General features: G+C 60.7%; 53 protein-coding genes and 2 pseudogenes (1 of these 55 running past the window's edge). 22 read left to right on the forward strand and 33 right to left on the reverse strand.

Annotated elements, in window-relative coordinates; translation table 11 throughout:
• Window positions 1-737 precede the first annotated feature (737 nt).
• A complete protein-coding gene (locus FJ954_RS17970) occupies window positions 738-1625 on the reverse strand; it encodes a LysR family transcriptional regulator (protein WP_140662220.1) in 888 nt (295 codons plus the stop codon).
• A gap of 73 nt (window positions 1626-1698) precedes the next feature.
• Here FJ954_RS17970 and FJ954_RS17975 point away from each other — a divergent pair, with 73 nt between their 5' ends.
• The 6 genes from FJ954_RS17975 to FJ954_RS18005 all read left to right on the forward strand — a co-directional run bounded on the left by FJ954_RS17975 (window position 1699) and on the right by FJ954_RS18005 (window position 8582).
• Window positions 1699-2745 carry a four-carbon acid sugar kinase family protein gene (locus FJ954_RS17975; RefSeq protein WP_140662221.1) on the forward strand — a complete coding sequence of 349 codons (1047 nt, stop codon included), beginning with the start codon at window positions 1699-1701 and terminating at the stop codon, window positions 2743-2745.
• A complete protein-coding gene (gene pdxA / locus FJ954_RS17980; protein WP_140499541.1) occupies window positions 2742-3734 on the forward strand; it encodes a 4-hydroxythreonine-4-phosphate dehydrogenase PdxA in 993 nt (330 codons plus the stop codon). Before FJ954_RS17975 ends, pdxA begins: the two co-directional genes overlap by 4 nt.
• Window positions 3735-3755: 21 nt before the next feature.
• Complete coding sequence (locus FJ954_RS17985; protein ID WP_140499543.1) at window positions 3756-4820, forward strand: cupin domain-containing protein; 1065 nt, start codon at window positions 3756-3758, stop codon at window positions 4818-4820.
• A gap of 795 nt (window positions 4821-5615) precedes the next feature.
• Window positions 5616-6941, forward strand: a complete 1326-nt coding sequence (locus FJ954_RS17995; RefSeq protein ID WP_140555434.1) for an FAD-binding oxidoreductase — start codon at window positions 5616-5618, stop codon at window positions 6939-6941.
• An 80-nt stretch (window positions 6942-7021) separates the two neighbouring features.
• Entirely contained in the window at window positions 7022-8095 is a 1074-nt protein-coding gene (locus FJ954_RS18000) for a tartrate dehydrogenase (RefSeq protein ID WP_140662222.1), read from the forward strand.
• 10 nt (window positions 8096-8105) lie between these two features.
• On the forward strand, window positions 8106-8582 hold the full coding sequence (locus tag FJ954_RS18005; protein WP_140656687.1) for an Lrp/AsnC family transcriptional regulator: 477 nt from the start codon (window positions 8106-8108) through the stop codon (window positions 8580-8582).
• Between the two features lie 136 nt (window positions 8583-8718).
• Here FJ954_RS18005 and FJ954_RS18010 read toward each other — a convergent pair whose 3' ends face one another.
• From FJ954_RS18010 to argE, 7 genes and pseudogenes are all read right to left on the reverse strand, one after another.
• On the reverse strand, window positions 8719-10095 hold the full coding sequence (locus FJ954_RS18010) for an aspartate aminotransferase family protein (RefSeq protein WP_140662432.1): 1377 nt from the start codon (window positions 10093-10095) through the stop codon (window positions 8719-8721).
• Window positions 10096-10109: 14 nt separating this feature from the next.
• A complete protein-coding gene (locus tag FJ954_RS18015) occupies window positions 10110-10949 on the reverse strand; it encodes a GNAT family N-acetyltransferase (protein WP_140662223.1) in 840 nt (279 codons plus the stop codon).
• Window positions 10950-11177: 228 nt separating this feature from the next.
• Entirely contained in the window at window positions 11178-12653 is a 1476-nt protein-coding gene (locus FJ954_RS18020) for an NAD-dependent succinate-semialdehyde dehydrogenase (protein ID WP_140662224.1), read from the reverse strand.
• 19 nt (window positions 12654-12672) lie between these two features.
• Window positions 12673-13709, reverse strand: a pseudogene (locus FJ954_RS18025) (tartrate dehydrogenase).
• Between the two features lie 227 nt (window positions 13710-13936).
• The gene (locus FJ954_RS18030; RefSeq protein ID WP_140662225.1) at window positions 13937-14293 is read right to left on the reverse strand and encodes a cupin domain-containing protein; all 357 of its coding nucleotides are present in this window, start codon (window positions 14291-14293) and stop codon (window positions 13937-13939) included.
• A 15-nt stretch (window positions 14294-14308) separates the two neighbouring features.
• Window positions 14309-15232, reverse strand: coding sequence for a glyoxylate/hydroxypyruvate reductase A (locus FJ954_RS18035; RefSeq protein ID WP_140662226.1), 924 nt, complete (start codon window positions 15230-15232; stop codon window positions 14309-14311).
• A gap of 17 nt (window positions 15233-15249) precedes the next feature.
• A complete protein-coding gene (gene argE, locus FJ954_RS18040) occupies window positions 15250-16374 on the reverse strand; it encodes an acetylornithine deacetylase (RefSeq protein WP_140662227.1) in 1125 nt (374 codons plus the stop codon).
• Window positions 16375-16606: 232 nt separating this feature from the next.
• Here argE and FJ954_RS18045 point away from each other — a divergent pair, with 232 nt between their 5' ends.
• Window positions 16607-17485: a GNAT family N-acetyltransferase gene (locus tag FJ954_RS18045; protein ID WP_140662434.1), complete on the forward strand. Its 879-nt coding sequence runs from the start codon at window positions 16607-16609 to the stop codon at window positions 17483-17485.
• 734 nt (window positions 17486-18219) lie between these two features.
• Here FJ954_RS18045 and FJ954_RS18055 read toward each other — a convergent pair.
• The 3 genes from FJ954_RS18055 to FJ954_RS18065 all read right to left on the reverse strand — a co-directional run bounded on the left by FJ954_RS18055 (window position 18220) and on the right by FJ954_RS18065 (window position 21472).
• Window positions 18220-18792, reverse strand: a complete 573-nt coding sequence (locus tag FJ954_RS18055; protein WP_140662228.1) for an NADPH-dependent FMN reductase — start codon at window positions 18790-18792, stop codon at window positions 18220-18222.
• Window positions 18793-19061: 269 nt separating this feature from the next.
• Entirely contained in the window at window positions 19062-20072 is a 1011-nt protein-coding gene (gene cydB, locus FJ954_RS18060) for a cytochrome d ubiquinol oxidase subunit II (RefSeq protein ID WP_140662229.1), read from the reverse strand.
• Window positions 20069-21472, reverse strand: coding sequence for a cytochrome ubiquinol oxidase subunit I (locus FJ954_RS18065; RefSeq protein WP_140662230.1), 1404 nt, complete (start codon window positions 21470-21472; stop codon window positions 20069-20071). The genes cydB and FJ954_RS18065 overlap by 4 nt, the downstream gene beginning before the upstream one ends.
• Before the next feature lie 497 nt (window positions 21473-21969).
• Between FJ954_RS18065 and FJ954_RS18070 the strand changes: the two genes are divergently transcribed.
• From FJ954_RS18070 to pgm, 5 genes are read left to right on the forward strand one after another with little or no spacing between them, the layout of a single operon-like run.
• Complete coding sequence (locus tag FJ954_RS18070; protein ID WP_140662231.1) at window positions 21970-22227, forward strand: DUF982 domain-containing protein; 258 nt, start codon at window positions 21970-21972, stop codon at window positions 22225-22227.
• 43 nt (window positions 22228-22270) lie between these two features.
• Complete coding sequence (gene tal / locus FJ954_RS18075) at window positions 22271-23368, forward strand: transaldolase (protein ID WP_140662232.1); 1098 nt, start codon at window positions 22271-22273, stop codon at window positions 23366-23368.
• Window positions 23368-25167 carry a glucose-6-phosphate isomerase gene (gene pgi, locus FJ954_RS18080; RefSeq protein WP_246681095.1) on the forward strand — a complete coding sequence of 600 codons (1800 nt, stop codon included), beginning with the start codon at window positions 23368-23370 and terminating at the stop codon, window positions 25165-25167. The genes tal and pgi overlap by 1 nt, the downstream gene beginning before the upstream one ends.
• On the forward strand, window positions 25109-27220 hold the full coding sequence (gene tkt / locus FJ954_RS18085; protein ID WP_140662233.1) for a transketolase: 2112 nt from the start codon (window positions 25109-25111) through the stop codon (window positions 27218-27220). The genes pgi and tkt overlap by 59 nt, the downstream gene beginning before the upstream one ends.
• A 10-nt stretch (window positions 27221-27230) precedes the next feature.
• Window positions 27231-28892: a phosphoglucomutase (alpha-D-glucose-1,6-bisphosphate-dependent) gene (gene pgm / locus FJ954_RS18090; protein WP_140662234.1), complete on the forward strand. Its 1662-nt coding sequence runs from the start codon at window positions 27231-27233 to the stop codon at window positions 28890-28892.
• A gap of 30 nt (window positions 28893-28922) precedes the next feature.
• Here the strand turns inward: pgm and FJ954_RS18095 are convergent, their stop codons facing one another.
• Entirely contained in the window at window positions 28923-29492 is a 570-nt protein-coding gene (locus tag FJ954_RS18095) for a DUF488 domain-containing protein (protein WP_140662235.1), read from the reverse strand.
• A gap of 197 nt (window positions 29493-29689) precedes the next feature.
• Here FJ954_RS18095 and FJ954_RS18100 point away from each other — a divergent pair, with 197 nt between their 5' ends.
• On the forward strand, window positions 29690-29905 hold the full coding sequence (locus FJ954_RS18100; protein WP_140662236.1) for a DUF2945 domain-containing protein: 216 nt from the start codon (window positions 29690-29692) through the stop codon (window positions 29903-29905).
• A gap of 191 nt (window positions 29906-30096) precedes the next feature.
• On the opposite strand, the gene FJ954_RS31835 is transcribed toward FJ954_RS18100, so the two are convergent.
• The gene (locus tag FJ954_RS31835; protein ID WP_210243321.1) at window positions 30097-30285 is read right to left on the reverse strand and encodes a hypothetical protein; all 189 of its coding nucleotides are present in this window, start codon (window positions 30283-30285) and stop codon (window positions 30097-30099) included.
• A gap of 553 nt (window positions 30286-30838) precedes the next feature.
• Between FJ954_RS31835 and FJ954_RS31840 the strand changes: the two genes are divergently transcribed.
• Window positions 30839-31099: a molybdopterin-dependent oxidoreductase gene (locus tag FJ954_RS31840; protein WP_210243322.1), complete on the forward strand. Its 261-nt coding sequence runs from the start codon at window positions 30839-30841 to the stop codon at window positions 31097-31099.
• A 786-nt stretch (window positions 31100-31885) separates the two neighbouring features.
• Here FJ954_RS31840 and FJ954_RS18110 read toward each other — a convergent pair.
• The 13 genes from FJ954_RS18110 to FJ954_RS18170 form a co-directional block, all read right to left on the reverse strand.
• Window positions 31886-32131, reverse strand: coding sequence for a DUF982 domain-containing protein (locus FJ954_RS18110; protein ID WP_140662237.1), 246 nt, complete (start codon window positions 32129-32131; stop codon window positions 31886-31888).
• A 329-nt stretch (window positions 32132-32460) separates the two neighbouring features.
• A complete protein-coding gene (ccoS, locus tag FJ954_RS18115) occupies window positions 32461-32610 on the reverse strand; it encodes a cbb3-type cytochrome oxidase assembly protein CcoS (protein WP_140662238.1) in 150 nt (49 codons plus the stop codon).
• Complete coding sequence (locus FJ954_RS18120; RefSeq protein ID WP_140662239.1) at window positions 32607-34895, reverse strand: heavy metal translocating P-type ATPase; 2289 nt, start codon at window positions 34893-34895, stop codon at window positions 32607-32609. Before FJ954_RS18120 ends, ccoS begins: the two co-directional genes overlap by 4 nt.
• Window positions 34896-34909: 14 nt before the next feature.
• Entirely contained in the window at window positions 34910-35716 is an 807-nt protein-coding gene (locus FJ954_RS18125) for a DUF2189 domain-containing protein (RefSeq protein ID WP_140662240.1), read from the reverse strand.
• A 36-nt stretch (window positions 35717-35752) separates the two neighbouring features.
• A complete protein-coding gene (locus FJ954_RS32050; protein ID WP_140662241.1) occupies window positions 35753-35950 on the reverse strand; it encodes a hypothetical protein in 198 nt (65 codons plus the stop codon).
• A gap of 13 nt (window positions 35951-35963) precedes the next feature.
• Window positions 35964-36845: a cytochrome-c oxidase, cbb3-type subunit III gene (gene ccoP, locus FJ954_RS18135; protein ID WP_140662242.1), complete on the reverse strand. Its 882-nt coding sequence runs from the start codon at window positions 36843-36845 to the stop codon at window positions 35964-35966.
• A complete protein-coding gene (locus tag FJ954_RS18140; protein ID WP_140662243.1) occupies window positions 36836-37000 on the reverse strand; it encodes a cbb3-type cytochrome c oxidase subunit 3 in 165 nt (54 codons plus the stop codon). The genes ccoP and FJ954_RS18140 overlap by 10 nt, the downstream gene beginning before the upstream one ends.
• 21 nt (window positions 37001-37021) lie before the next feature.
• Window positions 37022-37774 (reverse strand): cytochrome-c oxidase, cbb3-type subunit II, encoded by a 753-nt coding sequence (gene ccoO, locus FJ954_RS18145; RefSeq protein WP_140662244.1) that lies wholly within the window; start codon window positions 37772-37774, stop codon window positions 37022-37024.
• A gap of 4 nt (window positions 37775-37778) precedes the next feature.
• On the reverse strand, window positions 37779-39428 hold the full coding sequence (gene ccoN / locus FJ954_RS18150; protein ID WP_140662435.1) for a cytochrome-c oxidase, cbb3-type subunit I: 1650 nt from the start codon (window positions 39426-39428) through the stop codon (window positions 37779-37781).
• A 177-nt stretch (window positions 39429-39605) separates the two neighbouring features.
• Window positions 39606-39737, reverse strand: coding sequence for a hypothetical protein (locus FJ954_RS32265; protein ID WP_281407729.1), 132 nt, complete (start codon window positions 39735-39737; stop codon window positions 39606-39608).
• Between the two features lie 610 nt (window positions 39738-40347).
• Complete coding sequence (locus tag FJ954_RS18160; RefSeq protein ID WP_246681096.1) at window positions 40348-40791, reverse strand: pseudoazurin; 444 nt, start codon at window positions 40789-40791, stop codon at window positions 40348-40350.
• A gap of 152 nt (window positions 40792-40943) precedes the next feature.
• Window positions 40944-41282, reverse strand: coding sequence for a metal-sulfur cluster assembly factor (locus tag FJ954_RS18165; protein WP_140662246.1), 339 nt, complete (start codon window positions 41280-41282; stop codon window positions 40944-40946).
• 69 nt (window positions 41283-41351) lie between these two features.
• Window positions 41352-41606, reverse strand: coding sequence for a DUF2249 domain-containing protein (locus FJ954_RS18170; RefSeq protein WP_140662247.1), 255 nt, complete (start codon window positions 41604-41606; stop codon window positions 41352-41354).
• Window positions 41607-41856: 250 nt separating this feature from the next.
• Here FJ954_RS18170 and FJ954_RS18175 point away from each other — a divergent pair, with 250 nt between their 5' ends.
• The 5 genes and pseudogenes from FJ954_RS18175 (at window position 41857) to hemN (ending at window position 44780) form a co-directional block, all read left to right on the forward strand.
• The gene (locus FJ954_RS18175) at window positions 41857-42285 is read left to right on the forward strand and encodes an Rrf2 family transcriptional regulator (protein WP_140662248.1); all 429 of its coding nucleotides are present in this window, start codon (window positions 41857-41859) and stop codon (window positions 42283-42285) included.
• A gap of 93 nt (window positions 42286-42378) precedes the next feature.
• Window positions 42379-42624, forward strand: a complete 246-nt coding sequence (locus FJ954_RS18180) for a hypothetical protein (RefSeq protein ID WP_140662249.1) — start codon at window positions 42379-42381, stop codon at window positions 42622-42624.
• Window positions 42618-42854, forward strand: coding sequence for a hypothetical protein (locus FJ954_RS18185; protein WP_140662250.1), 237 nt, complete (start codon window positions 42618-42620; stop codon window positions 42852-42854). The genes FJ954_RS18180 and FJ954_RS18185 overlap by 7 nt, the downstream gene beginning before the upstream one ends.
• Before the next feature lie 9 nt (window positions 42855-42863).
• Complete coding sequence (fdxA, locus tag FJ954_RS18190; RefSeq protein WP_140662251.1) at window positions 42864-43205, forward strand: ferredoxin FdxA; 342 nt, start codon at window positions 42864-42866, stop codon at window positions 43203-43205.
• Between the two features lie 256 nt (window positions 43206-43461).
• Window positions 43462-44780 (forward strand): annotated as a pseudogene (gene hemN / locus FJ954_RS18195) (oxygen-independent coproporphyrinogen III oxidase).
• Window positions 44781-45399: 619 nt separating this feature from the next.
• Here the strand turns inward: hemN and FJ954_RS18200 are convergent.
• The 7 genes from FJ954_RS18200 to FJ954_RS18230 are packed head-to-tail and all read right to left on the reverse strand — an operon-like array spanning window position 45400 to window position 54375.
• The gene (locus FJ954_RS18200) at window positions 45400-46380 is read right to left on the reverse strand and encodes an FAD:protein FMN transferase (RefSeq protein ID WP_246681097.1); all 981 of its coding nucleotides are present in this window, start codon (window positions 46378-46380) and stop codon (window positions 45400-45402) included.
• Window positions 46381-46396: 16 nt separating this feature from the next.
• Window positions 46397-46915: a nitrous oxide reductase accessory protein NosL gene (locus FJ954_RS18205; RefSeq protein WP_246681108.1), complete on the reverse strand. Its 519-nt coding sequence runs from the start codon at window positions 46913-46915 to the stop codon at window positions 46397-46399.
• Window positions 46916-46935: 20 nt separating this feature from the next.
• The gene (locus FJ954_RS18210) at window positions 46936-47766 is read right to left on the reverse strand and encodes an ABC transporter permease (RefSeq protein WP_140662253.1); all 831 of its coding nucleotides are present in this window, start codon (window positions 47764-47766) and stop codon (window positions 46936-46938) included.
• On the reverse strand, window positions 47763-48623 hold the full coding sequence (locus FJ954_RS18215; protein ID WP_246681109.1) for an ABC transporter ATP-binding protein: 861 nt from the start codon (window positions 48621-48623) through the stop codon (window positions 47763-47765). The genes FJ954_RS18210 and FJ954_RS18215 overlap by 4 nt, the downstream gene beginning before the upstream one ends.
• Before the next feature lie 53 nt (window positions 48624-48676).
• Entirely contained in the window at window positions 48677-50065 is a 1389-nt protein-coding gene (locus FJ954_RS18220) for a nitrous oxide reductase family maturation protein NosD (protein ID WP_181177851.1), read from the reverse strand.
• A 3-nt stretch (window positions 50066-50068) separates the two neighbouring features.
• Complete coding sequence (nosZ, locus tag FJ954_RS18225; protein WP_140662255.1) at window positions 50069-51994, reverse strand: TAT-dependent nitrous-oxide reductase; 1926 nt, start codon at window positions 51992-51994, stop codon at window positions 50069-50071.
• Window positions 51995-52017: 23 nt separating this feature from the next.
• Complete coding sequence (locus FJ954_RS18230; protein ID WP_246681098.1) at window positions 52018-54375, reverse strand: NosR/NirI family protein; 2358 nt, start codon at window positions 54373-54375, stop codon at window positions 52018-52020.
• A 145-nt stretch (window positions 54376-54520) separates the two neighbouring features.
• Between FJ954_RS18230 and FJ954_RS18235 the strand changes: the two genes are divergently transcribed.
• The 3 genes from FJ954_RS18235 to FJ954_RS18245 all read left to right on the forward strand — a co-directional run.
• Entirely contained in the window at window positions 54521-55366 is an 846-nt protein-coding gene (locus FJ954_RS18235; protein ID WP_140662256.1) for a ferritin family protein, read from the forward strand.
• A 275-nt stretch (window positions 55367-55641) separates the two neighbouring features.
• Window positions 55642-56085, forward strand: a complete 444-nt coding sequence (locus FJ954_RS18240; RefSeq protein ID WP_140662257.1) for a pseudoazurin — start codon at window positions 55642-55644, stop codon at window positions 56083-56085.
• A 263-nt stretch (window positions 56086-56348) separates the two neighbouring features.
• On the forward strand, window positions 56349-56723 hold the 5' portion of the coding sequence (locus tag FJ954_RS18245; protein ID WP_140662258.1) for a Crp/Fnr family transcriptional regulator. The gene runs 330 nt beyond the window's last position; 375 of the gene's 705 nt are visible here — the first part of the coding sequence; it begins with the start codon at window positions 56349-56351; the stop codon falls past the right edge of the window.

A 56723-nucleotide genomic window follows, 5' to 3' on the forward strand; every position in this document is an offset into this window, starting at 1 on the left:
ACCCTGTTGCGGACCGCATCATCGCCCCTTGAGCAGCAAAGCGGCACCGTAGCAGCCGTAGCCTGGCCATTTCGGCGCTTCGCGCCCTGAGGCTGCGAGAGACGGATTCTACTCATCCTGGCGGCTCCCTTATGAAGTCCGGTCCCCGTACCGGACACTGTTCCCTTTTCTTGGAGAACTCTCCAATCGGGCAAGCTCTGCCTATCGGAGGTCCTCCGGAGCTTGCCTGCCGTAAGGAAGGGTGCCCCGTTCTTCCAGCCAGTGTGACTGTTCTATTTCCGCAGAGTCTTCGAAAGTTGGCGCTCGGGCGGCATGAACTTCTGAAAAAAACGTCCGAATTGGCATTTCACTCTGTTTGGCCTGCTGATGATAGCGTGGGATAGGGGAGAGTCTGAGAGTGATTGCCCGAAAATGAATGAGCGATGACGCCAGCGGCCGTGCCGACCTGTCCAAGGCGGGCACGGCATTCCTTGCGACAGGAAATTTGCACGATCCCCCGCGCCGGAATTTTCCGCATTTGAAATGGATCGCGCCCATCCAGGCGTTGAAGGCAGGTGACAACCGGCGTCACCTGCACGAAGCCCGTGATGCGGCCATGCGATGCCTCATCTGGATGCCTATAAAAGGCAGTGCGGAACCAAGCACGCCAAACTGTGCCGCATCATCGATGCCCGGCTGCTGCTTTTCGACGCCGGGTCGGCCACGTTCAGCTGGGCGAAGCTCCCAGAGCGCTCCCTTCAAAGGCGATTTAATCCCAGGCGGCTGAACTGCGCATGAAGCCACGCTGCGAGTTCAAACTCCACACCTTCCAGTTCACTCGAGCCCAACCATATCAACCCATATTGACTGCCGTCAGGGTCAAAGCCAGCAGGGGCCGCCAGGCTTCCTCGTTCCACATCGTCAATCGCAAGTACGAGCGGACTGAGGGCTACGCCAAAGCCTGCAGACGCAGCCTCGACGATCAGCGCGTGATTGTCGAAGTACCGGATGTCTGTGGGTCGACGCGCAGACGGATGGGTCTTCAGCCATTGCGCCCACGCGTCAGGTCGGGTCTTCGACCCGAGAGCGAGATAGAAGCCATGTTCGAACTCTGCCACAAGTTCAGGCCTCATAACGGGCCCAACCTTTTCGGAAAAAAGGGGCCGGACGTTCCACGTCTCAGGCACAGCGAAGTCCAGCCGTCGAATAGCGAGATCGACCTGCTTCTTACGAAAGTCCACCAGCCCTCCACCTACGGAGAGGTGGAGGGCCATGTTCGGATGCGCCACTTGAAGCGCGCCAAGCCGCGGAATGAGCCAACGCATGGCAACTGAAGGCTCGCAGGAGAGCACCAGAGTACTCTTCCCGGCATTGGCAACACGCAGGCTTTGTACTGTGGCGACCAACTCACCGAAAAACCTGCTGAGGGTGAGGTTGAGCGTCTCGCCGGCGGGGGTGAGCCGCAGGCCTCGCCCATTCTTTTCAAACAACCTGACACCGATGTCATTGGCGAGCTTGGTGATACGGCGACTGACGGCTCCGTGCGTGAGTGCAAGCGAGTCTGCTGCAAGCCGAACTGAGCCCAGCCGCGCTGTTGCTTCGAACGCGCGCAGGTCGTCGAGCGAGGGTATGTCCGAGCGATCCATCGGTGATAATCTATCACCGATTTCGTCAGAAACTATCGCTTTTCATCGCTTATGAGGTTTTGTTAATTGATGCATGCGCACCAATCATCAACCCAGTATAGCGGTCCTCGCCGACGACCTCACCAGCGCGGCAGATGGCGCAGCACCTTTCGTCGCCCGCGGCTTGACTGCGTCGATCGGCAGGGGCCGGCTTCCGAGCCGAGCGGCAGCGGTAATCGCAGTCGATAGCGGTTCGCGGTCTGCTACTGCGTCGCAAGCGTTCGAGCGGGTCGCTCGATTGACCGGCCGACTTGCCGGCCGTGGCGTGCTCTACAAAACAGTGGATTCCACGCTACGCGGCCACATAGCGGAGGAGCTTGAAGCATGCTTTGCGGCGAGCGGCCGCAAATCGCTGCTTTTTGCGCCGGCATTCCCCCAAGCCGGACGTACGACAGTGAGGGGCATTCAGTTCGTTGACGGCATCCCGGTCTCGGAAAGTTCGTATGGCCATGACCCAGTGCATCCCGTGCGGCATTCAGCGCTAGTCGACCTGGTGCCGAACTGCATCAAGAATGTCACGCTGCTTGATGCAGAAACGCAGGAAGAACTCGATTCGCAGATTGCTTCCATCGAGGATCCAGAGTCGGTCCTTTGGGTTGGTTCTCCCGGAATGGCTGCAGCCCTATCGCGGCGTTTTGTGCAAGCGAAGACCCCACCGCCATTGCTCGATGGCATCAGTAGCGATGTCTTGGTCGTCATTGGGAGCGCAAATTTGCGCAGTCATCAGCAGGCAGACCAACTCCAGGAGGTCAGGGGCGTGATGCTGCTGCGCGGACCAAGGGCGCGCGAGGCGGACTCGGCAGCGGTGCTGCGCCGTATCGCACAAGACGCAGCGCAAGAGCTTCAAAGCCCACGCTTCGGCGCTTTGATCGCCACCGGCGGCGACACGATGGACGCGATCCTGGATCTTCTCAACGTCCGTGAGTTCGAGATCCTGCAAGAACTCGATCCCGGATTCCCACTTGGTCTCGCCAGGCTTGGCGATGGGCGCTCGCTCCTGTTCGCGATGAAGGCCGGTGGCTTTGGCAGTGACGACGCCCTGACGCGCGCCGTCGCGCGGATACGTGGAGCAACCCAATGAAGAACATTCCCCCGCTTGCTCTCACGATGGGCGACGCCTCCGGCATTGGACCGGAGATCGTGGCGAAGGTGCTTGCGAAGGGCGGCGAACGCGTCGTCGTGTTCGGCAGCTATGTTGTCATGCAGGATATTGTACGCCGGCTCGGGTTGAACATCGAGGTGCGACGCATCAACGCTGCCGATGCAGCTCAATTCGAGCCGCGGCGAATTGAAGTTATCGAAACCACCCGCATTACCGGGTCCCCACCAATCGGGCGTATCAGCGCGATCTCCGGGCAGGCGGCCTTCGACGCCATCGTTGCAGCGATCGCAGCAGCGAAGTCCGGACAAGTGAGCGGCATCGTCACGGCCCCGATCAATAAAGAGGCGATGGCCAGCGCGGGAATCCGCTACCCCGGCCATACCGAAATTCTGGCCGACTACGGCGGCGCCAAGCGCGTGGCGATGATGCTTGCGAACGATGACATCCGCACGGTGCTCGTCACGATCCACACGTCGCTGAGCAAGGCGATCGAACAGGGCGATTTCGACGCTCAGCTATCCGCCATTCGGCTCGCCCACGACGGTGGAAAAGCTCTCGGCTTCGCGATCCCGCGTGTCGCCGTAGCAGGTCTCAATCCGCACGCAGGTGAAGGCGGCCTCTTCGGGGACGAGGAAATCCGGATCATACAACCTGCAATCGACGCGGCCCGAGCCGAGGGCATCGACGCCACTGGCCCTTATCCGGGCGACACCGTCTTCATGCAAGCACGTCAAGGCCGATTCGATGTTGTGGTGGCACAATACCACGATCAAGGGCTGATCCCTGTGAAGTATCTCGGGCTGGAAAAGGGCGTGAACATCACGCTTGGCCTGCCGTTCGTCCGCACCAGCCCAGATCATGGCACGGCCTTCGACATCGCGGGCCGGGGGATTGCAGACCAGGCCAGCTTGGAAACGGCGCTTGCCTACGCCAAGCGGCTGGTAGCGGCGCGAACCAAAACGAACTAGATTCGAAAGGAACCACCACCGATGGGGTTACGCTTTATCTTCATGCTTACGCGCAATGACCGCACGGTTCCGGACGCGTCGCAGCAACTTCAAACCGCGCTCAGCTTTGGCGTGCGGCACATCGGGTTCAAAGACATCGGCGTGCCGATCGAGCAGCTGAAAGGCCTCAATGCAGCCATCAGGACGGGCGGTGCAACTTCCTATCTGGAAGTCGTGTCACTGGACCGCGAAAGCGAAATTGCTTCGGCAAAGGCAGCTGCCGCAATCGGCGTTGACGTTCTTCTTGGTGGCACGCGGGTCGACGATGTGCTGCCGATCCTCAGGGACACCGGCATCCAGTACTTCCCGTTTCCGGGTCGGATTGCCGGTCATCCGAGCGTGCTTGAAGGCGCCATCGACGAAATTGTCGAAAGTGCCAAGACGATTGCAGGGCGCGATGGAGTGCATGGCCTGGACCTGCTGGCATACCGTTCGGCGCAGAACGTGCCCGAGTTGATGAAGGCTGTCTGCGCTGCGGTCACCAAGCCTGTCTACATTGCAGGTTCGATCGACACCCCTGAACGAATCGCAGTCGTCCAAAGCGCAGGCGCAGCTGGTTTTACGATTGGGACTGCGGCTTTGGATGGCAAGTACCCGGCCAATGGGAATGACCTACCAAGCCAACTCACCGCGATCATTCGCGACGTCGCTGCCCTGAACAAGCACCTTTCGCCAATTCACAAGAAGAATTTGTCAATTGAGTTTGCCGGGCTGCACGCGCCTTGGGAGCCTAAAGTCGAGGTGCATGTCAACAACATGCAAATCCAGGTCGCCCTGTTCAAGGGAAGCTCTAACTGGTCATTTCGGCAGCACGACGATCAGCTGTTCTTCGTTCACCGGGGACGCCTGCTCATGAAATTTCGTGACCGTGAAGAGATCATCGAACCCGGAGAGTTCATCGTCGTTCCATATGGCGTTGAGCACAGTGCGGTGGCCTTGGGCGAGGAAGGATGTGAAGTGTTGCTGGCAACGTCAACCGCTCTACCCTGCTACCCACCCGCGGGAACTGATCTCGCACACTCTGAGCGATCCCAGTTGACTGCTTAGCACGACGGAACCGACTGCTAGGTTTCAGTGAAATCATGACGCAAGGCGCAAGAGCAATCATGACCGTGGCTATAGTGCTGCATCGCGCCGACGGCGCACCCGTTGCAAGCTCTTTCCGCAGGGCAGCGTTCGGCAAGGACGACCCCTTGGTGGGGCATCGCGAAATCGCCTGGGAAGGACCGGACTCGATGATCGTGGGCCGAACCAGCTTTATTGGTGAGCTCGAAGTCGCAAGCTTGCCCCACATCGAAACCATCGTCGTGGTGGAAGGAGAGCTGATCCCCACGGCGACCGGGACGGCCCGCTGGTGCTCGGGCCGCAAGCGGGCGTTGTCATCGGATGTGGCACCGCGCTTCGGATCCAGAGCGGATCAGGCGTGCGGTTTTCGTTCTGCGCAGCCGCTTGCGACAAACCGACGAAGCCCGGCCTTGTCCAACTGTTCGCCGACGCCGACATCAAGCCGTCTGCTTCGCTACCGGCCGAGGCCTTGCTTGGCCCGGCCCCGCAATGCCGCAGAGACAACGTCTTCTCCAGCGACGGCGCGGATTGCCATGCGGGCACGTGGGATTCAACCCCATAGGCCGCTTACGCAATCGACGCCCCTTCACACGAGATGGCTTTGAGGCTTCAGCCTACCTCCCCTCTGTGAGGTGGGACGCCAGCGAGCTTTTCACGCAATAATTTGCATGTCCTAAGGCTCACTAACCGCAGGATATTCCGTCCAGGCACACAACTCCGCAGCCTGTCTATTCTCGGCGCGGGTTAGAATGCTTCAGAGTAACCGGAGTCCCGTAGATGCCCGCGCCGCTAATGCACATCGAGTGCAGCCCTTCCCTGCCCCGCGAGGCGGACGTCGTCGTGATCGGCGGCGGCGTCGTGGGCGTGTTCACGGCGTATTATCTCGCACGCCGCGGCTTCAGCGTCGCCCTGGTCGAGAAAGGGCGGGTGGCCGCCGAGCAGTCCAGTCGAAACTGGGGCTGGTGCCGCCAGCAGAACCGTGATGCGCGCGAGCTGCCGATGGCGACCAAGAGCCTCGATCTCTGGGAGAAGGTGGCACAGGAGACTGGCGAGAACACTGGATTTCGCCGGTGCGGGCTCCTCTATCTCTCACAAGACGAAAATGAGCTGGCGGGCTGGGCGAAGTGGCGTGACTTCGCCGGGACAGTGGGCGTTACGACGCATGTGCTGAGCGCGGAGGAAGCCACCGAGAAGGGCAAGGTGACCGGACGCAAGTGGAAGGGCGGCGTTTTCTCACCGACTGACGGAACGGCGGATCCGTCCAAGGCAGTGCCGGTTGCCGCCCGCGGTATCATGGCGGCCGGCGGTACCGTCCATCAGCATTGCGCGGCGCGCGGGCTGGAGTTGAGCGCTGGCAGGGTCAGTGGCGTCGTTACGGAAGCGGGAACCATCCGTACGAAGACCGCGGTCATGTCCGGAGGCGCGTGGGCTTCCTCCTTCTGCAACCAGCTTGGTATGCGCTTCCCGCAAGCTGCCGTGCGTCAATCCATTCTAGCCGTGGCGCCAGGCGCAAGCGGCCTGCCCGATGCCCTGCATACAGCGAGCGTCTCGCTGACGCGGCGCAGCAACGGTGGATACACGCTGGCTATCAGCGGGCGGGCTCGCGTCGATCCAACGCCGCAGCAGTTCAGGTTCAGCCGCGAGTTTATCCCGATGTTCGCCCGCCGCTGGCGCAATCTCGCCCCGGGCGCCTTCGAGGGCTGGCGCCAAGGCCATGAAAGCCTGCGCAAATGGGGCCTTGACGATATTACGCCAATGGAACGGAACCGGATTCTCGACCCGAAGCCCGACATGGGACAGATTCGACTGACATATCGAAGAGCCTGTGAATTGATCCCCGAACTCCAGCGCGTCGCAATCTCCGATGCCTGGGCGGGCTATATCGACAGTACACCCGACGGCATTCCCGCGATCGGTGAAGTGGAGGGGATTCCGGGCTTCATCCTGGCGGCGGGATTCAGTGGTCACGGCTTCGGCATTGGCCCCGGCGCGGGGCATATGATCGCCGACATCATTACAGGCAGCGAGCCTATTGTCGACCCGCGTCCTTATAGGCCCGAACGCCTGAAGACCGCTGCGTGGGGCAAGGTCGCTGAATTCTGAGAAGATCAACTTACAGGTAACAATCGGTCGCACACGAGATTAAGGCTGCGAGCAGCCGTGCTGAAAACAGGGAAGTGACGATGCGCGAATACGAGATTGCCGCCATTCCTGCCGACGGGATCGGCCCGGAGGTGATCGCCGCCGGTCTCCAGGCGCTTGAGGCGCTGCAGCAGCGCTGCGGCGACTTCAAGCTGCGCGTCCAGCACTTCGACTGGGGCTCGGACTACTACAAGGCCAATGGCCGGATGATGCCCGAAGATGGAGTGGCGCAACTGAAGCGCTTCGATGCCATCTTCTTTGGTGCGGTCGGCGCTCCCGATGTGCCCGACGACATCACGCTTTGGGGTCTCCGGCTGCCGATCTGCCAAGGCTTTGATCAATACGCGAATGTGCGGCCGACCAGGATATTGCCGGGCATCGTTTCGCCGCTGGCGGGCGTTGGCCCCGGCGATCTGGATTGGGTGATCGTGCGGGAGAATTCGGAGGGTGAGTATTCCGGCCATGGCGGCCGTGCCCACCGCGGCCTCCCAGAGGAGGTCGGAACCGAAGTCGCGATCTTCACGCGCGTCGGGGTCACGCGCATCATGCGCTATGCATTCCGGCTGGCGCGGTCACGGCCGCGAAAGCTCCTGACTGTGGTTACGAAATCCAACGCGCAGCGTCACGGCATGGTAATGTGGGATGAAATCGCAGCCGAGGTGGCGCAAGAGTTCCCTGACGTCGCGTGGGACAAGATGCTGGTTGATGCTATGACGGTGCGCATGACACTCAAACCTTGCAGCCTCGACACGATCGTCGCCACCAATCTTCACGCCGACATTTTGTCGGACCTTGCAGGCGCGCTGGCGGGCAGTCTCGGCGTTGCACCGACCGCCAACATTGATCCCGAGCGGCGCTATCCCTCGATGTTCGAGCCAATTCACGGCTCGGCTTTCGACATTGCCGGCAAGGGTATCGCCAACCCCGTCGCCACGTTCTGGACCGCTGCCCAGATGCTCGAACATCTGGGCGAAAGCGCAGCCTCCGTCCGGTTGAAGAGCTCTGTGGAAACAGTGACGAGTGAAGGCGTGCTGACGCCGGACGTTGGTGGGACAGCGACCACGCAGGACGTGACGGACGCCGTCTGCCGGACGATCCGCGGTTCGAACGTGTGACAGGTTTGCGATGAAGCTCGACAAGATCGACATCAAGATCTTATCCCAACTGCAAAAGAACGGGCGGGTCACCAACGTCGAGCTTGCCGACCTGGTCAATCTATCGCCGAGCCCTTGCCTGATGCGGGTGAAGAAGCTTCAGGCGGAAGGCTTCATCACCGGCTATTCCGCCCAGATCGATGTGTCGAAGCTCGGACAGACTCTGACGATCTTCACCGAGGTTACGCTCAAGCACCATCAACAAAACGACTTCGCGAGATTTCTCACCGCCATTCAGAAAGTTGATTCCGTCATCGAATGCCATCTGATTTCGGGCGGTTACGACTATCTTGTGAAGTTCGTCACAGCGGGCATAAGCGAGTATCAGACGATCATGGAGCGCATGCTCGAACTGGATATCGGGATCGACAAATATTTCAGCTTCGTCGTGCTGAAGTCACCGATCGTAAAATCCCATTTGCCTCTCGACATCATTTTCGACAGATGAAATGGCGCGCTCCGCGGTCCTAGACCTGAGAAGCCGTACACCACCGCGCCCACATGCTGTTTCAGCCACGCTTGTGCAACAGCAGGACGTTCCACATACCTGAAAATTGCCAAGTTCGCTTCGGCGATGGCAGTGATCAACCCTTCATCGCCGCCCGCACATCCTTGTCTTCTAGCGTCTGGTCCAACGTCATCCGGGTACGTTCGAGGATTCCATCGATATCGTCGTCCGTGCAGCAGAGCGGCGGCGCAAAGCCGAGGATGCCGCTGTTGAAGGCGCGAATGACAAGGCCGTTGTCCCACGCGCGGTCGAAGATGCGGCGCCCCGGATCGGCCGCCGCCGGCAGCGGCCTTTTGCGCTCCTTGTCCGTGACCAGCTCAATCGCAGCCAGCATGCCGCGACCGCGAATATCGCCAACCAGCGGGTGATCGGCGAGCGAGTGGAGCCCCTTCATCAGGCGCCTCCCGACCTTCCGTCCGTTGTCGAGCAAGCCATCCTCATAGAGACGCAGGCATTCGAGCCCGACCGCCGCGCTCACCGGATGGGCTGAGTAGGTATAGCCGTGGCCGACAGCCGCTTTGCCGGCTCCGTCCGCGATCGTATTGTAGACATGGTCGGCCAAGAAGACGGCGCCCATCGGCACATAGCCCGACGTGAGACCTTTCGCCGTGGTCATCAAATCCGGCACGACCTCGTCCTCCTCACACGCGAAAAGGGGGCCGGTGCGGCCAAAGGCGGTGATGACTTCGTCGGCAACGAACAGAATATCGTGTTCCTTGCACACGGCGCGCAGGGCCTTTAGCCAGCCTGCCGGTGGAACCAGGACGCCGCCCGAACCCTGGATAGGTTCAGCGTAGAAGGCCGCGACGCGATCGGCGCCGAGTTCATCGATTTTGGCCCGCAGCGCCGCGACCGATGCGTCGATGATCGTCTGCGGATTAGAACCGACCGGATTGCGATAGGCGTAGTGTGATGGAATCTTGTGCTGCCAGTCGTAAGGCACTCCAAAGCCCGCATGGAAAGCCGGCAGCGCGGTCAGACCTGCCCCTACCGTCGAGGATCCATGGTAGCCATACTCGACCGAGATAAACTGATCTTTTCGCGGCGTACCCTTGGCGTGGTAATAATAGCGAATGAAACGGATGGTGCTGTCTATCGCGTCGGAACCGCCCAGTGTGAAATAGACATGGTTCAGATCGCCAGGCGCCAGTTCGGCAAGCCGGGCGGCAAGGCGAATGGCCGGCTCAGACCCCAGCCCGAAATATCCCGTCGCATAAGGGAGCTCTCGTAGCTGCTTGGCCGCTGCCTCGACGACGCTTTCCTGCCCGTATCCGATGTTGACACACCAGAGACCCGCGAATCCGTCCAGCAAGGTTTTCCCGCTTGCCTCGGTCACTGTCGCGCCCTTGGCGGATTTGAGCACGCGCACGCCCGTCTCTTCGTGGCTCCGATAGCATGAAAACGGGTGAACCAGGTGCGCGCGGTCGAGTTCGATCAGGGAGTTTGCTAGCATTTCTTCCTCCGATTTCAGCGTAGCGCCTGACTGACGAGCGCATAAGTTCGGTGTGGCGTGGTTTCGTCGTTCGGCTCGTCTGCGGTTCGTCGCATCGTTATGCCACCGCCGACATGGGCCAATCCGCGACGGGTGAGCCACTCGCCGAGATCTGTGGATTCATCAGTGTCGATGCGGACAAACTCGCCCGCACTGTCGGCCAGTAGGAAGTCGATAAGGCATCTCGCTTCGTGAAGCTTCCTCGCCACCACAGGCCCAATCACCAGCCCTCGGCCAAACCGACGAATTGCCGCAAACGCCTCAACATCGCCTTCATCGCGAACGACGGCGAACTTCGCGCGTTCGCGCAACGAGCCCATGAGCGCCGACCGGTCATGACCAAAGGCTGCGCGATCGAGAACAACCAGGCGCGCGTGGTCGCAGTCATCGCCCCATGACACATGTGCCGGTGCGTCTACAGACGGCGCCAGGCCCTGGTGCTGCACAACCTTGCCGGTCGCGACAAATCCCAGCTTCTCGTAGAGTGGGAGCCCTTCCTGCGTTGCCACAAAATAACAAGTGCGCTCGCCTGTCCTAGCAAGCGCCTCCTCCATCAGCTTGCGACCTAGCCCTCGACCGCGCATTGCGGCATCGACGATGACCATGTTGACGGTGGCGGCATCGTCGCCATAGGGCGTCATCAAGATCGTCCCCACCACGCGTCCTTCCTCCTGGACAACGACGCCTTGGCTGAGCGATTGCATCAGTTCCCAGTCTTCACGACGGTGCGGCCATCCAACATGACGTGACAATTCGAGAGCATCGTTCAAATGCTCGGTTGTCATCCTCTTGAGCGTGATTTGCTCTGCGGTCATAGGTCTTTTCCCGGCCTGAATTCTTCAATGCCAAGTTAGGCTGCGGTCGCCAGCAGTTCCTCCCGACGCGCACCGGTGGGTTAGGTGTTTTGACTTTCGTTTGCCGCCGGCGCCGCATCTTGTGCCGACGTGGTGTCTGGTTTGAATAAAGAGGGGGCCGGTTTTCACCGCCCCTCTCTTGTTGTTCCAAACGCTGCGAAGCAGCAGGCGTTCTACCTGCAAAGTTAACTACCTAAGCCCGCCAACATGAAGCGTCTTGACCTCGAGATATTCCTCGATACCGAGCTGCGATCCTTCGCGGCCCACGCCTGACTGCTTCACACCGCCGAAAGGCGCAACCTCGGTCGAGATGAGGCCGGTGTTGAGCCCGACCATGCCGAACTCCAGCGCCTCGGCAACACGCCACGACCGCTTGAGGTTGTCGGTGTAGAAATAGGCAGCAAGGCCGAACGGCGTACCGTTCGCGATCGCGATTGCTTCCTCCTCGGTTTCGAAGCGAAAAAGCGGCGCCACCGGACCGAACGTCTCTTCCGATGCCAGGAGCATCTCGGTCGTCGCGCCGCCGAGCAGAATGGGACGGAAGTACTGCTGGCTTTCCGGCACCGAATCGCTCTGCGCAAGGATCCTTGCGCCCTTCTCCAGGGCATCCGCAACGTGCCGCTCGATCTTTTCAATTGCGGCACCGTTGATCATCGGCCCGATGACGACGCCCTCCTCGGTGCCCGGACCGACTTTCATTGCTGTAACTCGGTCGGCGAGCTTAGCAGCAAACGCCTCATAGACGCCGGCCTGCACGAGAATGCGGTTGGCACAGACGCAGGTCTGTCCGCCATTCCGAAACTTGGAGTCTACCGCCCCTTCGACGGCGAGATCGAGATCCGCGTCATCGAAGACGATGAAAGGCGCGTTGCCGCCAAGCTCTAGGCTCAACCGCTTGATGCTATCGGCCGCGCCCCGCATGAGCAGAGCTCCGACGCGGGTCGAGCCGGTGAACGAGATCTTGCGCACCGTCTCGTTGGCCATGAGTTCGTTGCCGATTTCGATGGGCATGCCGGTGACAATGTTGATCACACCGGCGGGAATGCCTGCCCGTTCCGCTAGGACCCCGAGCGCCAGCGCCGAGAATGGTGTGAATTCCGACGGCTTGATGACAACGGTACAACCCGCGGCCAGCGCCGGCGCCACCTTGCGCGTGATCATCGCGTTGGGGAAATTCCATGGCGTGATGATGGCGCAGACGCCGACGGCCTCCTTCAACACGAGAATGCGGCGATCGGGCGTGGGCGACGGAATGGTCGAGCCACCGATCCGGCGTGCTTCTTCGGCGAACCATTTCACGAAGGAGGCGCCATAGCGGATTTCACCGCGTGCCTCCGCCAGAGGCTTGCCCTGTTCCAGCGTCAGCAGCAACGCCAGATCCGCTTCATTTTCCAGTATCAGGCCGTGCCAGCGTTCCAGAAGCGCGCCGCGTTCGGCATGGGTCCTGGCCTTCCAGTCCTTGAACGCCGCCTGGGCGGCGTCTACCGCAGCCCTCGTCTCATACCGGCCCATGTCGGGCACGGTTCCAAGCACTTCCAGACTGGCCGGATCGGTCACATCGACAGTCGCGTTGCTGTGCGCATGCTGCCAGACATCACCAATGAGCCCCCGCTGGCGAAACAGATCCGCATCCTTCAGAAAACCAATTTTCGTAAGTGCGTTCATGGTCTTTACCTCTGCTCTTTCAGCTTAATCCTGCCAGCACGGCCTGCGTGATTGCTTCAGTCCGGTCCTTGCCTACGATCGTGCCTATCCCGCGTGCGGTTGCGGACTCGATCGCCGACATCACTTCGGCGGCTGCCTGCCCCTCGCCCAGATGCCCGAGCATCATGGCGCCGGACCAGATCGCGGCGATCGGATTGGCGACGCCGAGATGCGCGATGTCGGGTGCCGAACCATGGACAGGCTCGAACATGGAGGGCGCGCTGCGATCGGGATTGATGTTGGCGGAGGCGGCGTAACCCAGTCCGCCCTGAATGGCCGCTCCGATATCCGTGAGAATGTCGCCGAAGAGGTTCGAGGCAACGATCACGTCGAGGCTTTCAGGCGCCAGCACCATGCGGGCGGCAATGGCGTCGACGTGGTAGTGCGAGACCTCCACATCGGTATAGTCTTTCGCCACCTCGCGCGTGACCTCATCCCAGAAAACCATGGAATGTTTCTGCGCGTTGGATTTGGTGACGGATGCGAGCTGCTTGCGGCGCGTCCACGCCTGTTCGAAACCGAAACGGAGGCGACACCCGCACGCGTGAAGATTGCCGTCTCGATCGCGACCTCATTGGCCGTGCCGGTATGAATGCGCCCACCGGCGCCGCAATATTCGCCTTCCGTGTTCTCGCGGATGCACAGGATATCGAAACCATCACGGCGAAGGGGTCCCTGAACGCCTGGCAACAGCCTGTGCGGCCGTATGTTGGCATACTGCGTGAATCCTTTGCGGATCGGCAGGAGCAGTCCGTGAAGCGATACGGAGTCGGCCACCTTCGCTGGCCACCCCACAGCGCCGAGATAGATCGCATCGAATTTCCGTAGGATCTCGACGCCGTCTGGCGGCATCATCGCACCGGTTTCCAGATAGTAGGCGCACGACCATGGGAAGCATGTATCCTCAAGGGCGAAACCGCCTCGCTTTGCCGCAGCCTGCAGCACCTGCCATCCCGCCTCGGTCACGTCCTTGCCGATGCCGTCACCGGGGATGAGCGCTATCGTGTAAGCCTTCACTGAGATCCTCCTCGAGACCGATGTGTACCGAAGGTCGCAGCTCGCTCAACACGCAGCGACATTTGGCATCTCGTACCGGGTTTCGTCGGAACAATAGTCGACAGCGCGCCACATTTTCCGCCGAGTATTGGCCGCCCGACCGCGTCGAATCGCGTCGGGCGGGACCTGGAAAGTCGATTGTTCTGGAACCGCCGCGCGCGCTATTCGGCCGACCTTGGGCGTTGAACTCAGTCGTAAACGCTGACGTAGATCTTGCGCACGGTTTCGATCGTGCGCCAGACGCCGACAAAGCCGGGCTTCATCACGAAACTGTCGCCGGCACGATAAGTCTTGGTCTCTCCGCCCGTCTCCTCGATTTCGATGAGGCCCGAAACGATATGGCAGAACTCGCAGGTCGTGCCCTTGATCGAATGCGTCTCGCCGGGCGTCGCCTCCCAGACGCCGGTCAGGACCTTCTCGCCTTTCGAGGCATCCTGCGCCCAAGTCTTGAAGGATGGATTGCCGGAAATTAGCCGCTCCGGAGTTGGTAATGCCTGCTTGGGCGCGAAGGCTGGATCTGTGTCGATCGTGATCAGAAGTGACATGTCATGTTTCCCTGGTTAGTAGCCGAGTGTCCGATCGACGAGGCCGATCAGCTCTTCTCCGGCGCGATGGCGCCGGATATTGTCCACGACAGATTGCGCCGCGGAATCTGCTTGCGTTACGGAAGCGATGTGCGGCGTGATCGCCACCTTCGGGTGCCGCCAGAGCGGATGGCCTTCCGGCAGCGGCTCGGGATCGGTGACATCGAGCATTGCGGCGGCGAGGTGACCGTTGTCGAGAGCCTGGATCAGGGCGGTTTGATCTAACTGCGGCCCGCGGCCGACATGCAGCAGCCTCGCCCCGGCCGGCAGCCGGGAGAAAAGTTCCGCGCCGAGAATGCCACGGGTTTCTTCCGTCAGCGGCAGCAGGCAGACGAGAATATCCGTCTGCGCGAGGAAACCGGCAAGCTGATCCGCGCCATAAAAGCAGGTTACCCCGTCGATCTCCTTCCTGCTTCGGCTCCAGGCAGCGAGCGGAAAGTGAAACGGCAGCAATCGCTCGATAGCCGCTTGCGCCAGCATGCCGAGACCGAGAAAGCCCACGCGGCGCGCGGTCGCTTGCGGCGCGGCAAGACCGAGCCACGCTTGGCGCTTCTGCTGTTCACGATACGCCACCATATCCCGGTGGAGACTCAGCACGCCGAGAACGACATATTCCTGCATCATGCGAATGATGCCGTCCTCGACCATGCGCACCAGCTTCACCTGCTGAGGCAGGCTTTTACGCTCGAACTGATCTACGCCGGCGCCGAGCGAAAACAGCACTTCGAGATTGCCATAGCGCGCGATATCGTCCGGCGCCGTCCAGGTCAGGAGGTAGCGCACCTTCTCCGGGTCGACGCATTCGCTGCTGTGGAACAATTCGACGTCCGGGAGTTCGCGTGCGAAAACCTTGCGGAAGACCGCTGCGCGCACCGGGTCGGAATTGAAAAGAAACGCCATTAAACCGCTCCCTCCTGCTACGAGGCAAGGCGCGAGCCGAGACGCTCGATCATGCTCTGGCAGGCAGCAAGTTCGCCGATCTCGATATATTCGTTGGCACGATGAGCCCGGCCGATATCGCCGGGACCGCAGATGATCGCGTCGACGCCGGCCTGCTGATAGAGGCCAGCCTCCGTCCCATAACTCACTGCAGACAGAGGCTCCCGCCCCGTCAACTCGACCAGAAGGGCTGCCAAGTCACTCTCCTGCGCGAGCGAAAGCCCCGGATACGCGCTCAATTCATGCCACGCCACCTCAAAGCCGCTGTCACGTAGAGCCGCTAGCTTGGCCTTTACCGGCTCGAGCAGGGATGATGGGGAAACGCCCGGCACCGCACGGACCTCGATGTCGGCGGTGCAGCGATCGGGGATGATGTTGACGGCCTGGCCGCCGGCGATGACACCGACCTGCAATGACGAGTATGGAGGCGCGAAATCCGTGTCGAACGGTCCGTTCGCAAGGGTCTGGCCATAGGCCACGACCTGCGTGACGAGACCTGCCATTGCATGCACGGCATTCAGCCCGAGCTCAGGCCGTGAAGAATGGCCGGACCGTCCGATCACCTCGAGCCGCGCAGCCGCCTTGCCTTTGTGCCCCCGCACGGCTTCCATCCGGCTCGGCTCACCGATAATCGCGCCAAGCGGCCTCTCGCACAAGCTTGGCAGGACGGCGATGAGATGCGGCACGCCACGGGCACCTGCCTCCTCGTCATAGGAGAATGCGAGATGAATTGGCCGCTGCAAGTCCATCGCCGCAAGCCGCGGCAGGGCGGCCAGCGCGCAAGCGAGAAAGCCCTTCATGTCGGACGTGCCGCGACCATGCAGCCTGGCGCCGTCTTGGCGCAGCACAAAGGGATTCGAGTTCCATTCCCGTTCCCCGGCCGGCACCACATCCATGTGGCCCGACAAGATGTAGCCGCGGGCGCGCCGAGGTCCGATTGTGACGAACAGGTTGGATCGATCGCCTTCGGGGCCGCGAAGGACGGTCGCTTCTGCTCCGGCCGCCTGGCAATATTCACGCACCCAGTCGACGATCGCGCCATTGGGCGAGCCCACGACCGAGGGGAACGCGATCAGCCTCGCAAGAATTTCTTCGACATTCACAGGGCGCCGCTCCACTCGCAGTTCGCTGGATGCAACAGTGTGGCAGCAGGCGAGAGCATTCCGTGCCGAATGAAGCTATGCTTTGGCCGAAGATTTCGAATATCGGTCCGTAACCAGCGAAACCTGCTGGCTTTCGGATGCAATCATAGGGCAAAAGACGGCTGCGGAACCGTCAGCGGCGTCAGGACGTGGGCGCGAGCACGGGACTTGGATAAGGAGCGGGTCGACTGAAATGCAGAGATCAGTGCGCCTGAAGTCTTTCGAACTGGTCGCGCGGGACATCGACGAAGTCGAAGTCGAGCTGCTCCACGCGCTGTCGATCTCAGTCCGCTGGCCGCATCGGCCCAAGGATTGGGAGTTTCTGCGCCGTGCCGGCTGCGGCATCGTCGCCGTAGACGGCATTGGCCGGGTTTTCGGCAGCGCGATGTGGTTTCCGCAAGGGGACGATTTCGCCACCATCGGCGTCGTGATCACGACGCCCCGCACGCAAGCGCAAGGGGGCGGCCGATGGCTCATGGACCAGGTGCTTGAGCAGTGTGGCGATCGCAATTTGGCGCTCAACGCCACCCATGTCGCCTATCCTCTCTATGTCTCACTTGGCTTCACGAGCGAGGCGATCGTATATATGCATCAGGGGGAGGTTCCTCTGGCACTCCCGGCCATGCCTGGCTTGGACGGTGAATTGCAGGCGCTGCCGAGCGACAGGCTGAAGGACATCATGGCGCTTGACAGGCGTGCGTTTGGGACAGACCGCGAGCGCCTACTCGAATTGCTTTCAGCGAATGCCTCTATCTGCACTTTGAGCCGCGGCGGCGAGATCGTCGGCTATTCAATGTGTCGCGAATTCGGGCGTGGTTATGTGATCGGCCCGATGGTCGCGCGCAGCGATCTGGACGCGGTCCATCTCACAGCCATCCATCTGAGAAATCTTGCAGGACGGTTTGTCCGAGTCGACACCCGGGAGAAGGATGGCATGTTTGCCGCGTTTCTCGAGCAATGCGGCCTTGGCATCGCCGAGACCGTTACGACCATGTCCAAAGGGCGCCGCTTCCTGAACCGCGAAGAAAACGGGCCGTGGGTCTATGGATTGGCCGGCCATGCGTTGAGCTGACTGCGGTATGGCCCTGGCGGCCGGCGCGGGTCTCGATGTCGAGCCTGTTGTTGACCAGACTCGACGACATTGAAGAAACGGCCGCGAGCTTAGGAAGGTGGCTAATGCCGCCTAACTCTCGCTTAGGAACACCAACCATCCCGGCCGAAGTGACCGGAACTAAGGAGGTTCGCTAGAAGGATGCTGGCTGTTCCGCGGTGATCAACCTTCGCTTGCTCACTCAGCTGAGACGCATTCCAGTCAGCCAATTCTGCCACCAAAAGAGCGGTGTCACCGTTTACCGATGCGCATCTAAGTTGTCCGTCTTCCCCATCACGATTATAGCTGTGCCGATTACGCCATATCCAATCGCAGCTATCCGCTGAACGCAGGTATCGCCGTCGACGCGAACATCGAACAGAACCGACCATCGGTTTTTTCCGCGGCGTCAGCCACACGACCACAGAACGGTCGATTGAGGCCCTCGATGGTGCCGAGTGACTGTTCAAACAAGGCCGCCACTATAGCTGCGAGAGTGCGCGCCGGCTGGCCCAATCGGCAAGCCGCCACGGCTGATTATCCACACCAGCCATCCCTGGTCCTTTTCATTAGACGATCGTTAACTGAGGGGGGTGTGGCCGAAGTCCCGATAGCGATCACGCCCCGAATCCGATGCGGTGTTGCGAAAGGCTGCAAGCAGGCCGCCCTTCCCTCAGCCTCCGGATCGCAGCCGTCTAGAGGCTCCGTGACAAACATCAGGCATCCTTGGGAAGCACCTGAAGTACCCGTGCGATGAACATATGGAACTCGGCCATGTAGTTGCGCAAGAACTCCTGCGTGGATTCGACCGTGACTTCGCCGCTCTCCGTGATCAGGCCCGGCGTGAACTGGATGTAGGCTTCCGGAGCGTTCATCTGCGGGGAATTGCAGAAGCTAAGCACGCTGCGCAGGCTCTGCTGGGCCACGGCGGTCCCTATGGTTCCGGGCGAGGTCCCAATGACAGCTGAGGGCTTGCGGGCGAAGGAGTTCTTGCCATAAGGGCGGCTGGCCCAGTCGATTGCGTTCTTCAACCCACCTGGGATCGAGCGGTTATACTCGGGCGTTATGAAAAGGACTGCCTCCACAGCGGCGATAGATTCTTTGAAAGCGCGCGCGACAGGTGGAAAGTCAGCATCGTAGTCGTAGCTGTAGAGGGGCAAATCCTTGAAGGAAATCTCCGACATTTCAAGCTCCGGTGGAGCAAGCTGCACAAGCGCTTTCGCAAGCTTGCGATTGATCGATGCCTTGGCGAGGCTACCAATCAGATAGCCGACTTTGTGCGTGGTCATCAGGCACTCCCATGTTGCCGCCCCCAAACAGTATCTGCTCAGTCAAAGTCGGGCGCCAGCACATTTAGGCAAGCGGCTGGAGCCAACTGCTGCAGGGTTCACGACGCGATGAAGCGAAAACCGGAAGAGCTGGTACCTGCGCTGCTGGTTCGTGGCGACAGGTTGCGGACAGTTTAGGTGACGTCACCGGCATGGCCACACCGCAGGGCACAGTCTCGTTTGAGCTGCCAGCGAGCCACCGAGCGACTGAGTGGATCCGCACAACGAAATCAATGATATCCGACATCTGTACGGACCTTGCCGCGAAACACCCAATAGGACCAGCCGGTGTACATCAGGATCACCGGCAGCAACACGAGCGTGCCGACAAGCAGGAACGCTTGCGTGCGCTCGGACGAAGCCGATTCCCAAAGCGTGAAATGATAAGGAACAATCATCGGAAAGAGGCTGGTCGCGATACCGACGTAAGAGAGCATGAAAAGACCGATGGCGCCGATGAAGGGCTTTATCTCACTTGCGCTGTCCAGAACGCGCCACGTGAAGAATGCCACCGCTGCGGTCGCTACGGGCACCGGGGCCAAATATAGAACGTTGGGCCAGGCAAACCAGCGCGAGGCGATGGCCTCGCTCATGAATGGGGTCCAGATGCTGACCAAGCCGATACCGATGAGCACGCCAACAAGGCACACGCGGCCGTGCCGACGCGCTGATTCCTGTACCGCTCCGTTTGTCTTCAAGATCAGCCAGCCCGCGCCCAAAAGCCCATAGCCGAACAAAAGGGCAAAGCCGGTCAAAAGCGAGAACGGCGTCAGAAAGTCGAAGGACCCTCCCGAGAACTGCCTGCCAGTGACCTCGAAACCCTGGATGAAGGCGCCGAGCACGACCCCTTGAGCAAAGGTGGCGACGGCCGAGCCATAGCAGAAACCATGGTCCCAGAAGGTCTTGTGCTCGGCATCGCGGAAGCGGAACTCGAACGCCACGCCACGGAACACAAGCGCCAGCAGCATGACGAGGATGGGAAAATACACCGCGGGAATGATGATGGCGAAGGCAAGCGGAAACGCCGCAAGAAGTCCCAGGCCGCCCAGCACCAGCCATGTCTCGTTGCCGTCCCAGATCGGCGCGATCGAGTTCATGATCGTGTTGCGGGACGCCGTGTCGGGAGCGAAGCCGTAAAGCATGCCGACGCCAAGGTCGAAGCCGTCCAGAAGCACGTAGAAGAACACCGCCATGCCAAGGATCAGCGTCCAGATCGGCACGAAATCCAGCACTTGGGTCATCGCACTTCCCCCTCTCGAAGTTCAACCGCTCCGGCACGAACCGGCGCCTCGGGCCTACCCCCTTCGATCTCAGCGCCCTCATCGGCGACGATGGACGGACCTTTGCGCACGATGCGCAGCATCAGGAAGAGGCCCGCGGGATAGATGATGAGATAGACGGCGATGTAGCCCAGCAGCGATATCACAACATCGGACCTCGTCAGCGACGGTGTCACCGATTCCGCCGTACGCAGAAGGCCGTAGACCGTCCAGGGCTGGCGTCCGACCTCGGTGGTGATCCATCCGGCGATAACCGCCACGAAGCCGATGGGCGCCGCGATTTGAGTGATCGTGAGAAAAGCCGGCGAAGTGTCCAGCCGGCCGCGCCAGCGAAGCCATCCACCAAAAAGGACGAGGCCGAGCATCAGCAGGCCGCAGCCGACCATTATCCGGAAGGCGAAAAAGGGGATCGCGACGGGCGGACGCTGATCGGCCGGAAAGTCCTTGAGGCCCTTGATCTCGCCGTCAAGCTGGTGGGTTAGGATGAGGCTCCCAAGCCAGGGAAGGTCGATGGCAAATCGGTTGCGCTCGCCGTTGTCGTCCGGAATGGCGAACAGGGTAAGTGGCACCTGCCGAGCGGTTTCCCAACGCGCTTCGATTGCAGCGAGCTTTGCCGGCTGGTGCTCAAGCGTATTCAGACCATGCTGGTCGCCGATGAAAATCTGGAGTGGGACCAGCACTGTAAGCAGCCAGAGCGTCATCGACAGCATCGTTTGCCCTTCCGCGGCCGACCTCCCGCGACGCATCAGATAGGCGCCGACGCCCATGACGACGAAGCCGGTCGTGACGAAGAAGGCGACGACGGTGTGCGCCAACCTGTAGGGAAAGGAAGGATTGAAGACCACCTTGAACCAGTCGGTCGGGAAGAACCGGCCGTCAATGATCTCGTAGCCGGCCGGCGTCTGCATCCAGCTATTGGCCGACAGGATCCAGAAGGAAGAAAGCAAAGTTCCCAGTGCCACCATCAGCGCGGCGACAAAATGCGCCCAGCGTGGCACCAGCTGCCGTCCGAACAGAAGGACACCAAGGAAGGCCGCCTCCAGGAAGAACGCCGTCAGGCCCTCGTAGGCGAAAAGCGGTGAAAGGACATTGGCGGTCGCGTCGGAAAAGCGGCTCCAGTTCGTGCCGAACTGGAAAGGCATCACAACGCCTGTGACGACGCCCATCCCGAATGCAATCGAGAATATTTTGATCCAGAACGTCGAGATGCGGAGATAGATGTCCTTCCCGGTGAAAAAATTGAGGCCCTCCAGCATCGCGATGAAGGCGGCCAACCCAACGGTGATGGCCGGCAGCAGGATGTGCCAGCCGATCACCCAGGCAAATTGCAGTCGCGACAGGAATACAGGATCAAAATCCATTACTCGTCTCTCCCGATGCAAGCGAGCCGGCGAGAATCACTTCATATGCTGCAGCAGCCGCCACAGAGATCACGCCTCGCTTCAACGCCGTGATCAAGCTATAGAAATTGGCGTCGGTGTCGATACAAGGATTCGAAACCGCTCTTCTGTCTAGCCTTCAAACTCGAACCAGCCCACCAAATGTACCCTGCTGAGCCTTTCGAAGGAGACAGCCAAAGGAGTTGTCCAGCGACTAGTGCGTCGAGATGGGACAGTCGGGGCGCCCCCCCGTTCGCCACTGCAAGGAATTGATCGCAAGGCGTACTGTCGAAGCCGGCAACTTGGAGCGGCATTTGCCTGGGGTTCAATCCTGTAAGCCCGCGACCCGCCGCCTAGGTGGGTTTTTCATTTCGGCGCCATACTCACACACCCTGGTTTCACGCAACGGTGATGCCTGTTGATGAAACTTCCCCCGAGGAAGCGCGTTGCGTGGGTTCAGCCAATCCGAGGCCTGTCCCATGTACGTTGCGTGGTCTTCCAAGCCACTGTCTGTCGCCACCGGCATAAGCAGCGACATTCGAAACCTTATTAACGCTCGGCAAGCTTTTGACCTGCACAACGATCATTGGCGCAGTGAAAGAAGCGACAAGCACCGATCTGCGAAACGGGCGTGCCGACAGGCCTTGAACGGCAATGTTCCCGCCGACATCGCAAGAGATGCGTTCATCGACGCAGCGCGGGAAGCGCACATGTTGGTCGATTGTGCGAACCAATAGACAATGCCGGGATGGACCATTTCCCGCCACTAGCGAGGGCGCCATGAACGCAACAACCCAATTGCACGAACTCGGCCAGAGCCTTTGGTTGGACAACATCACCCGCGATCTGCTGAGCAGTGGCACCCTTCGGCGCTATTGCACCGAATTTTCTGTGACTGGGTTGACGTCGAACCCCACAATTTTCGATGAAGCCATTAGAAACAGCGCGGCTTACGACGAGACCCTTCACCGAAAAGGCGGGGACGGGCAAAGCGGCGAGCAGCTATTCTTCGAATTGGCGCTCGAAGACCTGACTCAGGCCGCAGCACTGTTCCGTCCGGTCCATGAAGCGACGGGCGGCGTCGATGGCTGGGTTTCCCTGGAAGTGTCGCCTCTGCTGGCTAACGATGCCGGCGGCACCGTCGAGGCTGCAAAGCTGCTGCACGCACAGGCGCACTGTTCCAACCTGTTCATCAAGATTCCGGGCACGGCCGCAGGTGTCGAGGCAATCGAGGCTTCGATTTTCGCCGGGGTCCCCGTGAATGTCACCCTGCTGTTTTCGTGCGAGCAGTACATAGCGGCGGCCGACGCGTATTGCCGAGGCATTCGGCGCCGAATCAACGCCGGGCTTGACCCGAAGATCGCCTCGGTCGCCTCGATCTTCGTCAGCCGCTGGGACAAGGCGGTGATGGACAAGGTTAGCCCAGCGCTGCGGAACCGCCTCGGCATCGCCATATCCGGACAAGTCTATAAAGCCTACCGGGAGCGGCTTGCCTCTGCCGGGTGGCGCGAGCTGGCCGATGCCGGCGCACTGTCACAGCGTCTGCTTTGGGCGAGCACCGGGACCAAGGATCCGCAACTTCCGCAATCCTATTACATTGAAGCGCTCGCCGCACCGGACACCATCAACACCATTCCGGAGAAGACGCTCCATGCATTTTCGAAAGAGGGGGTGGTGAGCGGCGTCATGCGGGAGGATGGCGGCGAGAGCGAAATAGTGCTTGGCGACTTTGCAAAATCCGGCGTCGACATTCAGGCGCTTGCCGCGCGGCTCCAGCTGGAAGGCGCGCAATCCTTCACCAAATCGTGGACTGATCTGATGGCGGTGATTGCGTCGAAGAGCGAGCAGTTACACCACCACGCTTCGGCCGGCGGATGATGGGCGCGCTTCTTGCGGCCAGGACATTGCCGCTCACGCAACTTGCAGCCTGGAAGGCATTGCTAACGCACTACCAGGACGTGCGCCTGTTACATCTGCGACAGCTCTTCGCCAATGATTCCCAGCGGGGTAAGCGTTTCGCCATCGACGCCTGCGGACTTTATCTCGACTATTCGAAAAACCGCATCACTGCTGAGACGGTCCAGCTTCTCATTGAACTTGCCGAGGCGTGCAGGCTGCGTGAGCGCATCGAAGCGATGTTCAGCGGTCAGAAGATCAATGTGACGGAGCAGCGCGCGGTGCTTCACACGGCGCTGCGCGCGCCTATTGGCGAGCGAATGTTAGTCGACGGTATCGACGTCGTGCCGGAAGTACACGCGGTGCTCGGCAAGATGGCCGATTTCACGGACAAGATTCACAGCGGCGCATGGCACGGCCATACAGGCCTGCCGATCCGAAACGTCATCAATATCGGCATCGGCGGCTCGGACCTCGGGCCCGTCATGGCCTTTGAAGCACTGCGCCATTATAGCCGCCGCGACATGGTTTTCCGCTTCATCTCAAACATCGACGGGACCGACTTCGTTGAAGCGACGCGGGACCTGAATCCTGAAGAAACGCTGTTCATCATATGCTCGAAGACGTTCAGGACGTTGGAAACGCTGACGAACGCCCACACCGCACGGGAATGGATACTGCACAAGCTGGGCCACGAGCAGGCGGTCGCCCGGCATTTCGTCGCCGTCTCGACCAATGCCGAAGGGGTCGCCGAATTCGGCATCGACACCAATCAGATGTTTGGCATGTGGGATTGGGACGGTGGCCGCTATTCGATGGATTCGGCGATCGGCCTATCCACCATGCTCGCCGTCGGGGGGGACAATTTCCAGGCGATGCTGTCGGGCTTCCACGACATGGACCAGCACTTCCGAACCGCGCCGTTCGGTGAGAACCTGCCGGCGCTGATGGGCCTGCTCGCAGTTTGGTACAACAATTTCTTCGAGGCGCGGACGGTCGCGATACTACCCTACGAGCAATATCTAAAGCGCTTTCCTGCCTATCTCCAGCAACTGACGATGGAAAGCAACGGCAAGCACGTCACGCTTGGCGGCACGAAAGTCGATTACCAGACAGGGCCGATCTATTGGGGCGAACCTGGCACCAACGGGCAGCATTCATTCTATCAACTGATTCATCAGGGAACCAAGCTGGTTCCGTGCGACTTCATCGGGTTTTGCCAGGCATTGAATCCGCTGGGACGCCACCACGATCTTCTGATGGCAAATCTTTTCGCGCAGACCGAGGCGCTGGCTTTCGGCAAAACGGAAGATGAAGTCAGGGCCGAAGGGACGCCGGACTGGCTGATTCCGCACCGCACCTTCGAAGGTAACGGCCCCACCAACACTCTGCTTGCCGAGCGCCTGACCCCAAAGACCCTCGGCAGTCTAGTGGCGCTCTACGAGCACAGCGTCTTCACGCAAGGCGTCATCTGGAACATCGACTCATTTGACCAATGGGGCGTCGAGCTGGGTAAGGCACTGGCCGAGAAAACAATCTCTGAACTGGCAGCCTCCGAGATCCCAAATCTCCAACATGACAGTTCGACCAACGCTTTGATCGAGCGCTATCGCCGATTCCGGAGGCGAATCGCCCATGGCGCCGACCTGACCAAACCTTCAATAGCGCAACCCGCCAGCACTTTGACAGTCGGGTTGCATAAACCCGATCAAAGGATTTCCCATGAAACCGGTGCCACTCGACCAGCTTTGTATCAACACGCTGCGAATGCTTTCCATTGACGCGGTTCAGAAAGCAAAATCTGGCCATCCCGGAACGCCGCTGGATGCCGCGCCGACGGCCTATTGCCTGTGGCAGCGCTTCCTGCGCTACGACCCTGCCGACCCTGATTGGCCGAACCGCGACCGCTTCGTTCTTTCGGCCGGGCATGCCTGCGCCCTGCTCTACAGCTTGCTTTATCTTTGCGGCGTCAAGGCGAAGGGCGCGAGCTATCCATCTGGCGGTCGACTTGCGGTGATGTTGGACGATCTCAAGAATTTTCGCCAGGCTGGCAGCCACTGCACGGGGCATCCCGAATATGGCTGGACCTCGGGCGTGGAAACCACGACAGGTCCTCTCGGACAAGGCGCCGCGACAAGCGTTGGCATGGCAATTGCGGAACGGTGGCTGGCGGCCACGTACAATCGACCCGACTATGCTCTGTTCTCGCACAACGTCTATGCCCTGTGCAGCGACGGCGACATGATGGAGGGGCTCAGCAGCGAGGCAGCATCGCTGGCGGGACACCTCAAATTGTCGAACCTCTGCTGGATCTACGACGACAATCACATCACCATCGAGGGTCCTACTGCCCTTACGTTCACTGAAGATGTGGCAACCCGCTTCGCCGCATACGGATGGCACGTCGAGCGGGTAAGCGATGCAAACGATCTGGTGTTGCTGGGCAAGGCCTATCAGACGTTCATCGATACGCATGACCGCTCCACGCTAATCATCGTTCAAAGCCATATCGGTTATGGCGCGCCGCACAAGCATGACACAAACAAAGCTCACGGAGAGGCGCTGGGCACCGAAGAGGTTCGGCTGACTAAGGAATTCTACGGCTGGGATCCGGACGCCGATTTCAAGGTTCCGGAAGGGGTCGTGGCGCATCTCCGCGCACATATGGGCAAGCGTGGGGACGCCGCTCATGCCGCCTGGCGAAAATTGTTCGCGGCCTATCGTAAACAATATCCCGACCTGGCCGAACAGATCGATCAGATGCAGCTACGTGAAGTTGCTCCCGGGTGGGACGCCACGCTACCCGTCTTCGCGGCCGATGCGAAAGGCCTCGCGACGCGGGACTCATCCGGTCAGGTGTTGAACGCCATCGCGGAACACATGCCATGGCTGATGGGTGGCGCGGCCGACCTGTCGCCGTCAACCAAGACGAGCCTCGAATTTGACTTTGCCGGCGACTTTCAGACCCCAGAGGGTGACCAGGCCGTCAGCTACCGCGGGCGGAATTTCCACTTTGGCCTGCGCGAACATGCCATGTGCGCCATCGGCAACGGCATGAGCCTGTCGAAGCTGCGGCCATTCGTCTCCAGCTTCCTGATTTTCACCGACTACTGCCGCGCGGCGCTGCGGCTGGGCTCGATGATGGAACTCCCGCTCATCTCCATCTGGACCCACGATTCCATCAGCCTCGGGGAGGACGGGCCAACCCACCAGCCCATCGAGCAGCTTGCCTCGTTCCGCGCCATGCCCGGCATGATCGTGCTGCGTCCGGCTGATGCAAATGAGGTCGTGGAGGCATGGAAGGTCATCATGCATCTCAAGGACAGGCCTGTCTGCCTCGTGCTGACGCGACAGGCGGTACCGACGCTCGATCGCTCGATCTATGCAAACGCAGGCGGCGTGGCACGGGGCGCCTATGTACTGGCGGATGCGCCCGACGGCGAACCCGATGTCCTGCTACTGGCGACCGGCAGCGAAGTCGCGCTCTGCGTGACGGCCTATGAACAGCTGAAGGCCGAGGGCATCAAGGCACGCGTCGTCAGCATGCCGTCATGGGAATTGTTTGAAAGCCAACCAAAGGAGTATCGCGACACCGTCCTGCCGCCAACGACAACCGCCCGCGTGGCAGTGGAGGAAGCATCCGGTTTCGGATGGGAACGGTATACCGGCTTCGACGGCGCCATCCTTGCTCTGCATAGTTTCGGCCTGTCCGCTCCATCAAAGGTCGTCGCAGAACACTTCGGATTCGAGCCGGCACACCTCGTTGCGGCTGCCAAGGCGCAAATTGCGGGCCGCCGCTCAATCAAACAAGTCGGGATTGCCCGAACCGAATGAGGCGACCAGCATGACCATGGAAATCAGTGCATTGGCCGGAAAGCCGGCCCCGGCCGACCTGCTGGTCAACGTCGCCAAGCTCGTCACCGCCTATTACAGCCAGGCCCCCGATCCTGCCATCCCGTTGCAGCGGGTTGCGTTCGGGACGTCCGGGCATCGCGGCACGGCGTTTGAGAACACGTTCAACGAGGCGCATGTGCTGGCAATCAGTCAGGCCATTTGTCACTACCGCAAGCGACTGGGTATCGACGGTCCCATATTCGTCGGCATCGATACACATGCGCTATCGGAGCCAGCCTTTGCGAGCGCCCTTGAGGTGCTGGCCGCGAACGGAGCGGAGGTGATTATGGCGGCTGGTGGCGAGTATACGCCCACCCCAGCCGTCTCCCACGCAATCCTGATCCACAACAAAGGCCGCAAGACCGGACTTGCAGATGGCATCGTCATCACGCCGTCGCACAATCCGCCCGGCGACGGAGGCTTCAAGTACAATCCGCCCAATGGCGGGCCGGCGGATACCGATATCACCGGCTGGATCGAACAACAGGCCAATGAGCTACTTGGCAACGGCCTGAAAGGCGTGCGGCGGATGCCATTCGAGAAGGCCCTCTGTGTGCCGACAGTCCATGCGCACGACTTCCTGAACGCTTACGTGAACGATCTCGGCAATGTGATCGACATGGACGCCATTCGCGGAGCCCATATTCGTATGGGCGTCGACCCGCTCGGCGGCGCAGGGGTCCACTATTGGCCCGCCATTGCCGAGCGCTACAAGCTCGACTTGACCATCGTCAATCGACAGGTCGATCCCACCTTTCGTTTCATGACGGTCGATTGGGATGGCCAGATCCGCATGGACCCGTCTTCATCCTACGCCATGCAAGGCCTTGTCAGCCTGAAGGACCAATTCGACATCGCTTTCGCATGCGACACCGATCACGATCGGCACGGCATCGTCACGCGCAGTGCCGGGCTGTTGCCGGCCAATCACTACTTGTCGGTGGCGATTGATTACCTGTTCCAGCATCGCCCTGAATGGCGCAAGGACGCCGCCGTTGGAAAAACGATGGTGAGCAGCCAGATGATCGATCGCGTCAGCGCCAGGCTCAGACGCAGGCTGTACGAAGTGCCGGTCGGTTTCAAATGGTTCGCCGAGGGGCTCCAGGACAACTCGCTGGGTTTTTGCGGCGAGGAAAGTGCAGGAGCAACGTTCATGCGCCGCAACGGCGCCGTCTGGACGACCGACAAGGATGGCATAGTTCCGGCGCTGCTTTCCGCGGAGATCACGGCAAGGATGGGTCGCGATCCCGGCGAGGTTTATCGCAGCCTGACGAAAGAGTTCGGCGAACCGGTCTCTGACCGGCTCCAGGCAACCGCGACCCCAGCACAAAAGGAAAAATTATCAAAGCTCTCGCCGCCGCAGATCAAGTCAAAGACCCTGGCTGGCGAACCCATCCTGTCAGTGCTCAGCCGGGCACCGGGCAACAATGCCGAAATCGGCGGCGTCAAGGTGGCAACGGAAAACGGCTGGTTTGCCGCGCGCCCGTCAGGCACCGAAGATATCTACAAGATCTACGGAGAGAGTTTCCGCGGAAAGGAACACTTGCGCGCCATCCTGGCCGAGGCGCAGTCGATCGTCGACCATGCGCTCGGGGCAATCAAAGGCAACTGAACCGGCCCCACCGCTGGCGGTGATCGATGCCTACTTCCCGAGGAGATGCTCCCCAGGATAAATGATCGTTCCATCCTCGCGAATGACAGCGCCGGGCGTCACGCTGGCCTCCTCAACATGCTCGGCCCCAAGGATGTGCATGACGCGTTCGCCTTCTCCGAGCAGGTAGTCGGCAATGATGCGGCGGTGGCAGCGCCACCAGACGGCTTCCGCGCACATGATTGCACAGCAATGCTGGCTGCCAAGCTCTCGCAGTTGCGCCAAGCCTTGGGCGAACGGCTCGGTCAGCGCATAGTCGGCGTAATTGCGAAAACCACTTACGCGCCAATAGCTATTGGGGGAAGGTTCCGACCCACGCGCTTTGCCCCGCAAGCCGCCAAGCGCAGCGATATGTTGATAGCCAATCCGCCACGACGCCAACGCGCCCGGAAGGCTTTCGCCGTTGAACTGCGGATTGGTGCGCGAACGTGGCATCGAGCGCACATCGACAACGAAATCGACGCGAGACTGCTGAAGCAGTTCGGCGAACTCGACGATCGTGCGCGTGGAATGGCCTATGGTGAAGAAGGTACTCGTTTCGATTCCAATCTGGGGGCGCATGGCGACCGGCCACCTCGGTGCGGATCGTAGCCGGTTTATCCTCCAGGTCAAAAAGGCCCTGTATCGGGAAGCGATTCACTGGAACCGAATTCGAGCGCGACGGTTGAGTGATGGATCATCGCCGTTCGACCGCGCCAACCAGGTGCGAAACGGCGTCATGGTTCCGTGAGAACCCCTATTACCCCTGGTCGAGCCGCATGGCGGATAGATTCAAAGTCGGCGATCACGTGAGCTGGAATTCGGAAGCCGGGCGCGTCAGCGGCACGATCGTTCGCGTACACACACGCGATTTCGAGGTCCACGACTACACACACCATGCGAGTGCGGAAGCACCGCAATACGAAATCAAAAGCGGCAAGACCGAGCACATCGCTTTTCACAAGGGCTCGGCGCTCACCAAACTTCGCGCTTGACCTCATCATTGCCAGGCGTGATCGACACCAGAAAGTGATCGCCGATGCCCATCAGTTCCCAGCCTCCCTCACCCGACCCGATCCCGGCAAAGCTCAGCGACGCCGACGATCGCATCCGTCTCAATCATTGGATGCCGCCCCAGCAGGGAATTTTCCCACGCATCCGCATTGGGACTCGCTGGATCAATACGCTATGGGCGCTGCCGATCGGCGTCGCCGCGCTGCTCTGCACTGATTGCCTTGGCACAAAGCTTGCGCGAGCTTTCGAGCGTGACCGCCTTCATCCAGAACCATCCAGGCATCGCGCAATCGGCGCCGGCGGTGGACTCCGGTTTCCCTTGGTGGCTGCAGGCACAGCATTTCCTGAACATGTTCTTCATGCTATTCATCATGCGGACAGGCCTGCAGATCCTGGCTGATCATCCACGACTGTATTGGGGCCGCGGCTGCACACCGGGGAGCGTTTGGTTTCGCTTCCAAGTGCCGGTGCCTAAGGACCGTATCTGGACCGCCAAGGATGATTCCGTCACGCTGCCGACATGCTCGGCATTCCCGGATTGCGCCATACGCTCGGCCTGTCGCGTTGGTAGCATTTCTCGGTCAACCTCTTGTGGCTGATCAACGGCATCGCCTTTTACTGTTCTCCACCGACCAACGGCGCAGGTTGGTGCCGTTGACCTGGGAGGTATTTCCGGCCGCACTGTCGACAGCGGTCCAGTAAGCCTCGCTGAACTTTCCCGTCGACGAGGGCTGGACCCGCTACAAGGGCCTCCAGCAGCTCACCTACTTCATCACCGTCTTCGTCGCGGCGCCCATCCAGGTTGGTCCGGAGTCGCCGAATGGGGCGCGTCCCCCTGCGCGATATTCTCGATCTGGTGAAACCGACACCGGAGGCCCGCTACGCGGTGTTTTACTCGCTGGCCGATGGAGCCGATGGCGGCCGCTAACTACGACGTCCACAAGATCAAAAACATGTATCATCACCTGACAATCCTCGCATACGAGATGAACGGTGCGCCAGTCAGTATCCTGCATGGCGCACCTTTGCGGCTGCGGTGCGAAAACGAACTCGGTTTCAAGATGGTCAAATGGATCGCAGCGATCGAGTTCGTGCGCGATTTCGCCGACCTCGGTTCAGGCCAGGGCGGTTACAGCAAGGACCATGAGTTCTATGGCTATCGCATGCCAATCTGACGTTCGCCCGCGCACGTCGGTGACCGAGCCGACGCGGACCGATGCCCCATCGCTATCTCAAACTGAAGAACTTGCAGGCAGGCAACGTCATGGCGCTGCAGGGTCTCAAGACGTACGCAATGGGTAGGTGTGGACGGCGGGCTGGAGCGTCACCGGTGTCACGTCCGCGTGGCGCATCGACAACGAAAGGCTTGCCCTGACGTTTGTCCGCAAAAAACGCCAATTGTCGTTACGCCCTTAGGCAAGCGGCCGAGATCGACGTTTGTTATGTTCCGACATGATCGGATTAGGCGATGCAATTTTTTGCGGTCCGGACCTACTCATCTCATATACTTTACCGTATCAATTGGAAGCCGCGTAATTGCTGGGAGGTTGATCGACAGCGGTTCAAAAACGTTCGTTCGCCTCTAGCGTCGAAGGTTACGCTCGAGCAAGATGCGGCCCGGTCTCTAAAAATTTCGAACTGATCGAGGGATCTGGCGGATCTCTCCCGAGTGAGGGGTGTCGGTCAGTCAATCCACACTCGCAGCTTCCCCCGTCTGATCAGCCCCGATTTGACCGATCGCGTCGCAGTCGCTTCAGGCCCTTCGCAGCCGGCTGGGCGTGCTTCTGGACGCGCTTCCACAACCGGTTACGGGCACCACCCGCCGTAGACAACAGGATGGCGCCGAACAAGGCTGATTTGGTTGAACAAGCAAGCTGCCACGCGCGATCCTGCCCCGGCAGATGCTGAAGCACCAGCCGCTGGGCCGCTACCGGATGGCGACGACGAATTGCACGTTGGTGCTATTCGATCAACATATGTGCCGCTCGAGCCGCTTCCACAAAAGCCGTCCTCGCGACATCGGCCGGAATGCCGCCTTGCACCGCCTGTCGGCAGGCTCGCAGGGCGGCAAGATGTTTCTGGCTGCCGGTATCGCGCCAGTTGGCAGTCAGGAGCTGTGTCGCTTGTTGAGCGCTCATAAGGGTCCGGATGTCACCGCTCACGCCGGTCGCGACGGAAACGGGCTTTGAAAACCACCCATCGTACATTGGCCGCCTCTCAAAATGAGAATGCCTCTGGTTTTATTCTTGGACATCGAAAACGTCGCCATCCGTATATATCGTATGACGATATGAATTTATCAAGCCACCTGGCGCTGAGATGACAGATTTAACGCACTGCCAATTGACATGGAACGAGCGAGCCAGGTACCGGGAAAGAACCGATCCAGACAGGGTAGAAGGCTCCGCTGGTTGTCGCAATCGTCGCTGCGCTCTTCATTGTCATGCAGGCACTTTTCGTGCTTTGGCCCATTTGATATGCGTCGCAGGACCAGTGAGGTGCGGCCTGCACGGACGAGCGTCTCGTCGAACGGGTACTAAGGACGGTCTTCGTCATCCAGGAATATCCGCTCTGCTGCGCCGCTCAGATCGTCATACTGGCCGGACCGCAAAGACCACATGAATGCTCCAAGCCCGACGAGGCCTAGCAGGATCGCGACTGGAATGAGGACGGCCAGGTAATTCATGGACGGCTGCCAAGGTGGACCGACAACCGATCTAAGGATGGAAGTTTAGTTCGGGATGCGGGAGCGTCCGAGATTCTCAATCTTGTCGCGTTGGCTATCACCAAGATTGAGGAAAACGACATAGCTAACGCAGCAAAGAACGGGGTTACGGAGCCGGCAATAGCTATCGGCACCGCAATGGCGTTGTAGGCTATGGCCAGCGCAAAATTTTGGCGGATCAGCGAGCCGGCTCGGCGCGAGACGATCAGTGCATCGTTCACCGCTGAGAGGCTCTCTTTGAGGAAGACGAAATCGGCAGCGTTGCGGCCGACATCTGCAGCGGTAGCCGGTGCCATCGAGACATGGGCGGCGACAAGTGCGGGAGCGTCATTCAGTCCGTCGCCAACCATCAGGACCCTTTTGCCGCAGCGAGCCAGCTCGGCGACTCGCGCCACTTTGTCTAACGGCAGGAGCTCAGCCGAAACTCGGCCGATGCCGAGTTGCTTTGCAATAGCGTTGACGACAGCAATACGGTCGCCTGACAGGATCTCGCTAGCAATCCCGGCGCGCATCAAATTTCGGACAGTCCGTGCCGCATCAGGGCGTATCTGGTCTTCAAACAGGAACGTCGCTAGCCGTTGACCGTCCCTCGCCAGGACAGCAGCCGTGCCCATGGGCGAGCAGTTTTCGTCTTCCGATCCCCTTCCAAGTGCCCAACCGGCGCGGCCCAGACGATAGCGACTGCCCTTCGCAGAGCCCTCCAGTCCGAGACCGGGAACCTCCTCGAGGTTGTCGAAGGAGAATGTGGGCATTGATCGACGGGCGGCCTCCACGACGATCGCCCTGGCCGCAGGATGGCGCGATCCGGCCGCGATTGCAGCGCCAATGCCAAGGGCCGAGGGAGGGATTACGTCGACATTGGTCAGGCACAGGTTTCCCAGGGTCAGCGTTCCCGTTTTGTCGAAAAGGACCGCATCCGCCTCGGCGAGACGTTCTAGCGCGGAGCCATCTTTGACCATGATGCCCCGCTCGAAGAGGCGCCCCGTGGCTACAACCTGAACGATAGGAACGGCAAGCCCGAGGGCACAAGGGCAGGTTATAATGAGGACGGAGATCGCGATAGATATCGACAGGTGCCAATCGCCTGTCGCGTAAAGCCAGCCAAGAAGAGACACCAAAGCGATCGTGTGGACTATTGGTGAATACAATGCCGACGCACGGTCGGCAATGCGGCGATAACGCGCGCGTCCTCCCTCGGCGGCTTCCATCATCCTCAACATCTGTGCCAGAAACGAGTCTTCAGCGCGTGCGGTTGCTCTTACGGTGAGCGGGCCGTTGAGGTTCAAGAGCCCGGCCTGCACTGCCGTGCCGGGCGCCGCAGAGACGGGCGCACTTTCTCCTGAAACCAGCGAGTGGTCTAGCTCAGAATTTCCCGTCTCTACGATGCCGTCCACCGGAATCCTGCCGCCCGGAGCGATGAACAGGAGCGAGCCGGGCTCAACGGCCATCGTTGGAACGTATCTTCGAGTGCCGTCCGCATCGATTAGTGTTGCGCCCAGAGGCGAAAGCCTGGCCAGGCCAGAAACCGCCGAACGCGCCTTTTCACGCATCATATGTTCCAGCGTGCGCCCGATCAGAAGAAAAAAAAGCAGGGTCGTTGCCGCGTCGAAATAGGCGTGCGGCGCATTGTGGGCGGTGTCGTATAGACTGAGGCCAAATGCCAACGCCACGCCGATCGAAACCGGAACGTCCATGTTCGTGCGGCTGTGTCGTAACGCCGCCCACGCCGACAGGTAGAAAATCCGCCCGGAATACAGAAGTGCCGGAAGAGCCAAAGCGGCCGAAACCATATGGAATGCTTGCCGCGTTTGGCCGTCAGCACCAAACCACACTGACACTGACAACATCATGATGTTCATGCTGCAGAAGCCGGCAACCGCCAGCGCCCTGACAAGCCGAGGCAGTTCGGTATCCTTCGCGTCGGCTCCGAGAGTAAACAGGTGCGCCCGGTAACCAATTCTCTCAAGCGACCCAATCAGATCCGGGACTGTATCTTCGACCGCACGCCAGCGGACGGCGGCACGTTTCATGGAGAGGTTGACACGCGCACTGATGACCCCATCCAACGAAGAGAGCGATTTTTCCACCGCCGCCATGCAGGCTCCGCAGTGCATGGCTGGAACCGAAAGGTCGGTTTGACGCGTGCCGTCGCCGAGGTCCCGGCTGCCCAGCAGGATTTCCTCGGGCACTATGGAATGGAGTGTCTCAAGTTCGAGCCGGGCGTCGGCTGGTGAACAGCAGGACATGCGACCTGGCCGATTCAGCGAATGGCTTTATAGGCATGCCAGGTGGCATGACCCAACAACGGGAAGACCACGATCAGGGCGATGAGACCGGTGCCGACGCTTACCGCAAACAGGGCCAGCACAATCGCTCCCCACGTGATCATGGGGATAAGGTTATTCCAGACCATCGCCATGCTGGTTGCCATGGCCGTCAACGCGTCTGTCCGCTGATCCAGCAGCATCGGAACGGAGAAGACGCTGATCGCAAAACCGAAGGCGGCGAACAGCCCGCCGATTAAGGTTCCGATGATGATCATGGCCAATCCCATAGGGCTCGTCAGAAGTACGCCGATGATGTGATCAAGGCCGGGAAATGGCCGGATGCCGAAAAACAAGGCATAGATGAGCACCGCCGCCCGCATCCACAACAGCATCAGCAGGCAAAGCAAGAGACCGGTGAAGAACATATGCGCGCCAGCACGCGGCTTGACCCGCAGCATCGCACCCAACGTCGGCTGCTCCCCGTTTTCGATGGCCCTGCTTTTTTCATAGAGCCCGACCGCGAGAACAGGAGCCACAATCATGAATCCGGCAAGAGCGGGAAACAGGATGTAATCCCACTCGAGGACGAACATCGTCCAGATAAAGACGACCGAAACGACAAAGACGGCGAACCCATAGACGAGGCTGGGACCAGGCCTCACCATGAGATCGCGCCAGCCTGCCGTGAGCCACCCGAGGGCCGCGCCCATCGGCAAATGTCGCTGGCGCTGTGGATTTCGGGTTTCCTCGATGCCCGAGACTTCGTTCAGCAAGCCGTAGCGTTTATCGACATCACTCATCTTGCTTTCCTCGCGAGCGGCCCACGGGTCTCTTTTTCAACAGTCGGAATTCGCGGCTCTGAATCTGCCGCTCGAGGGGTCGGGTGCCCTCAGATGCGAAACGCATTCCGGCTGTGAGGTGAATGCAACATAGAGCAGATGCGCGTTCGCCCCGGCGAAAAGCAGCATTGCGGCCGGAACAAGAAGCCAGACCAGGGGCGGAACTCGTGATCGTTTCTGTTTCGCCAGTGCCATTTTCTTCATCCCGTCATGGGCTCTCGAGTCCCAACGAATAGACATAGAGTGCAAGAATCTTGATTTGCAGCGGGCCGAGCCGCTTGTCCCAAGTCGGCATGTGTCCCTGGCGTCCGCCGTGAATGGTGACGATAATGCTTTGAAGGTTGCCGCCATATATCCAATACTGATCGGTAAGGTTGGGCGCGCCAAGATCTGCTTTTCCTTTGGCGTCTTCGCCATGACATGCCGCGCACGTGGTCAGGAAGACTTGCCTGCCCGCTTCGATCGTTTCGATGGTCTTGGGCGTGGAGTCGGTCGGATTGCTGAGTGAATGGACATAGGCCGCCACGGTCTTGACCTGCGCGGAATCAAGCATCTCGTCGCGCCCAAAAGCCGGCATTTGCGAAACCCGGCTGTCAGCGTGACTGGAATTGACGCCCGTCGTGATCGTCTGTGCGATTGCTTCCGGGCCGCCGCCCCAGATCCAGTCGTGATCGCTCAGGTCGGGATAGTTCTTGCCGCCTTTGCCATCCCGCCCATGGCAGGCCGCACAATTATCGCCGAAGAGCCGGTGGCCGGTCTGTTTTACGACGTCCATCAACTGCGGATTCGACCGCACTTCGTCGTAGCTCGAATTCCCTATGGCATCGGACCATGATGCTCGGTCGGCGTTCGCCTCGACGAGCTTCTCCGCCACGATCTTGCGCTGATCGGTGTTGAGCAGACCTTTGGTATAGGTCGTCCCCAAAGGCCAGGTCGGCATCACGAACCACCAGATCACGGCGAACAGGTGCGTGATGACGAGGAACATCAGAACGCCTCGCGGAACGGGGATATCGAGTTCCTTTATGCCGTTCCACTCGTGTCCGGTCGTCGCGTGGCCGCTTGCGGCGTCAATTTCCTCTACTGCCATGGCGTGTCGTCCCGATCGAGAATGTTCTTCTTGGCATCATCGAACTTCTTGCGGTTTGATGGCCAGAACGCATAAACGCAAACGCCAGTGGCAAATGCGATCAAGTAGAACAGGCCCCAACTCTTAGAGAATGCGACGAGCGTGTCGTGATCCATCGTGCGTACTCTGTTGCCTCGTCATTGCTGTGAACCCTCCGCTTTTTCCGACGCCGCTGTCTGCTTGTAGGCAGCGTCCGTCAGGCGCCCGAGCACTTGCAGATATGCGACCAGCGCATCCATCTCGGTGAGTTCGGTCGTAACGCCGTCAAAGGCGCTCACCTGGGTCTTCTCGCCATAGCGTTCGACAACGCCCGCCGAGAAATCGCTGTCGGGAGTCGCTTGGCCAAAGGCATCCCTCGCCGCATTGGCGATCATATCGTCGGTATAGGGCACGCCGACTTCACGCATCGCCGCCAGCTGCATACCGAAATCGGCTGTTTCCAGCGCAGTGCGGGCGAGAAACCGATAGGACGGCATGTTGGATTCCGGAACGACGTCCCGCGGGTTCGTAAGGTGCGTTACGTGCCAGAGATCAGAGTACTTGCCACCAATGCGCGCAAGATCCGGCCCGGTACGCTTCGAGCCCCAAAGCATGGGGTGATCGTATTTGGATTCGACCGCAAGCGAATAGGGCCCATAGCGCTCGACCTCGTCACGCAAGGTACGGATCATCTGGCTGTGACAGGCGTAGCATCCCTCTCGTTCATAAATGTTGCGGCCGGCGAGCTCCAAAGGCGTATAGAGACGCATGTCAGGCGCCTCTTCGACAGTCTCGTGGATGGTGAACAGCGGCGCGATCTCGACAAGGCCGCCGACGCTGGCAGCGGCGATGATAGCCAGGACAAAACCAATCGCCGTCCGTTCAATCTTGCGGTGAAAGATTTCAGGCATGTTCTTACTCCGCGGGGCTCGGCGCTGTGCCCACAGGACGCCCATCCGGCAGATCCAGCTGACTGCCCGCAAGGAGCGGCGTGGCTCGGGCGGTCATCCAGATGTTGTAACAGGCGACGAGGGCCCCAAGCAGGAACAGGAGGCCGCCAAAAGCGCGCGCGATGTAATAGGGATACATGGCGACCAGAGAATCGACGAAGGAATAGGCCAGCGTCCCATCTTCTGTGTAGGTGCGCCACATTAGCCCCTGTATGATGCCGGAGTTCCACATCGCAAAGACGTAGATGAGTGTTCCAGCGAGCGCGAGCCAGAAGTGAACCTCGACAAGGGCGGCCGAATGCATGCGGTCGCGTTTCCACAGCGCGGGAACGAGCGCGTAAAGCGAGCCAAAGGTGATGAATGCCACCCAACCGAGCGCGCCGGCATGGACATGGCCGATGGTCCAGTCTGTGTAGTGCGAAAGCGAATTCACTGGACGAATTGCCAGGAAAGACCCTTCGAAGGTGGACAGGCCGTAGAAAACGGCGGCTACCATCATGAAGCGCAAGGTGGCGTCGTCGCGCACCTTATGCCAGGCGCCGTTCAGTGTCAGCAGCGCATTTCCTGCGGATGCCCAGGATGGGACCAAGAGCATCACGGAAAATGTCATGCCCAGGTTCTGGACCCAGTGCGGCAGCGCCGTGTAGTGGAGGTGGTGAGAGCCTGCCCACATATAGAAGAAGGTAATCCCCCAGAAGCTGAGGATCGACAATCTGTAGGAAAAGATTGGCCGTCCCGCCCGCATCGGCAGGTAGTAATACATCATGCCTAAGAAGCCCGACGTGAGGAAGAAGGCGACGGCGTTGTGACCGTACCACCATTGAACCATGGCATCCTGCACCCCCGCCCAGATCGTGTAGCTCTTGGCGTGCCCAATCGACACGGGCACGGCGAGGTTGTTGACGATATGCAAGATCGCGACGACTACGATGAAGGCCATGTAGTACCAATTGGCCACGTAGATATGCGGCTCCTTGCGCCGCGCAAGGGTGCGAAGATAAAGAAGGAAATACGTCACCCACACCACCACCAGCCAAAGGTCTGCGTACCATTCGGCCTCTGCATACTCCTTTGACTGGGTCACGCCCATGAAGTAGCCGGTGACGGCCAGAATGCAGAAAAGATTAAAACCCAACAGCACGAACCATGGACTGATCTGGCCCGCTAGACGAGCGCGCGAGGTGCGTTGCACGACGTGGAATGAGGTCGCGATGAGGGCATTGCCACCGAAGCCGAAAATTACGCCAGTGGTATGGGTAGGACGCAGCCGACCGAAGGTCGACCAGGCGGCATCGAAGGCGAGGTTCGGCCAGGCAAGTTGCGATGCGATCCAAACACCCATGAACATGCCAAAAACGGCCCAAGCCATCGACAGCGCAATGCCTACCTTGATGGGGTCGTCATAATAGCTGGCCTGCCGGTCTGCCTGCGGCTCAGGCGCGTAGAACGATGACAGCACGAGAAACAGCAGACCAACACTGTAAATCAGCACGATCACGCCGTGCACCCCAAACGGATCAGACTTGCCGAGGGCAGCCATGGCAACGCCTACCATCGCCATCACGAGAAGGATCACTGCCGCGGATTGGCGTTCGCTGGAGGTCAGCTCGGTGATCAATTCAATTCCTCCTGCTCGCCTGTACCAGTCGATACATATCGCTTGATAGCACCATGGCAGTTCAAATCATTGGTTTCAAGCAATGGTGGGCAGAGCGAGCCCCCGGGGCGACGTCTGTCGAGCCAGACGATGGCCCGCCTGGTGGAAGGCAGGTTCGATCGAAGGCTGCCGCTGTCAGATATGAATGCCGATAATGGCAAGGAGCGTTAAAGCCAACGATGTCAAGCTGACCACCACCACGATCGCACCAAAGCCAAAGGCCAGCACGGCTGCCAAATCGCGGTGAACTTTGACTGCATCGGTCATACATCTGAAATAGCGCGTGGCGCCCCTGTCGGCAAGATGGCGGGCTGTCCCGGAAGTCCCTTCGTCATTGCACCGACTCCTGCGGGGAAGCCATCAGGCCGATTCTCCCATTCTTCCGCGTCTAGAGCGGTGAGCAAGGAAGCTGTCACTTTGTCGAACTCGAAGGCTGCCAAGCGCGCCAGTGAGTTGGATGGATGTCGATCCGCTCGCCAGTTAACGCGTTTTTCCAGTATTCCCGATCCTTCGTGCAGGGGAACACAAGCGCATGTTCGCCATCCTCGTTGAGGACGGCTAGTTCGAGCTCAAGATCGAACGGAGCTGTGACGATAGGGTTCCACATGGGCCGAACGTTCATCAAAAGAGGCAGATCTTGCCTTGATCTAAATCATTCTTTTGACCTCACGGAGGTTTCGAGCGCGCCGTAGACCAAAGGCACCCAGAATAGCCCCATAGTGAGCCGAGAAGGAAAAACGGCCGGAAATCGGAAGGAAGCACTGCCGGGCAAACGATTGGGCGGGGCCATTGAGTGCTTTTCAGAGAGAAGAATCCACGCGAAGAAATGTTCACCTTTGTGAACCGCGCTGATATCCAGATTAAGATTTGCCGTGCCTCAATTGCCGGCTTGAACTTGAGCCAACAGGCTCTCGAACACTTTCTTTGCCTTCCCCGACTGTTTGACAGTCGCGGCGTGCGCCAGATTGACCGGTCTGCCGACGACGATCAGCGCCACCATGCCCATCCCATAATGAGCCGCACACTTCACGCCGTATACACCTTCCTTGTCGAGCATAACGGTGATCTGTTCGCTAGTTTTACCTTTGAAGGTCTTTGCACCGTCCGGAATCATGCCCCAGATGCTTTGAGCAATATGTCCCTTGCTAGTAGGCACGAACGTCACGGTGTCGCCCGGCGCTGCTCGGACAAAGTCAGGCTGAAAAACCATCACGCCTTTCTCACCCTTGTCGAGCATCTGGATTTGGTGATCGGCCGCCTGGGCGTGTCCAGCGAACATCGATACCGCGAGTGAGGCAGCGACTGCAAATGCGTGCCTCATGAACTTACCTTCCTGTTCAGGAGTTCGATGGCGGCCTTGTCAGCAACTCGACGCTGGCGACTGGATATCCGGAAGCCATCGATCCGATCTGCCCGTCGGTATTGCATTTAGGTTGGCCTCCGTGGACTTGGTCAAGTCGGTGCGAACGTCGCTCACCACGAGCCATTATCGCCGATGCCGAGGTGCCGCTTGGCTTCGATGCTCATCTTTTGTGGCGACCAGGGTGGTTCATAGGTCAGGGTGACCTCGACGAATTCGACGCCTGGAACGCTCCAGGCAGCGTCGCGGGCCCCCTCCTTCATGTAGTTGGTGGCGGGGCAACCGCGGGTCGTGGTGGTCATCACGATGTTGACGACACCGCCGTCGTTGACCAGGACAGCGTACACAAGCCCAAGATCAACGATGTTGTAGCCCAGTTCCGGATCGATCACGAGGCGAAGCGCCTGCTTGACCTTCTCGTCGTCCAGCCGCGATTCTGCTCCACCCGTCATGTCACGGTCCCTGCCACATCGCCGCCCACGCGAAGTCCGCGGGCGGCTTGTTGGGTTGCGATGCCTATCTCACGCCGCCTTCGAGAGGCGACCGATCTCGACGCGCCAGACCGGCCCCCTCTCGAGATAGGTCCAGGAGAATTGGTGCGGATGTTCTGCCTTCAGCTGGTAGTAGAGGGGCTTGGGATCATGATCGTTGACGAGGATGAATTTCCCCCCGGGCGCAAGCTGATCGACAAGCTCGAAGATCTTCTGGTGCCTCTGCATCGGCACCAGGCTGCGGACATCTATTTCGTTCGTTTCTGCTTCTGTCGTAAGTGCCATTGAATCGTTCCTTCGATTTCAGTGAGGAGCGGCGGATCCAATCTCGTCCCGGGCCGCCGCTCTGGCGAGGCAACTTGCGCTGCGCCGACGGTCATCGATATTCGATGCACAAAGATACATTGTCAATGTATGTTTTAGCATCGCGCCAGAAACGCTGAAAATTGAGCGCCTTGCAAAAGATACCTCTGCAGGGCATCTTTCTGGTGTTTTGACCGCCGAGATGCCGCGTTGGTCGCCAAGAGGACTTTGGATGAGACTGACAGATTTCTCCGATTACTCGCTGCGGTTGCTCATGTACGCTGCGGCCAGAGCCGGGCAGTTGGTCACAATCGAGGAAACCGCTCAGGTTTATGGAATTTCCCGCGCGCACCTCATGAAGGTGGCCAACCAACTGACCCGCGCCGGCTTCCTGAAGGCGGTGCGCGGCCGCTCTGGCGGCCTCGCGCTCGCCAGGCTGCCAGAGCAAATCCGATTGAGCGACGTATTGCGCGCGACCGAGCCCGACTTTGCGCTGGTCGAATGCTTTCGAAGCGAAAACAACTGCCTGATCACCCCGCGTTGTCGCCTGCGCGGTATGCTGAAGGAGGCTCTCGCCGCCTTCTCCGGGACGCTTGGCCGCTACACCCTGGCTGACCTTCTGCTCAGTCCCGAAGATTTCGGCATCCAGCCGGCGGCCTAAGGGCTGGCGACGCTCCCCGCTTCACCTGGTCGCATTGTTTTCCCTTGCTGGGTCAAAGCCAAAAAGATACATTTACAATAGATCTTTTAGCTAATGATGATCACCTTGCCAGCCACTTTCATCGGTCACACGTTGCGCACCGTTCGAGGATTCTTGCCAGCGGTGATGCGCCCGGACCTCACCTGCGGCCTGTCACGCCACGAGCGGCTCGGCCTGATCTTCTCAGCGATCGAACAATGTGGCGTCGACTGCCCGCCCTGCGCGATTTGGGCGCTGGAGCAGGATAGATCCCAGGCAGCGATGGATATTGAACTAACCGAAAGGAGATTGCCATGCTGAGCAATTCGCACGATTTCGTCTGGCCCGCGGATACAGGCGAGCGTGCTTGTCTCGAATCCTTGGTTCGGGGGGATTATGATGGGAGCCATCCTGGTGAAACTTTCGACGACATGAAGCGCCGCATGTCCTTTTCCAGGGAGGACCAAGGCCTCTACCGCGACTGGATGGCGCTTGCCGCGGCTCGAGCCGAGACGGCGCGTGCGGCAAGTCCGAGCCCGATTGCCGCCTGAGGATCTCACATGGCCTACGTCGTCACCGACAATTGCATCAAATGCAAGTACATGGACTGCGTCGAAGTGTGTCCTGTGGACTGCTTCTACGAGGGCGAGAACATGCTCGTCATCCACCCCGACGAGTGCATCGACTGCGGCGTGTGCGTCCCCGAATGTCCAGCGGAAGCAATCTTCCCGGACACGGACCCTTCAGCCACTCCGGCCTGGCTCGCGCTCAATCACGAATATGCGTCCTCCTGGCCCAACATAACACGCAAGAAGATACCGCCCGCCGACGCGAGAGTCTGGGACGGAGTGCCCGGAAAATTCGACGCCCATTTCAGCGGCGAACCCGGTGAGGGCGATTGATCTGGGGCCGTTCACCTGACCGCCGACGGTGCGGGGGCAAATCAATTTCGGTCGACTGGTCCGGCAGCGGCAGGCGGAATGGTCCGCAGCTTCGATTTCTGTACTCGCCGGGTTTTGACGCCGCCAATCTCGTCGGTGGCGCGCACAACCGTTCCGCAGCATCGCCTTCCCAGATGCAAGACATTTGCCATTCCCGCAAAGAAGCCGGGCGGGAAATCGATAAGTGTTCCATGCTTCAACGGAGGCGAGGAAGCGCATGAAATTGTCTGTTTTGCAAAAATATGGTGAGGCGCGCCTGCCGCGCTATACCAGCTACCCACCGTCGCCGGAGTTCTCGCCTTCGGTCGACGTCGACACCTATGCAAACTGGCTGTCGCACCTGCCGCGAGGCGCTCCGGCCTCCCTCTACCTGCATATCCCCTTCTGCCGCTCGATGTGCTGGTATTGCGGCTGCCACACCACCGTCACGGCCAAAGATCAGCCCATCGTTGAATATCTGGATCTGCTTCGCAACGAGATCCAGATGGTCGCCGCGCAGGCGGCGCAGCCACTTCATGTCGACAGGGTACACTTCGGCGGCGGTACCCCCACCATCGTCACGCCAGCGGATTTCGTAGCACTGACGGATCTCTTCGCTTCGCTTTGGCCGAGACCGCGAGATTGCGGTCGAGATCGATCCGCGCACGCTAACGATCGAGATGGCGGGAGCCTTGGGCGGCGCGGGCGTCAGCCGCGCCAGCCTGGGCGTACAGAGCTTCGACCCGGTGGTCCAGAGAGCGGTGAACCGCATCCAAAGTGAGGAGACAACACTGGAGGCGGTCGACCGCCTGCGCCAGTCCGGCGTAAGCGGCATCAATTTCCACCTGATCTACGGCCTCCTCACCAGACGGTTCGATCCTGTATCGACGAGGCCAAAGTCGCAGCCGCCATGCGGCCTGACCGGCTTGCAGTGTTCGGCTACGCTCATGTGCTGTCAAGAAGCATCAGCGCATGATCGAGGAACCGACCCTGCCTGATAGCGTCGCTCGCATGGAGCAGTCGCAGGCCATAGCCGAAACGCCCGTTGCCGCGGGGCTGCGTTCAGGTCGGGCTGGATCATTTTGCGCTGCCCGACCTACGGGAAAGTTGCGGCGCAACTTCCAAGGCTATACCACCGACAATTGCGAAACGCTGGTCGGCTTCGGCGCCTCCGCTATCGGCCACACCCGTCATGGCTATATTCAGAACCAGGTTGGCCTCGGCTTCTATGCCGGTTCGGTCGCTTCCGGCCGACTGGCGACCGCCAGGGGCTACCGGCTGACCGATGAAGACCGCCTGCGCGCGGAGATCATCGAGCGTCTGATGTGCGACTTCACAGTCGACGTGCGGGAGGTTTGCGGGCGGCATGGATTTGATCCGGCCGTGTTGCTTACCGACAATAGAAGGCTTGCCGAACTCGCCGATGAGGGCATCATCGACGTCGCCGAAAGCATTATCCGGGTACCGCGCGATCATCGGTTCCTGGTCCGCGCAGCTGCGGCTGCTTTCGACGCTTATCTCCATCGGTCGGGCCGAGGCCACAGTCAGGCCGCCTAAGCGTTGTCAATCGAAGGCAAGAATCCGGGAGCGGTTGACAGTTAAGGCAGCACGACCGCGCCAACAAGCATTCCTAGGCCCTAACCGAAGTAAATCGCGGTCGCAAGTTCACGGGCCTCGGTGCTTAAGAATGGAGCGTGAGTGAGAAGCGCATAGGCGCTGGCCGCTACCCCCATTCGGCGATATCCGCCCGGAGTGGGGCATCCCGTTGCGAACCCTCTAGGGCACAAGCTTGAAGTTGTGCGCCAATATACGACATCCGAACGAGACCGGACTTCGGCCAATCAACGGCGCCGACCTCGTGCCAAGGACCCGCGGAACCAGACCCGCGTCGCGCGACCTATCCCGAAACGATTCAGTTGTAACGAAGGACCTGCCCGCCTCCGGCGGATTGACGCGCCCGACGAACTCGCTTGAGGTCCCCACCGCCGTCCTTTCGCGCCAAACCACCGGCATCATAGGCTACTCGCTCTTCGCCAAGCCCCCCGGCGTTCGCGATCTGCCGCGTCTTTCCAGCTATACCTGGCTCGACTTGATCGGAGCGGAACAGATCGAGATATGCGTGCGCCGCGCTCAATGCCGCCGCCCTGGCATTGGGTCTGCTTTCCGATAGGCCTCCTCATGCCCTGATACGAGTCCATCCACCCTCATGCGACAGGATGTGGACCTCGACGCTGGCATTGCCGTGGACGGCGGCTGCGATCGCGGTCGCGTCCATCAGGTTGAAGGCGGTTGACAACGCATCCGCCAACGCCGCCTGCCCGGCCACCACGGTGACGCTGGCATGGCGCTGCGGTGTCGCGCCGCTGCGTGGATCGATGATGTGGCTGAACCTGCCTTCCGCATCGAAGCGGAAGCCGAACGGGCTCGACGTCGCAACCGCGCGATCCTCCACTTCGAGTACCTTGAGGATTCGAGCCGAATCGAGCGGGTCGGAGAGGCCGGCACGCCACGGTCGGTCGCCCGGTGCCGAACCGATGGCGCGGCTTTCGCCCATGTCTACCATGGAGCGCTCGACGCCGCCGGCTTTCAGCAGATCGACGACCCTGTCGGTGACATAGCCTTGGGCGATGCCGTTGAGCGTCAGTGCCGCACCTGGCACCGAAAGGTCTATCCGGCTGGTCGAGCAGGCTACCCGGTCGAGGCCGACGCTGCCAAGGCATTCGCGCACAATCCGCGTCGAAGGCCCGACTTCGGCGGCGCCGGGTGTCGAGAAATGGCGACGGTAGGCGTCCCACAACGGCTGCACCGTGGGATCGAAGGCGCCCCCCGTGAGCGTCCAGACGTCTCGGCTCTGTCGCAATATGTCCACCAGCTCTCGCGGCGGCGCGACGAGAAAGAGCTGACGGTTAAGGCGCGTCAGGTCTGAATCGTCCAGGTATAGGCTGAAGATGCGCTCCAGTCGCCGCACCTCCGCGACGACGTCGATGGTCAGCTTCCGTGCCTTGGCCCGGTCGGGATGATGGATGACAAGCGATGCCTGCGCACCCATCGCCTCGCCCTTCCAGGTCACGCCTTCCTGGGCAGCCTTGCCATGCGGCGGCAGTAGCGCCATGCCGGCCGCGGCGGCGCTAATGGCGATCATGCGACGTCTGGTCATTGTTGCAGAAATCATGTCAATCGGCCTCCCTGGTTGACTGCTTCGACGCATCGCCGCCGCTGGCCCGCTCGTCCAATATGTAGGCGCGCGGAACGGCGTCGAAGCCGACCACCATGCCGCCATGGTCGGCGGCGAAGGTCCTCGCCGCCGCCTCCGACGAAAAGGGCACGGCTTCGGCCGCTCCCATGCCGCCTTTGCGATCGCTGCCGACGACGAAGAAGGCCTTGCGGGCGTCAACCCAGTTGTCCGCACCAGGCTTCTCCCAGCTTGCCGCCTTGGCCATGTCGGAAACATAAATAGCTCTTATTTCCTTGGGCTCTTCCGGCAACATGGTGAAGGCGATCGTGTCGCGCGCCGAGGAGAACCAGATCGGCTCGTCGTATCTGGCGAGGATGACTTGCCCCTTCGGGCCGCCATGCTCGAGGATGTTCATGCCGCAATAGCGGCCCATCGCCTCCTCCGTCATGGCGAAGGGGGCGGGGGGCGGCTCCGGCTCGCGCTGACAGGCGCCGAGCGCGAGCAGGCTTGCGAGCAGGCTTATCTTCAGATGTGGCCTCACAGTTCCCTCCGCGAGAAGGCGAGTGCTGCAAGCGCCATCGGCCCGGCAACCCACGCCACGAGAGCCGCGATCAGCGCCATGGGCGCCAATGCGACACTCTGCACGCTCCCCGCCATACCCGAGGCAGCGGCGATCTCGGTCGAGCCGGAGAGATTGAGGATGCGGTAAGCATCGGTAGGATTGAACAGGAGCAGCGCATTCAGCGCGCTGCCGCTGACGTAGTGACCCTGGTCGGCGACCAGAATCCCCAGCAGGACCATGTCGTAGATGACCACGAAGACCAGCCATATGCCAATGGCGATGCCGGCGGCTGTGCCGCGGTCGCGCGCCAGCGCGCTGACCAGATAACCGATCGCCACGAAGACGGCGCCCAGCAGCACCGACGACGCCGTCATCATCGCGAACGCCTTCCAGCTTTCGCCGCCAATCCCTCTGTCCATCGCCACCAGCGCCAGTGCGGCAAGTCCGTAACCGACGCAGGTGGCAAAAGCCAGTATCGCGAGATGACCCAGGAACTTGCCGAGCAGCACCTGACGGCGGCGCACTGGATAAGAAAGCAGCAGCGTCATGGTGCCGCGCTCAATCTCGCCGACGATGGCATCGTGGGAAATGAGCAGCGCAATCAGTGGCACGACGAAGATGGTTAGGCTGGCGAGGCTGATCACCACCACATCCAGCGCGCCGACCCCGACAGCGCCGGCAGGCGCGCTCCCGAGGAAGACGAGGGTCAGCGCCAGAGCTGCCAGAAGCCCCGTGGCGGCGATCACCCAGCGGTTGCGCAGGCCTTCGCGCACCTCCTTGGCCGAGAGCAGTAGGATTGTGTTCATTGGGATATCCTCCCCGCGAGGAAATGTGCATAGAGCTCGTCAAGGCCGGGCGGCACCATATCGAGATCCTCGAAGGGGGCGCCCTCGCCCACGGCGCGGCGGAGGAAGGCGGCCTTGACCTCAGGCGTGGCGTCGATCTCGACGATGTGACCGTTGATCTGCCTGAGGCCTTTCGGCTCCCCCATCCATTCCCTCAGCCGCCGCGCGCCGCCCTCGGCAGCCGTGAGGCGGATCCTCGTCGGCAGGCGTGCGATCCGGCGCAATTCGTCAAGCGACCCGTCGGCGATCTTTCGGCCTTCGTTGAGGATAACGACTCGGCCGGCATTGCCTTCCAGTTCGTTCAGCGCATGGGACGACAGAAGCACCGTCGTCCCTGCCGCCTGCATCTCGCGCACGATCCCATAGAACTGCTGGCGCAGCTCAGGATCGAGCCCGGTGGTCGGCTCGTCAAGTAAAAGCACCGCCGGCCTGCCGATCATCGCCTGCGCCAGTCCCAGCCGCTGGCGCATTCCTTTGGAATACGTGCCGATGCGTCGGTCGGCGGCATCGGCAAGGCCGATTCGCTCCAGCAACGCGTCAGCTTCCTTTGGCCGGCCGTCCTTGAGCTGGACGTAGAAGCGCAGCGTCTCGCGACCCGTGAGGGCCGGATTGAAGGAGACGTTTTCGGGAAGATAGCCCAGCCGTCGGCGAACGGTCACGTCTCCGTCGGCCGGATCCTGCCCGAGCACGGAGACCGAGCCGGAAGTGGGCCGCGCAAGCCCGAGCATGAGCTTGATGAGCGTGGTCTTGCCTGCGCCGTTGTGGCCTACGAGGGCAATGACCTCGCCTGCGTTGGCCGAAAAGGACACACCGTCCACTGCCCTTACGGAGCCATAGTGCCGCGCGACTGCGTCCAGCTCGATGTTGAAGCTCACGGCTTTCCCCTTTTCTCGATGCTGTCGGGATACATCAGCGGACGGCTGTCCATCACGCCGCCGGGAAACACCCCCGGGAAGCGCGCCTGCGCCCAGCGGATCACCTGCACGGCCGGGCTGTTGACCAGCACCTTCGCCGCCGGCGTCTGCCACAGAACCCTGTCAATCATGTCGTTCGGCCGATAGGGCTTGTCGGCGATCCCGTCGCCGTCGAGGTCGAAGGCCGGGTTGTCGCTCCAGTAGTTGCCACGGCCGCCGCTCGACCAATCGAGTGAGCGGGTCCCGACATATTTGACCTGATTGCGGTTGCGCACGAAGGCGTTGCCGGCCATGGCGTTGCCCTCGGAACCTGCCGTAAAGTGCACGCCGATCTCGCAACCCTCGAAGCGATTGCCACTGAAGCGGTTCTTGTTGGCATTGTAGATGAAGACACATTTTTCCGGGCCTATGCGCATAGCCGAGGGCGTGGCGAGGACCGGCGCCGCGCTATCGGCGTCTGGCAGGTCCTGATCCGCGACGAAGCGTTGGCCGTTGCTGGTCCAGCGGCCGGCCGGCTGCGGGCCGCCGCGCACGACGTTGCCGCTGATCTCGGAACCATTGGCGTAGTTGAACAGGAGGCCATTGTCGCGATCGCCGTCAGACACATTGCCGGTGACCTTCAGGCCGTTGGAATACATGATTGCATAGCCGACAATGTTGCCGGTCGATACGTTGTCGGCGATCACGCTGTCGTTGGTGTACATGTAGTGGACGCCGAAACGCAGGTTGGCGAAGGCGTTGCCCCTGAATTCGTTGTTCCTGCTGGCATTGGCGAAGATGCCGTCGCGGCCGAAGTGGATGTCATTGCCGATGACCTTCGCCCCCGGCGCGTTCCACACCGAGACGCCGCTGCCGGACCGGCTGGTGCGCCCCTCGCGAAGACCCTCGATGCGATTGTTGCGCGCCACCGCCTCGCGCGCCCCGTGCAAATAGATGCCGTAGAGGTTGCCGACGAGGGAATTGTTCTCGATCTGCGCGCGCGTCGCGCTCTGGGTGGCGAACACGCCTGCATCCATGGCGTCGAGGTCCATGCCGGAGCCTTCGATCTCAAGACCGCGCACAGCCGCATCGGGCGCCAGCACGGTCACGACGCTGCCCTGTCCGTTGCCCTTCAGTGACGCGCCCGGCTCACCCTGCAACGTCAGCGATTTGGCGATGACGACCGGCCCGCGATGCTCGCCCGACGCAAGACGCAGCACGTCGCCGGGCGCGGCAGCGTCCACCACGGCCTGCATGGGCGCAGCACCAGCAGGCACGGCAATCTCGGCCGCGGAGGCCGCACAACCGGGAACGGCGGCGAGAAACGCCGCCATTCCCATCACTGCCAGGTGCACGACGCGGAACATGTCCTAGGCGCCTTGTGGCTCTACGAACATGCGGCCCTGCATCTCCATGTGCATGGCGTGGCAGAACCACGAGCAGTAGTACCAGTAGACGCCAGGCTTGCTTGCCTTGAACGTCACCGATGCCGTGGCTTGGGGGGCCACCTCCATGTTGATGCCGTAGTTGACGATGGCGAAGCCGTGGGTGAGGTCCTCCACCTCGTCGATGTTGGTAACGTAGACCGTGACCTCGTCGCCCTGCTTGACGCTGAAGCTCTCCAGCCCGAAGGCCGGCGCCGAGGACGTCATGTAGACGCGCACCTTGTTGCCGTCGCGGATCACCTCGCTGTCCACCGTCAGGTCGATGCCGTCGGCCTTCGCCTGCTTGACCGCATCCTCGAAGAACGGATCGGCCCGGTCCCAGATGCTGATCGGGTTGATCTTCGAGCGGTGGACGAGGGTCGCGTCGTGCGGCTCGGCGAAGCTCGGACTGTCATGCACCAGCACCATCTGGTCGCCGGAAATGTCAATGAGCTGGTCATTCTCCGGCTTCAGGGGGCCGACGTTCAGGTAACGATCCTTGGAGAACTTGTTCAGCGAGATCAGCCACTTGCCGTCCGCCTCCTTGGTCTGGCCCATGGAGGTATGGTTGTGGCCGGGCTGATAGTGAACGTCGAGTTTCTGGCGGATCGGGTCGACCTTCTCGCCAGCGAAGGAGCGCTTGGCGTCCTCGATGTTCCACTTGCAGATCTGGCTGTCGATGAACAGCGTGGTGTAGGCGTTGCCCCCGCCATCATAGGCCGTGTGCAACGGCCCGAGCCCCAATTCTGGCTCGGCCACCACCGTGTCGCGCGGCTTGATCTTGTCGTCGAAGAGCTCATCGAACTTGCGCACGTCGAACACCGTCACCGTTGGCGACAGCTTGCCGTTGGCCACCACATGGATGCCGTCCGGCGCGGTGTTGATGCCGTGCGGGCTGTTTGCCACCGGCACGTATCGGGTGTAGGGCGAGCCGTGACGCCCGTCTATGACCGGCACGCCTCCCATTTCCTTGTAGTCGCCCTTCTTCACCGCGTCCTCGATGCGCTTCAGGTTGAAGATGACGACCCAGTCCTGCTCCTTCGCCATCGTCTGCTCGAGGTTGACGCCCTCCTCGGAATTGTAGCAGGTAGAGAAGGCGTACTTGCCCTGGTAGTCGGCGTCGACATTGTCGAGGTTGCCGTCCACCATCACCTGCCAGGCGACCTTCATCGTGTCGCCGTCCACGGCACTGAAAATGGAATGGTACTGCTTGCTATCGTCCAGGATCTTGCCGTCATTGGGGATCGGCACGCGGTCCTCGCCGTTGCAGAACACGTAGCCGGTCCTGGGATATTTCTGCACGCGCAAGCCGTGCACCGTATGCTGGTTCGGCAGCTGGATGATCTTGTCACATTTCATAACGTCGAGCCGGATGCGGGCGACGCGCGTGTTGGCCTTGTCGTTGACGAACAGGTAGCGGCCGTCATAGGTCCCATCCGTTTGTGAGGGGTGGGGGTGGTGCAGATCGCCGTTGAGGTAGATGCCGCCGCGGTCCTTGAGGAACTCGACGGTCTCCGGCAGCAGACCCTCTGTCAGGATCTTGCGGCTCTCGTTGGTCAGGCCCCAGCCGGTGGCGCTGCAGCGGTTGAAGACAGGGATGCGCATCATTTCGCGCATCGAGGGCGCGCCCATGATACGGACTTCGCCCGTCTGGCCGCTGGAGAAGAACACGTAGTACTCATCCAGCTCGCCGGGCTTGACCTCGAATTCCTGCCCGCCCTTCTCGCTGGCTGCCGCCCGCGACACCACGCTTCCGTTCAGCGTCAGTCCCCCGCCGACGCCGGCAGCCCCCGCCGCAGCGAGCGCGGCCGTCGTACCCAGCAATTGGCGCCTGCTGAGGATCGTCTTTTTGTCCTGGTTTTCCTGCGACATGTCCTTCTCCTTTGGTTGGCCTGTCAGCCTGTTGGATTTGTGTCGTTTTCGGGAACTCTTATCGGCAATCCCTTGTGCGTGATGACCGGCGGGCTTGCCGGCCCCTTGCCCGGCTTGGCGGTGGCCCGCGTTGTGGGGGAGGACAACGCCTCGAACTTCTCCCGCTTCAGCCGCACCTGGATCATGTGCGGACAGCGGTGGTCGTCGTGGTAGAGTTCCTGGCAGTGCATGCAGTAAATGCATTCGTTGACATTGATCTGGCCTTCGGGATGAATTGCCTGGACAGGGCATTCCTTGGCGCAGCGCTGGCATGGCGACCCGCATTCGGGATAGCGCTTCAGCCATTCGAACATGCGGATTCGGCCGGGAATGGCGAGGGCCGCGCCCAGCGGGCACAGGTACCGGCAGTAGAAGCGCTCGATGAACAGGCCGGCTCCCAGCAGCGCCAGCGCGAAGACGACGAAAGGCCAGCCGCGCGCGAACTTCAGGATGATCGCCGTCTTGAACGGCTCGACCTCGGCGTAGGTCTCCGCCAGCGACACGGAATAGAGCGACAGGCCGAACAGGCCGAGGAAGATCACGTATTTGATCGGCCACAGACGTTCGTGCAGACCGAACGGGAGCTTGACCTGCGGGACTTTCAGCCATTGCGCGAGGTTATTGGTCAGTTCCTGCAGCGCGCCGAATGGGCAGAGCCAGCCACAGAAAGGTCCCCTGCCCCAGAACAGCAGGCCTCCGGCCACCGCCGCCCAAAGGATGAAGATGAGCGGCGCGGTGAGGAAGAACTCCCAGCTGAAACCGCTCAAGAGCGAATTGATGAAAGTCAGCACGTTGACGACGGAAAGCTGGGCGTTCGCGTACCAGCCGAGCCAGACGAGCGTGAACAGAAGGTAGCCACGCCGCACCCAGGCGAACAGGCGTGGCCGACGCACCAGCCAGTTCTGGAAGAAGAAGATGGCTGTGAGCACCAGCAGGGCGACGACGGTGATGCCGATCTTGACGGCGTTCAGCTTCCAGATCTTCACCCACAAGGGCTCTTCGTTCGCGGAGCCCTGTCCGGCGGTCTCGGGTGTCGCCTGCGCGCCAGCGGCCGGTCCGGGTGCGACCGCTTGCGGTTCCCGCTGTGTTGCGGGCGTTGGCGCCGCCGCCTTCAGGTAGCGATTGGGCAAGGTATAACCGAGTACGAACGGCAAGGTCGCCTTGTCGCGAGCGCCGTAGCTGCGCTGGACGAGCAGTTGCAGCTCCCACGGCTCGGAAAGATCGAGTGAAAACTCGTCCGGGACCGTGAACAGCGCAATCTCGCGCAGGTGCGGCGCGCCCTTGGTCGCGAGGTCCCCGAGACGCGTATGGTTGCGGTCGCGAAAGCGCACCCCTTGCCCGTCCTGCAATAGCTCGATGCGATCGAAGATGCCGCCGCGCACATAGCCGGAGCCCTTGAAGGAATATGCGCCGTCTCCGGCCACCACGATCGCCTGCTGGCCGGGTCTGAGCGACTTCTGCAGTCGCTCATAGGCGGTATCGCCCAGGAGGCTGCGGCCGATGCTGGGCACGCTGACTGGCGCAATATAGAGATCGATGAAGCGATCGTCCGGATTGCCCGTCTCCGGTCGCGCGGCGGCCTCCGGATGGCCGGAATCGGCGAAGGCCTTGGTCACCTCGCCCACAGTCAGGCGCAGGCCGCGCACCGAGCCGTCGCCAAGCAGGGTATTCCAGTCGTGGACTTCAGAAACGGTCGCATCCACTGTTTTCGCCGGGGTGACTGGCGCGCCCGCGGCCAACGTTCCGGTTTCCGCCAGACGGCCACTGCGGATCAACTTCACGGCCGAGCGCACGACGCTGTCGCTCATCACCAGGACGGTGACGGTCGCGCCGCTGACAATGTCCACCTGCGGCAGCTGTTCCTGACCAGCAGCGACGCGGCCAAGGTCCTTGCCGATCAGAGAATTGAGCGCCGCGACGACCTTTTCCTGCGGGATGCCGATGAGGACGATGGGTTCCTTGTGCTCGACCAGCTTGATGCCGTGGATGACGCCCTTGGGGTCGATGCCGACAAGGATGCGGATCGGCTTGCCTGAATAGCCTACCGCGCTGGAGAAGTCGGTGTTGAGATAGGCGTAGCCGACCGGCTTTCCGCTGGACAGAAGCGGCGCCAATGGCGGGCTTCCCATCAGGTCGCCGTAGGCGTCGGCGCCTTGGATCAACTCGCCCGGCCGCGTGCCGGACATAAAGTGTTGCAGGCTTTCGTCGGCACGGCTCTGAAGCGCGGAAAGGGCGAGCAGCGTGAACGCAGCCAGCAGGAATGTCAGCGCGCGTCGCGCTCCGGCGCCGACTTGGCGCGATGCCGCTCGGTCGGTCCTGTGCATCGATGTGGGTGTCGGCATGCGCATCCTCTCCCGGCCGCTTCGGGCGGAACCGGTCTCAGGACACACATATCGGTGGTTTTGCCTGATGGTTCTTTGATCAAACGCAAACAAATGCACTGAGGGAGGCTGTAGGACTAAGCGCTTAAGCGAGAGAAGCTGTCCCATGTCCCGTCTGACATCCGAACCGACGTCAATCCAATCGATGGACGAGCTAATTGCCGTTGCGCTCGCGATGGAGAAGGAGTCCGCCGACCGTTACGCGGCCCTTGCCGAGCGCATGCGCTCGGCCGGCCGGCTGGAATTGGCCGATGTATTTGATCGTCTCGTGCGGGAGGAGACCCGGCATATCGATATGGTTGTGAGTTGGTCGCGCCAGATCAGCCGACAACCGCGAGAAGTCCTGCCGGCCGACGCCGTGCCGCAGGACGTGTTCGACGATGAGGCAATAGGGCTTGTCTCGCCCGAACTTGTGGACGCCTACCGTTCTTTTGCGATCGCCGTCCGAAACGAGGAGCGCGCTTTCGCCTTCTGGTCCTATATTGCAGCCCATGGCGCGTCGTCGGAAATTCGCGAGGCCGCCGAGCAAATGGCGCACGAAGAGCTTGAGCACGCGAAAACACTGCGGCGCGAACGGCGGAAAGCCTTTTTCCAGGGTCGGCGTATGGGGCCGACAGTCCGGGAACCCCACGATCTGCCCAGCCTGGAAATGGAGGTCTGCCAGCGCCTTGAGGAATATTCGGACAGGAATGAGGATCGAAGCGAATGCCGTGATCTCGCCATTGAGGCGCGCATGCTCTCCCTTGATCTCGCATCGGATCCTCTCGAGGATCCCCCGCACGCTGGATCGCCGCCGCCGAGATCCCTGGATGCGCTCTGCGAATGGTTGGCCGATTACTATATCGACGCCGGCGAACAGCTACCTTCGCAGGCCGCCCGGGATCGGGCGCAAGCCCTTGCCACCATCGCCGTCAAACGCCTGGCGGTCGTGCGGGCTCTTGCAATGAAATAGACAGGAACCTGACAGCTTGCATCGGGTCATCATTCACAATGTGAATTCAGTTTACCTCCAGACCGCGGCTTGCCCGGCAAGCTGAGTCGTCGCCGATCCCGGGGCGCGTCCGCGTCAGTTGGCGCAACGCGTCGTGGCGTCGTTCATGCTCGTCCTCGATCGCCATGGAAAATGAAAGAACAATCTCACGCCAGTTTGCGCTGCAACAAAGTGAACCCGCCTGGACCACGGTAGGAATTCAAGGATATTCATCTCGTAGAAAAGGAAAGTAGATCATGAAATACGCAACCATCGCAGCGGCAGCTTTCGCGACCCTTGTCGTCTCAGGCGTAGCCCAGGCCGCCGACCATCAAGTGCAACTGCTCAACAAGGGCGAGCACGGCGTCATGGTCTTCCAGCCGAATTACATCGAAGCAGCCCTCGGCGACACAGTGACTTTCGTCCCGACCGACAAAGGCCATGACGCGGCCAGCATCGACGGCATGATCCCGGACGGTGCGCAGCCCTTCAAGGGCGAGATCAGCAAGCCGGTCACTGTCACGGTCGACAAGGAAGGCGTCTACGGCATCAAATGCGTCCCACACTACGGCATGGGCATGGTGGCGCTGATCGTCGTCGGCAAGCCCGTGAACCTGGAAAAAGCCAAGACCGTCAAGCAGCCTGGCAAGGCCAAGACCGTGTTTGCCGATCTTTTGTCGAAGGTCCCGGCAGGCAACTGAGCCGGAACCCGCCGGATTTGGTCGCCGCCGGCTTGTCCGGCGGCGACCTTGGTGTGCCTGTCGGCATTGATAGAAGAATGCCAGATCGCGATGCCGTGCACACGCCAAGACAGCTAGCCGGCAACCCTATCCTGGCTGGCTGAGTCAACATCGCTGCGAACTCGGTTCCGGTATTAGGCCGCAGCAGGAATGTCTTGCGGCAAAAGGCTTTCGCGTGACATGTTGCTTGGAGCTCAAAACATGGCAAAAGCCGGAAAATAAAGATGAGTCGTCTTGACCGCTCGCTGATCGCCAGCCTATCGGCGTTCCAGGGCCTGACCCCGGCTGAACTCGATCGCATGGTAAGCCAGGCCCGCTCGCTGCGCATCGCAAGGAACCGGGCCGTCTTTGAGCAGGAGCAGGACGCCCATTCCTTCTTCCTGTTGCTGGATGGCCATATCCGCGTCGTCAAGAGTACGGCGGAGGGCGGCGAGGTCACTGTACGCTACATTGGTCCTGGCGAATTGATGGGCATAGCCACGGCTCTTGGCCGCACCACCTATCCAGCCAGCGCCATGGCCGCGGTTGACTGTGTAGTGCTGGCGTGGCCTAGCAGCCTGTGGTCGGAATTCGCCTCCGCCTATCCAGCCTTTGGCGCC

It is taken from the genome of Mesorhizobium sp. B2-3-15 (genome assembly GCF_006442875.1).
Classification (GTDB): Bacteria; Pseudomonadota; Alphaproteobacteria; order Rhizobiales; family Rhizobiaceae; genus Mesorhizobium; species Mesorhizobium australicum.

What these genes read in the sequence shown, in the direction of transcription:
- FJ954_RS17970 (WP_140662220.1), bottom strand. Translation starts at nt 1,625, where the DNA reads ATGGATCGCTCGGACATACCCTCGCTCGACGACCTGCGCGCGTTCGAA.
- FJ954_RS17975 (WP_140662221.1), top strand. Translation starts at nt 1,699, where the DNA reads ATGCGCACCAATCATCAACCCAGTATAGCGGTCCTCGCCGACGACCTC.
- pdxA (WP_140499541.1), top strand. Translation starts at nt 2,742, where the DNA reads ATGAAGAACATTCCCCCGCTTGCTCTCACGATGGGCGACGCCTCCGGC.
- FJ954_RS17985 (WP_140499543.1), top strand. Translation starts at nt 3,756, where the DNA reads ATGGGGTTACGCTTTATCTTCATGCTTACGCGCAATGACCGCACGGTT.
- FJ954_RS17995 (WP_140555434.1), top strand. Translation starts at nt 5,616, where the DNA reads ATGCCCGCGCCGCTAATGCACATCGAGTGCAGCCCTTCCCTGCCCCGC.
- FJ954_RS18000 (WP_140662222.1), top strand. Translation starts at nt 7,022, where the DNA reads ATGCGCGAATACGAGATTGCCGCCATTCCTGCCGACGGGATCGGCCCG.
- FJ954_RS18005 (WP_140656687.1), top strand. Translation starts at nt 8,106, where the DNA reads ATGAAGCTCGACAAGATCGACATCAAGATCTTATCCCAACTGCAAAAG.
- FJ954_RS18010 (WP_140662432.1), bottom strand. Translation starts at nt 10,095, where the DNA reads ATGCTAGCAAACTCCCTGATCGAACTCGACCGCGCGCACCTGGTTCAC.
- FJ954_RS18015 (WP_140662223.1), bottom strand. Translation starts at nt 10,949, where the DNA reads ATGACCGCAGAGCAAATCACGCTCAAGAGGATGACAACCGAGCATTTG.
- FJ954_RS18020 (WP_140662224.1), bottom strand. Translation starts at nt 12,653, where the DNA reads ATGAACGCACTTACGAAAATTGGTTTTCTGAAGGATGCGGATCTGTTT.
- FJ954_RS18030 (WP_140662225.1), bottom strand. Translation starts at nt 14,293, where the DNA reads ATGTCACTTCTGATCACGATCGACACAGATCCAGCCTTCGCGCCCAAG.
- FJ954_RS18035 (WP_140662226.1), bottom strand. Translation starts at nt 15,232, where the DNA reads ATGGCGTTTCTTTTCAATTCCGACCCGGTGCGCGCAGCGGTCTTCCGC.
- FJ954_RS18045 (WP_140662434.1), top strand. Translation starts at nt 16,607, where the DNA reads ATGCAGAGATCAGTGCGCCTGAAGTCTTTCGAACTGGTCGCGCGGGAC.
- FJ954_RS18055 (WP_140662228.1), bottom strand. Translation starts at nt 18,792, where the DNA reads ATGACCACGCACAAAGTCGGCTATCTGATTGGTAGCCTCGCCAAGGCA.
- cydB (WP_140662229.1), bottom strand. Translation starts at nt 20,072, where the DNA reads ATGACCCAAGTGCTGGATTTCGTGCCGATCTGGACGCTGATCCTTGGC.
- FJ954_RS18065 (WP_140662230.1), bottom strand. Translation starts at nt 21,472, where the DNA reads ATGGATTTTGATCCTGTATTCCTGTCGCGACTGCAATTTGCCTGGGTG.
- FJ954_RS18070 (WP_140662231.1), top strand. Translation starts at nt 21,970, where the DNA reads ATGTACGTTGCGTGGTCTTCCAAGCCACTGTCTGTCGCCACCGGCATA.
- tal (WP_140662232.1), top strand. Translation starts at nt 22,271, where the DNA reads ATGAACGCAACAACCCAATTGCACGAACTCGGCCAGAGCCTTTGGTTG.
- pgi (WP_246681095.1), top strand. Translation starts at nt 23,368, where the DNA reads ATGGGCGCGCTTCTTGCGGCCAGGACATTGCCGCTCACGCAACTTGCA.
- tkt (WP_140662233.1), top strand. Translation starts at nt 25,109, where the DNA reads ATGAAACCGGTGCCACTCGACCAGCTTTGTATCAACACGCTGCGAATG.
- pgm (WP_140662234.1), top strand. Translation starts at nt 27,231, where the DNA reads ATGACCATGGAAATCAGTGCATTGGCCGGAAAGCCGGCCCCGGCCGAC.
- FJ954_RS18095 (WP_140662235.1), bottom strand. Translation starts at nt 29,492, where the DNA reads ATGCGCCCCCAGATTGGAATCGAAACGAGTACCTTCTTCACCATAGGC.
- FJ954_RS18100 (WP_140662236.1), top strand. Translation starts at nt 29,690, where the DNA reads ATGGCGGATAGATTCAAAGTCGGCGATCACGTGAGCTGGAATTCGGAA.
- FJ954_RS31835 (WP_210243321.1), bottom strand. Translation starts at nt 30,285, where the DNA reads ATGAAGAACATGTTCAGGAAATGCTGTGCCTGCAGCCACCAAGGGAAA.
- FJ954_RS31840 (WP_210243322.1), top strand. Translation starts at nt 30,839, where the DNA reads ATGGCGGCCGCTAACTACGACGTCCACAAGATCAAAAACATGTATCAT.
- FJ954_RS18110 (WP_140662237.1), bottom strand. Translation starts at nt 32,131, where the DNA reads ATGTACGATGGGTGGTTTTCAAAGCCCGTTTCCGTCGCGACCGGCGTG.
- ccoS (WP_140662238.1), bottom strand. Translation starts at nt 32,610, where the DNA reads ATGAATTACCTGGCCGTCCTCATTCCAGTCGCGATCCTGCTAGGCCTC.
- FJ954_RS18120 (WP_140662239.1), bottom strand. Translation starts at nt 34,895, where the DNA reads ATGTCCTGCTGTTCACCAGCCGACGCCCGGCTCGAACTTGAGACACTC.
- FJ954_RS18125 (WP_140662240.1), bottom strand. Translation starts at nt 35,716, where the DNA reads ATGAGTGATGTCGATAAACGCTACGGCTTGCTGAACGAAGTCTCGGGC.
- FJ954_RS32050 (WP_140662241.1), bottom strand. Translation starts at nt 35,950, where the DNA reads ATGGCACTGGCGAAACAGAAACGATCACGAGTTCCGCCCCTGGTCTGG.
- ccoP (WP_140662242.1), bottom strand. Translation starts at nt 36,845, where the DNA reads ATGGCAGTAGAGGAAATTGACGCCGCAAGCGGCCACGCGACGACCGGA.
- FJ954_RS18140 (WP_140662243.1), bottom strand. Translation starts at nt 37,000, where the DNA reads ATGGATCACGACACGCTCGTCGCATTCTCTAAGAGTTGGGGCCTGTTC.
- ccoO (WP_140662244.1), bottom strand. Translation starts at nt 37,774, where the DNA reads ATGCCTGAAATCTTTCACCGCAAGATTGAACGGACGGCGATTGGTTTT.
- FJ954_RS32265 (WP_281407729.1), bottom strand. Translation starts at nt 39,737, where the DNA reads ATGACCGATGCAGTCAAAGTTCACCGCGATTTGGCAGCCGTGCTGGCC.
- FJ954_RS18160 (WP_246681096.1), bottom strand. Translation starts at nt 40,791, where the DNA reads ATGAGGCACGCATTTGCAGTCGCTGCCTCACTCGCGGTATCGATGTTC.
- FJ954_RS18165 (WP_140662246.1), bottom strand. Translation starts at nt 41,282, where the DNA reads ATGACGGGTGGAGCAGAATCGCGGCTGGACGACGAGAAGGTCAAGCAG.
- FJ954_RS18170 (WP_140662247.1), bottom strand. Translation starts at nt 41,606, where the DNA reads ATGGCACTTACGACAGAAGCAGAAACGAACGAAATAGATGTCCGCAGC.
- FJ954_RS18175 (WP_140662248.1), top strand. Translation starts at nt 41,857, where the DNA reads ATGAGACTGACAGATTTCTCCGATTACTCGCTGCGGTTGCTCATGTAC.
- FJ954_RS18180 (WP_140662249.1), top strand. Translation starts at nt 42,379, where the DNA reads ATGATGATCACCTTGCCAGCCACTTTCATCGGTCACACGTTGCGCACC.
- FJ954_RS18185 (WP_140662250.1), top strand. Translation starts at nt 42,618, where the DNA reads ATGCTGAGCAATTCGCACGATTTCGTCTGGCCCGCGGATACAGGCGAG.
- fdxA (WP_140662251.1), top strand. Translation starts at nt 42,864, where the DNA reads ATGGCCTACGTCGTCACCGACAATTGCATCAAATGCAAGTACATGGAC.
- FJ954_RS18200 (WP_246681097.1), bottom strand. Translation starts at nt 46,380, where the DNA reads ATGACCAGACGTCGCATGATCGCCATTAGCGCCGCCGCGGCCGGCATG.
- FJ954_RS18210 (WP_140662253.1), bottom strand. Translation starts at nt 47,766, where the DNA reads ATGAACACAATCCTACTGCTCTCGGCCAAGGAGGTGCGCGAAGGCCTG.
- FJ954_RS18220 (WP_181177851.1), bottom strand. Translation starts at nt 50,065, where the DNA reads ATGTTCCGCGTCGTGCACCTGGCAGTGATGGGAATGGCGGCGTTTCTC.
- nosZ (WP_140662255.1), bottom strand. Translation starts at nt 51,994, where the DNA reads ATGTCGCAGGAAAACCAGGACAAAAAGACGATCCTCAGCAGGCGCCAA.
- FJ954_RS18230 (WP_246681098.1), bottom strand. Translation starts at nt 54,375, where the DNA reads ATGCCGACACCCACATCGATGCACAGGACCGACCGAGCGGCATCGCGC.
- FJ954_RS18235 (WP_140662256.1), top strand. Translation starts at nt 54,521, where the DNA reads ATGTCCCGTCTGACATCCGAACCGACGTCAATCCAATCGATGGACGAG.
- FJ954_RS18240 (WP_140662257.1), top strand. Translation starts at nt 55,642, where the DNA reads ATGAAATACGCAACCATCGCAGCGGCAGCTTTCGCGACCCTTGTCGTC.